49 protein-coding genes, 1 tRNA gene and 5 pseudogenes (1 of these 55 running past the window's edge) are annotated in these 57671 nt (G+C 58.1%); 31 read left to right on the forward strand and 24 right to left on the reverse strand.

What is annotated here, in order from left to right:
• The first annotated feature begins 13 nt into the window (after positions 1-13).
• Positions 14-90: transfer RNA gene (locus FHY04_RS20000), tRNA-Met, on the forward strand.
• On the opposite strand, the gene FHY04_RS20005 is transcribed toward FHY04_RS20000, so the two are convergent.
• Genes FHY04_RS20005 through FHY04_RS20015 form a run of 3 tightly spaced genes read right to left on the reverse strand, consistent with a single transcriptional unit; the run spans position 47 to position 3098 of the window.
• On the reverse strand, positions 47-1090 hold the full coding sequence (locus FHY04_RS20005) for a PAS domain-containing protein (RefSeq protein ID WP_409349183.1): 1044 nt from the start codon (positions 1088-1090) through the stop codon (positions 47-49). The two genes, FHY04_RS20000 and FHY04_RS20005, sit on opposite strands and share 44 nt — an antisense overlap.
• Positions 1063-1566, reverse strand: a complete 504-nt coding sequence (locus FHY04_RS20010) for a PAS domain-containing protein (RefSeq protein ID WP_260171674.1) — start codon at positions 1564-1566, stop codon at positions 1063-1065. Before FHY04_RS20010 ends, FHY04_RS20005 begins: the two co-directional genes overlap by 28 nt.
• Before the next feature lie 56 nt (positions 1567-1622).
• Positions 1623-3098, reverse strand: coding sequence for an HWE histidine kinase domain-containing protein (locus FHY04_RS20015; protein ID WP_183937608.1), 1476 nt, complete (start codon positions 3096-3098; stop codon positions 1623-1625).
• 398 nt (positions 3099-3496) lie between these two features.
• Between FHY04_RS20015 and FHY04_RS20020 the strand changes: the two genes are divergently transcribed.
• The 3 genes and pseudogenes from FHY04_RS20020 to FHY04_RS20030 form a co-directional block, all read left to right on the forward strand.
• Complete coding sequence (locus tag FHY04_RS20020; protein ID WP_183937610.1) at positions 3497-4933, forward strand: IS1182 family transposase; 1437 nt, start codon at positions 3497-3499, stop codon at positions 4931-4933.
• A gap of 364 nt (positions 4934-5297) precedes the next feature.
• Entirely contained in the window at positions 5298-6041 is a 744-nt protein-coding gene (locus FHY04_RS20025; protein ID WP_183937688.1) for a Crp/Fnr family transcriptional regulator, read from the forward strand.
• Positions 6042-6484: 443 nt separating this feature from the next.
• A pseudogene (locus FHY04_RS20030) lies at positions 6485-6841 on the forward strand (tyrosine-type recombinase/integrase); the annotation flags it as partial.
• A 137-nt stretch (positions 6842-6978) separates the two neighbouring features.
• Here FHY04_RS20030 and FHY04_RS20035 read toward each other — a convergent pair.
• Entirely contained in the window at positions 6979-7470 is a 492-nt protein-coding gene (locus tag FHY04_RS20035) for a MucR family transcriptional regulator (RefSeq protein ID WP_183937612.1), read from the reverse strand.
• A 734-nt stretch (positions 7471-8204) separates the two neighbouring features.
• Between FHY04_RS20035 and FHY04_RS20040 the strand changes: the two genes are divergently transcribed.
• From FHY04_RS20040 to FHY04_RS20065, 6 genes and pseudogenes are all read left to right on the forward strand, one after another.
• Positions 8205-9560, forward strand: a complete 1356-nt coding sequence (locus tag FHY04_RS20040; RefSeq protein ID WP_183937614.1) for a S8 family serine peptidase — start codon at positions 8205-8207, stop codon at positions 9558-9560.
• 110 nt (positions 9561-9670) lie between these two features.
• Positions 9671-10123, forward strand: a complete 453-nt coding sequence (locus FHY04_RS20045; protein ID WP_183937616.1) for a hypothetical protein — start codon at positions 9671-9673, stop codon at positions 10121-10123.
• 484 nt (positions 10124-10607) lie between these two features.
• A complete protein-coding gene (locus FHY04_RS20050) occupies positions 10608-12755 on the forward strand; it encodes a bifunctional diguanylate cyclase/phosphodiesterase (RefSeq protein WP_183937618.1) in 2148 nt (715 codons plus the stop codon).
• Between the two features lie 493 nt (positions 12756-13248).
• Positions 13249-13488 (forward strand): annotated as a pseudogene (locus FHY04_RS20055) (DUF2171 domain-containing protein); the annotation flags it as partial.
• The gene (locus tag FHY04_RS23090) at positions 13471-14037 is read left to right on the forward strand and encodes a PRC-barrel domain-containing protein (RefSeq protein ID WP_409349184.1); all 567 of its coding nucleotides are present in this window, start codon (positions 13471-13473) and stop codon (positions 14035-14037) included. The pseudogene FHY04_RS20055 and the gene FHY04_RS23090, both read left to right, overlap by 18 nt.
• An 833-nt stretch (positions 14038-14870) precedes the next feature.
• Positions 14871-16039, forward strand: a protein-coding gene (locus FHY04_RS20065; protein WP_183937620.1) for an IS3 family transposase whose coding sequence is annotated in 2 segments (ribosomal slippage) — positions 14871-15132 and positions 15132-16039 — 1170 coding nt in all. Because the reading frame shifts where the segments join, the coding sequence is not laid out codon by codon here.
• A gap of 1502 nt (positions 16040-17541) precedes the next feature.
• On the opposite strand, the gene FHY04_RS20070 is transcribed toward FHY04_RS20065, so the two are convergent.
• Together FHY04_RS20070 and FHY04_RS20075 are read right to left on the reverse strand one after the other, a co-directional pair.
• Complete coding sequence (locus tag FHY04_RS20070) at positions 17542-18093, reverse strand: FxDxF family PEP-CTERM protein (protein ID WP_183937622.1); 552 nt, start codon at positions 18091-18093, stop codon at positions 17542-17544.
• A gap of 1481 nt (positions 18094-19574) precedes the next feature.
• The gene (locus FHY04_RS20075) at positions 19575-19751 is read right to left on the reverse strand and encodes a hypothetical protein (RefSeq protein WP_183937624.1); all 177 of its coding nucleotides are present in this window, start codon (positions 19749-19751) and stop codon (positions 19575-19577) included.
• Positions 19752-19921: 170 nt separating this feature from the next.
• Between FHY04_RS20075 and FHY04_RS20080 the strand changes: the two genes are divergently transcribed.
• From FHY04_RS20080 to FHY04_RS23095, 5 genes are all read left to right on the forward strand, one after another.
• Positions 19922-20302, forward strand: coding sequence for a hypothetical protein (locus FHY04_RS20080; protein ID WP_183937626.1), 381 nt, complete (start codon positions 19922-19924; stop codon positions 20300-20302).
• 17 nt (positions 20303-20319) lie between these two features.
• Complete coding sequence (locus tag FHY04_RS20085; protein ID WP_183937628.1) at positions 20320-20508, forward strand: hypothetical protein; 189 nt, start codon at positions 20320-20322, stop codon at positions 20506-20508.
• A 659-nt stretch (positions 20509-21167) separates the two neighbouring features.
• Entirely contained in the window at positions 21168-21575 is a 408-nt protein-coding gene (locus FHY04_RS20090; protein ID WP_183937630.1) for a BLUF domain-containing protein, read from the forward strand.
• Between the two features lie 1003 nt (positions 21576-22578).
• Complete coding sequence (locus FHY04_RS20095; RefSeq protein WP_183937632.1) at positions 22579-23292, forward strand: Crp/Fnr family transcriptional regulator; 714 nt, start codon at positions 22579-22581, stop codon at positions 23290-23292.
• 549 nt (positions 23293-23841) lie between these two features.
• Positions 23842-24252 (forward strand): recombinase family protein, encoded by a 411-nt coding sequence (locus FHY04_RS23095; RefSeq protein WP_183937634.1) that lies wholly within the window; start codon positions 23842-23844, stop codon positions 24250-24252.
• A gap of 223 nt (positions 24253-24475) precedes the next feature.
• Here the strand turns inward: FHY04_RS23095 and FHY04_RS20105 are convergent, their stop codons facing one another.
• Positions 24476-24916: a hypothetical protein gene (locus tag FHY04_RS20105; protein WP_183937636.1), complete on the reverse strand. Its 441-nt coding sequence runs from the start codon at positions 24914-24916 to the stop codon at positions 24476-24478.
• A 277-nt stretch (positions 24917-25193) separates the two neighbouring features.
• Between FHY04_RS20105 and FHY04_RS20110 the strand changes: the two genes are divergently transcribed.
• Complete coding sequence (locus FHY04_RS20110; protein WP_183937638.1) at positions 25194-25928, forward strand: transferase; 735 nt, start codon at positions 25194-25196, stop codon at positions 25926-25928.
• 149 nt (positions 25929-26077) lie between these two features.
• On the opposite strand, the gene FHY04_RS20115 is transcribed toward FHY04_RS20110, so the two are convergent.
• Both FHY04_RS20115 and FHY04_RS20120 read right to left on the reverse strand, forming a co-directional pair.
• Positions 26078-28357, reverse strand: a complete 2280-nt coding sequence (locus tag FHY04_RS20115; RefSeq protein ID WP_221211903.1) for a TonB-dependent receptor — start codon at positions 28355-28357, stop codon at positions 26078-26080.
• A 35-nt stretch (positions 28358-28392) separates the two neighbouring features.
• Entirely contained in the window at positions 28393-30639 is a 2247-nt protein-coding gene (locus FHY04_RS20120; RefSeq protein WP_183937642.1) for an EAL domain-containing protein, read from the reverse strand.
• Between the two features lie 154 nt (positions 30640-30793).
• Between FHY04_RS20120 and FHY04_RS22755 the strand changes: the two are divergent.
• The 4 genes and pseudogenes from FHY04_RS22755 to FHY04_RS20140 all read left to right on the forward strand — a co-directional run.
• Positions 30794-31124: pseudogene (locus tag FHY04_RS22755) on the forward strand (integrase core domain-containing protein); the annotation flags it as partial.
• A gap of 103 nt (positions 31125-31227) precedes the next feature.
• Positions 31228-31440 carry a hypothetical protein gene (locus FHY04_RS20130; protein ID WP_183937646.1) on the forward strand — a complete coding sequence of 71 codons (213 nt, stop codon included), beginning with the start codon at positions 31228-31230 and terminating at the stop codon, positions 31438-31440.
• A gap of 487 nt (positions 31441-31927) precedes the next feature.
• Positions 31928-32110, forward strand: coding sequence for a hypothetical protein (locus FHY04_RS20135; RefSeq protein WP_183937699.1), 183 nt, complete (start codon positions 31928-31930; stop codon positions 32108-32110).
• Positions 32111-32200: 90 nt separating this feature from the next.
• Positions 32201-32392, forward strand: coding sequence for a hypothetical protein (locus tag FHY04_RS20140; RefSeq protein WP_221211904.1), 192 nt, complete (start codon positions 32201-32203; stop codon positions 32390-32392).
• Between the two features lie 851 nt (positions 32393-33243).
• Here the strand turns inward: FHY04_RS20140 and FHY04_RS20145 are convergent.
• The 4 genes from FHY04_RS20145 to tnpA form a co-directional block, all read right to left on the reverse strand.
• Positions 33244-34530: a hypothetical protein gene (locus FHY04_RS20145; RefSeq protein WP_221211905.1), complete on the reverse strand. Its 1287-nt coding sequence runs from the start codon at positions 34528-34530 to the stop codon at positions 33244-33246.
• 100 nt (positions 34531-34630) lie between these two features.
• Complete coding sequence (tnpC, locus tag FHY04_RS20150; RefSeq protein ID WP_409349182.1) at positions 34631-36235, reverse strand: IS66 family transposase; 1605 nt, start codon at positions 36233-36235, stop codon at positions 34631-34633.
• A 50-nt stretch (positions 36236-36285) separates the two neighbouring features.
• Positions 36286-36639, reverse strand: a complete 354-nt coding sequence (gene tnpB / locus FHY04_RS20155) for an IS66 family insertion sequence element accessory protein TnpB (RefSeq protein WP_183937652.1) — start codon at positions 36637-36639, stop codon at positions 36286-36288.
• Positions 36636-37097, reverse strand: a complete 462-nt coding sequence (gene tnpA / locus FHY04_RS20160; protein ID WP_183937691.1) for an IS66-like element accessory protein TnpA — start codon at positions 37095-37097, stop codon at positions 36636-36638. Before tnpA ends, tnpB begins: the two co-directional genes overlap by 4 nt.
• A 72-nt stretch (positions 37098-37169) precedes the next feature.
• Between tnpA and FHY04_RS23100 the strand changes: the two are divergent.
• The 3 genes and pseudogenes from FHY04_RS23100 to FHY04_RS20170 form a co-directional block, all read left to right on the forward strand.
• Positions 37170-37268: pseudogene (locus FHY04_RS23100) on the forward strand (hypothetical protein); the annotation flags it as partial.
• Between the two features lie 24 nt (positions 37269-37292).
• The gene (locus FHY04_RS22760; protein ID WP_260171679.1) at positions 37293-37814 is read left to right on the forward strand and encodes a hypothetical protein; all 522 of its coding nucleotides are present in this window, start codon (positions 37293-37295) and stop codon (positions 37812-37814) included.
• Positions 37811-38485, forward strand: coding sequence for a phosphatase PAP2 family protein (locus FHY04_RS20170; protein ID WP_221211906.1), 675 nt, complete (start codon positions 37811-37813; stop codon positions 38483-38485). The genes FHY04_RS22760 and FHY04_RS20170 overlap by 4 nt, the downstream gene beginning before the upstream one ends.
• 721 nt (positions 38486-39206) lie before the next feature.
• Here the strand turns inward: FHY04_RS20170 and FHY04_RS20175 are convergent.
• Entirely contained in the window at positions 39207-39755 is a 549-nt protein-coding gene (locus FHY04_RS20175; RefSeq protein ID WP_183937656.1) for an FxDxF family PEP-CTERM protein, read from the reverse strand.
• 510 nt (positions 39756-40265) lie between these two features.
• Here FHY04_RS20175 and FHY04_RS22765 point away from each other — a divergent pair.
• On the forward strand, positions 40266-40658 hold the full coding sequence (locus FHY04_RS22765; RefSeq protein ID WP_311725748.1) for a DsbA family protein: 393 nt from the start codon (positions 40266-40268) through the stop codon (positions 40656-40658).
• Positions 40659-41479: 821 nt separating this feature from the next.
• On the opposite strand, the gene FHY04_RS20185 is transcribed toward FHY04_RS22765, so the two are convergent.
• The 8 genes from FHY04_RS20185 to FHY04_RS20220 all read right to left on the reverse strand — a co-directional run bounded on the left by FHY04_RS20185 (position 41480) and on the right by FHY04_RS20220 (position 51066).
• Complete coding sequence (locus FHY04_RS20185; RefSeq protein WP_183937658.1) at positions 41480-44335, reverse strand: PAS domain-containing sensor histidine kinase; 2856 nt, start codon at positions 44333-44335, stop codon at positions 41480-41482.
• 754 nt (positions 44336-45089) lie between these two features.
• A complete protein-coding gene (locus FHY04_RS20190) occupies positions 45090-45413 on the reverse strand; it encodes a hypothetical protein (protein ID WP_260171680.1) in 324 nt (107 codons plus the stop codon).
• A gap of 309 nt (positions 45414-45722) precedes the next feature.
• Positions 45723-45917: a hypothetical protein gene (locus tag FHY04_RS20195; RefSeq protein ID WP_183937660.1), complete on the reverse strand. Its 195-nt coding sequence runs from the start codon at positions 45915-45917 to the stop codon at positions 45723-45725.
• A 38-nt stretch (positions 45918-45955) separates the two neighbouring features.
• Positions 45956-46135 carry a hypothetical protein gene (locus tag FHY04_RS20200; RefSeq protein WP_183937662.1) on the reverse strand — a complete coding sequence of 60 codons (180 nt, stop codon included), beginning with the start codon at positions 46133-46135 and terminating at the stop codon, positions 45956-45958.
• A gap of 157 nt (positions 46136-46292) precedes the next feature.
• Entirely contained in the window at positions 46293-47429 is a 1137-nt protein-coding gene (locus FHY04_RS20205; protein WP_311725752.1) for a glycosidase, read from the reverse strand.
• Positions 47426-49669 carry a hypothetical protein gene (locus FHY04_RS20210; protein ID WP_183937666.1) on the reverse strand — a complete coding sequence of 748 codons (2244 nt, stop codon included), beginning with the start codon at positions 49667-49669 and terminating at the stop codon, positions 47426-47428. The genes FHY04_RS20205 and FHY04_RS20210 overlap by 4 nt, the downstream gene beginning before the upstream one ends.
• Before the next feature lie 20 nt (positions 49670-49689).
• Entirely contained in the window at positions 49690-50211 is a 522-nt protein-coding gene (locus FHY04_RS20215) for a DUF892 family protein (RefSeq protein WP_183937668.1), read from the reverse strand.
• Between the two features lie 54 nt (positions 50212-50265).
• Positions 50266-51066: an MBL fold metallo-hydrolase gene (locus tag FHY04_RS20220; RefSeq protein ID WP_311725756.1), complete on the reverse strand. Its 801-nt coding sequence runs from the start codon at positions 51064-51066 to the stop codon at positions 50266-50268.
• 357 nt (positions 51067-51423) lie between these two features.
• Between FHY04_RS20220 and FHY04_RS20225 the strand changes: the two genes are divergently transcribed.
• The 5 genes from FHY04_RS20225 (at position 51424) to FHY04_RS20245 (ending at position 54402) form a co-directional block, all read left to right on the forward strand.
• Positions 51424-52278, forward strand: coding sequence for a manganese catalase family protein (locus FHY04_RS20225; RefSeq protein WP_183937672.1), 855 nt, complete (start codon positions 51424-51426; stop codon positions 52276-52278).
• A gap of 73 nt (positions 52279-52351) precedes the next feature.
• Complete coding sequence (locus FHY04_RS20230) at positions 52352-52849, forward strand: hypothetical protein (RefSeq protein ID WP_183937674.1); 498 nt, start codon at positions 52352-52354, stop codon at positions 52847-52849.
• A 61-nt stretch (positions 52850-52910) separates the two neighbouring features.
• A complete protein-coding gene (locus FHY04_RS20235; protein ID WP_183937675.1) occupies positions 52911-53459 on the forward strand; it encodes a DUF4142 domain-containing protein in 549 nt (182 codons plus the stop codon).
• An 82-nt stretch (positions 53460-53541) separates the two neighbouring features.
• Positions 53542-53901, forward strand: a complete 360-nt coding sequence (locus tag FHY04_RS20240; protein WP_183937676.1) for a hypothetical protein — start codon at positions 53542-53544, stop codon at positions 53899-53901.
• A gap of 111 nt (positions 53902-54012) precedes the next feature.
• Positions 54013-54402: a hypothetical protein gene (locus FHY04_RS20245; protein WP_183937695.1), complete on the forward strand. Its 390-nt coding sequence runs from the start codon at positions 54013-54015 to the stop codon at positions 54400-54402.
• 9 nt (positions 54403-54411) lie between these two features.
• Here FHY04_RS20245 and FHY04_RS20250 read toward each other — a convergent pair whose 3' ends face one another.
• The gene (locus tag FHY04_RS20250) at positions 54412-55293 is read right to left on the reverse strand and encodes an NAD(P)H-hydrate dehydratase (RefSeq protein WP_183937678.1); all 882 of its coding nucleotides are present in this window, start codon (positions 55291-55293) and stop codon (positions 54412-54414) included.
• Entirely contained in the window at positions 55290-56054 is a 765-nt protein-coding gene (locus tag FHY04_RS20255; RefSeq protein ID WP_183937680.1) for a histidine phosphatase family protein, read from the reverse strand. The genes FHY04_RS20250 and FHY04_RS20255 overlap by 4 nt, the downstream gene beginning before the upstream one ends.
• A gap of 734 nt (positions 56055-56788) precedes the next feature.
• On the opposite strand from FHY04_RS20255, the pseudogene FHY04_RS22335 reads away from it, so the two are divergent.
• Together FHY04_RS22335 and FHY04_RS20270 are read left to right on the forward strand one after the other, a co-directional pair.
• Positions 56789-57352 (forward strand): annotated as a pseudogene (locus FHY04_RS22335) (recombinase family protein).
• Positions 57353-57646: 294 nt separating this feature from the next.
• Positions 57647-57671, forward strand: the beginning of a protein-coding gene (locus tag FHY04_RS20270) for a MucR family transcriptional regulator (protein WP_183937683.1). 470 nt of this gene lie beyond the right edge of the window; only the first 25 of its 495 coding nucleotides appear in the window; it begins with the start codon at positions 57647-57649; the stop codon falls past the right edge of the window.

Consider the following 57671-nt stretch of genomic DNA (forward strand, 5'->3'; position numbering starts at 1 on the left):
CTAACCGGACCGTCGCGGGGTGGAGCAGCCCGGTAGCTCGTCAGGCTCATAACCTGAAGGTCACAGGTTCAAATCCTGTCCCCGCAACCACCGACATAGAACCACAACCGCCGCCCTCACGGGCGGCGTTGTCGTTTGTCGCCCATGTGAGCAAATCCGAAACCTTTGCTACCACCTCCGCCTCCGGACCGCCCGGCTCGTCGGGAAAGATCGTCACGCTCTCGATGAGCGTCGAAAGCACCGCCGCTGCCTCGGTCCGGATCGACGCGTCGTCCAGTGATTGACGGAGCGAGGCGACCTTCCTCCGAAACTGCTCGACGAGTACCGGATGCGGCAAGAGGATCGCGGTAGGCTTGCTATCGGCTACGGCGCCTGCGCGCGTCTCCAGTAGCACCTTCTCGGCCTCGCGCTCGGCGATCATCGCCCGCAGTGCCGGAGTGGCGAGGCCTGCCAGCAGGTTCTGATACAGATTATCGAGCTCGGTGGTGACCTGCCTCAAGGCCTGCCGACGAGCGAACGAAAGCAACTGACTAGTCAGCTTTGCAGCCCGCTCGGCGGTATCCCCGATTGCATCGATGTACCGGCCACGCCGCTCCGGCGTCAGACTGTCGCGTCGGAGCAAATCCACTGATCCGCGAATGACCGTCAGGAGGTTGTTGAAGTCATGGGCAATGCCGCCCGTCAGCTGACCGACGGCTTCCATCTTCTGACATTGGCGCAAAACCTCCTGCGTTTCCGCCAACTCAGTCTCAGCTCGAACTTGCGACGAAATATCAACAGCATGGTGGAAGGCACCCACGATCGCGCCGCTTTCGTCGCACAGCGGATTGTATGTGACGCTCCAGGTGGGCTGGCATCGTGCCGGATCACCAAATGCTGCCTTTATGACAAAGCTTTCGCCCTCAAGCGCCCGGCGCATAAACTTTCGAAGCGATTGCGCTTGGTCCGCCGGAACCAGGTCGGGCATGACGTCGCCGATTTGCGCCTCTTTTCCAAAGACGCGCAACCAATCTTGGCCGTGGGCTCGATTGAAGGCGATAACGCGCAGATCGTGATCAAACGCTACAACGGGCGATGCGTTCGATTCCACGATGTTGCGGTACAGGTGGAGCGAAGCGGAACGCTCCTTGATCCGATCCTCGAGGCTGGCGTATCGCGTAGCTGCTGCTCAGCCTCACGGCGGGCTGTCACATCACTCGCAGCACCCGCCCATTCCAAAATCTCGCCATCATCGTCGAGGATTGGTACTGCGCGAGACAGCGTCCAGCCTATCCCGCCGTCCACCCGACGAACCCGGTGTTCGAGACTGAATAGCGTCTTCGTTTGGATCGCCTTGTCGATAGCCGCTGATACAACCGCCTGATCTTGATCGGGGATGTAGTCCATCAACCAGGCGCGGCTTGAGTCATTCGTGTCCGGCAGGAACCCGCCCCCCGCCAACTCTTTCATCTCGCCCCAGTCGGCGCTCATCCGGTAAACGACCTCGGGACTGGCCTCGATCAAAGCCTTGAGACGTAGCTCGCTAAGCCGGGCCTCAGAGGGGGCCGGGCCGTCAATTCCGCTCATGCCTGTATCTGTCATTCGCATTCGTATCGGTCTCTTTGACTATGTCGCGGCAAGCCTCAGGCCAGCTCGTCGTTTGTCTCGGGTAGAGGCGCTACGACTTTAAAGATCACACCGTTCGGGTGGTAATCGATCTCCGCTTTCCCGCCGATCTCACTTGCAAGAACGCGCTGGATCAACTTCGTGCCGAAACCGGTACGCGTTGGCGCGTTCACAGGCGGGCCACCCACTTCCGTCCAGGTGAAATGCAAGCGATATGGACGCGAGCCATTGACGATCTCCCATGACAGACGAACAACGCCGCCTTCTTGGGAAAGGGCCCCATATTTGGCTGCGTTTGTCGCCATTTCATGAAGCCCAAGAGCAAGAGCGACCGCTACAGCTGGGGGCAGCTTGAGGTCAGGCCCATTGAGTTCGAAATGCGTTCCGTCATCGATGCCGAATGGCGCGAGCGTTCGTTGGAGGAGCTTGCGCAATGACGCGCTTTCCCATCGCTCGTTGACCAACAGGTCGTTGGCGGCAGCCATGGCCTGAATGCGAGCTTCCAGCGTCGCCCCTGCCTCCTCCAGCGAAGTCGCCTTGCGCAGGGTCTGCCCGACGATGGCTTGCACCATCGCCAGGCTGTTCTTCACCCGGTGGCTCAACTCGTTGGCGAGCAACGTGCGATGTTCTTCAGCTCGCTTCCGCTCGGTGATTTCCTGCAAGACGCCGATCAAAGCCAACGGCGTACCGTCGGCGCGGTAACTTGCCTGACCACGAATCTGCACCCATCGTTCTTCACCAGTAGGCGTGTGCAGGCGATACTCGACGTCGAGTAGGCTACCGTCAGCGATCGCCTCTTGCATCGCTTCGTCGCGTCTGACGCGATCGTCCGGGTGGACGGCCGCCATCGCATCTTCATACGTAAACGGGTCGGAAATTGGGCGCCCGTAAGTTTCCTTGGAGCCATCCGAGGCAATCATCTGCAACGTCTGGAGGTCGATGCTCCACGAACCCATGCGACCGGCTTTTAACGCAAAGCGCAGACGCTCTTCACTTTCGATAAGTTCAGCCTCGCGGCGGGCAACGGCGGACTCCAAATCAGTCCGATCGCGCTCCAACCTTGTCAGCCGCTCGCGTTGAAGCGTGACATCGAACTGAGATGCGAAATAGTATGTCAGATCGCCATCGTCATTGAAAACCGGTGAGACGAGAAGCCGGTTCCAGAACGTCGTGCCGTCCTTACGATAATTCAGCAGTTCAAGCTCGATAGGAACGCGCGTCAGAATCGCTTCGCGGAGTCTGTCGACCTCACCTCGATCCGTGAGGGGCCCCTGCAGAAACCGGCAGTTACGACCCAATATTTCGTCGTGATCAAAACCGGTAAGCTTAGAAAACGCGCCATTGACGAAGACGATGGGATTATCCGGCTTGCTCGGATCCGTAATCAGCATGGGCATACGAGTTGCTCTGACCGCAGATGAAAATGGGTCTGGACCGTTGTCTTCTCGCGTCAGCTCGTTCGTGATCCGTGCGTCTTCTTGGTAGTCCCTCACGTATCACTCCGCTCTATCTCTGCAGCGATTTCCTTCGCCGTTCAAATGCCTAAAAATCTCAGGGTATAAGGGACGACGGAAGCGACCGCTACCACCGCCTTACAGGCGACGGGTATATGGCTGCCCTTTGGCATCGTAGGTTGGCATCACCTTCCTAAAAACAAACCCGGCCTGGCAACGAACCGTTTCAAAACGTTGTGCCAAACTGGCGTCATCTCGACGAAGCTATGGGAATGACAAGTACGCTCTTTAGGCGACAAAAATCACACGATAAACGCCAGTGGGGGTTGGCGACGGCGTTTTGCGACGATCGAGAGGCTGCCGTCCGAAATCACCTCAGACTGTCCGAAAACTGCGTGATGGATTCCCGTCAGGTTTCGTATCCGGTATGATCGGGCATGGGCTACATCGAATGTCAATCGCGCGATCAAATGCTGCTGCTGCCAGCCTCGGTCGATGACTATGTGGCGGCAGACAACGCGGTGCGTTTCATCGCGGCCTTCGTCGACGATCTGGATCTGGGGGAACTTGGCTTTGACCGCTTTCGGCCAAAGGCGACGGGCCGACCCGGCTACGATCCCGCGGATCTGCTGAAGCTTTACCTCTATGGCTATCTCAATAGGGTCCGCTCAAGCCGATGCCTGGCGGCGGAAGCCGGGCGCAATCTCGAAGTGATCTGGCTGCTGGGCGGCCTGCGTCCCGACTTTCGCACGATCGCGGATTTTCGGCGCGTGAACCGGCCAGCATTCAAGCCGCTGTTTCGCGCCTTCGTGCTGCTGTGCCGCAAGCTCGATCTGTTCGGGCGGGAACTGGTTGCCGTGGACGGCACGCGCCTCAAGGCGGTGAACAGCCGCAAGCGCAACTTCACGCAGCAAAAGCTGGCCGGATGGATCAAGCTGGCCGACGAGCGGATCGAAGAGTATTTGGGACGGCTTGATCGGGCCGACCGCGCGGAAATCGAGGCGCAAGGCGCGGCGCGCCGTGCGGCCACGCTCGAGGCGAAGCTCGCGCGGGTGCGAACACGGCGTGAGCTGCACCAGGCGATGCTCACCGAACTTGTCGCCAGCGGTGAGAGCCAGCTGTCACTTACCGACCCTGATGCCCGGGGGATGGCGATGCACCCCAAGGTCGGGGTGGGCTACAACGCACAGGTCGCGGTCGATGCCCGATACAAGCTGATCGTCGAGCAGAACGTCACCAATTCGGGCAGCGACCTTGGATTCCTGGCCCAGACAGCCGGTGCCGCGCGTGAGGTGCTGGGCGTCGAACGTATCGATGCAGTCGCTGACAAGGGCTACTACAAGGGCGAGGACATCGCTGCCTGCGAGGATATCGGCGTCGTGCCCTATGTCGCGCGGCCGCAGCGCGGCTCGGCGGTTGCAAGCGGCTATTTCAACAGAACCGAGTTTCGCTACGACCCGGAGGCCGACTGTTACGTCTGCCCGAGTGGTGATCGCCTTGATCCTTATACCCGCACCCGCAAGGACGAACATATCGCCATCCGCTATACCAATATGCGGGCCTGCCAAACCTGCTCCCTAAAGCCGCAATGCACTTCGGGCTCCCGGCGAACTATTGATCGCTGGGAAAACGAGGCTGTGCTTGAACGCATGGCCGAACGACTTGTCGCGAGGCCCGATATTCTCGACAAGCGACGCGAGACGGTCGAGCACCCGTTTGGATCAATCAAACAGTGGATGAACCAGGGTGCGTTCCTCATGCGCGGGCTCGCCAACGTCAACGCCGAGTTTAGCCTGACGGCGCTCGCCTACAACCTGCGGCGAGCCATCAACATCCTCGGCATTCCCGCCCTGCTCCGCGCCGTGCAGGCCTGAAAAGGCCGGACATCCATTTCTCAAGAGAATATCGCGCTGACGATGCCCAATGTGAGGGATTTGGCCCGCCGACGAGCGATCCAATCCAGAAATTCTGCCTCGAGCGCCCTCCAGGGCAGCGCGCGCCTAACGGCATGGCCATCCCGGAGTTCTCGGACGGTCTGACCTGTTTGTCGCACAGTCGTGATTACGACCGGGTTTTCCGCACATACGGCCGCTGAACGGTAACAATTTGAGGAAAACGGACTGTCAGCGATCGGAACATGGACGGCGATCACAACCATGCTTGACTTCAAATTTATGCCTTAAGCTTTTTCCTCGTACGGTACAGGTCATCGGACTCACATCGCTGCCTGGGGTGAAAATGAATTCTAATAAGTTTCTGACGGGGCGTGGCCGAGAGCGCTTCACTCTCGAAGAGCAAACTTTGCTTGAGGACAGCAGTAGCTGCGTCCGGGTGGTTAAGGCCCGGAAAACACTGGTTAGGCGGGGGGAGCCCGTTTGTTCGAGCATGCTGGTGGTCGAAGGTTTTGTCTGCCGCTTCGCAGACGATCACCGAGGGCGGCGGCAGATGATCAGCCTGTATATACCAGGCGATTTTGTTGACCTTGATGGACTCAAACTCAAACGCCTTGATAACGACGTAGTAGCGATTGGAGCAGCCAAGGTTTCTGCCTACAGTCATAATGCGTTAGCAAACTTGAGCAAGCGTTGCCCACGTTTAGCTGAATCATTTTGGCTTAGCAGCTTGCTGGACGCAGCAATTCAGCGTGCGTGGATCTTTCGTCTTGGTCGCCTTGAAGCCGAGGCACGCGCTGCGCATCTCTTTTGCGAGCTTCATGCACGACTAGAGATGGTTGGCCTAGCTCAGGATGTTTCGTTTGCGCTTCCACTGACACAATCCGATTTAGGCGCAGCCTTGAGTCTAACCGTCGTTCACACAAACCGCGTACTGCGTTCTCTGCGTGAACGAGGCCTTCTGACGTTCCGGAACCGGCAAGTGGAAATTCACGATAGGAAAGCCCTGGTCAAGCTAGGCGATTTTGACCCTGCTTATTTATATGCATCCGACTGGAATACGCCAAGAAGGCGACCGCTGGGTGGCTGAATGAGCGGCTGTTTTCGGACAGTTGTATTTCGCGCCAGGACGACGGAGTTTGGACGGAAGCGGAACGGCCGGAATGTCGCCGTCCCAATACACGAGCTATAGGATGCCGACTGCACCATCGGCCCAGATCGCCAACGCAGCTAATATGACTCCACAAACGAGAGCCGTCCGTAACACCGACTGGTCAACGAACCGAACAATTAGCTTAATCGCACAGCCGACAACGACGAAAATGGCGGTCGCCGCAATGAAATCGGCGCCTGTCCAACGCACCTCGTCAGTGAACAACATCGCGATGGCCGGAAGAAGGAGTAAGGCTCCAAGGAGAGCCCACCGCGCCGGACGCCAGCGTCCGAAATTAGCTGCTCGAGAACCGGTCGATACTGTCACAGACACCCTCCATCCACGCTAACTTCACATGCGCCTTGAATGTCTGCAAGTGGGCGATCGTCGTCCAGGCCAAGACAGGTAGGCCGGTGCAGTTCAAGTTATTGGCGGACGCCCGAGCAAGCTTGCTGGCATCGCTAGAGAGGTGAGGTGGTTCGCTGCTGACTATGCGTCCTACCCGAACTGATCTTGCCCGCCCGCTCAGCACGCGCCAGTACGCCCGGCTGGTAACCGAATGGGTGAACGGCATAGGGCTGCGCCGCGAAGAGTGTGGGACGCACTCGCTTCGGCGGACCAAGGCTTCCATAATCTACAAGGCGTCGGGCAATCTTCGCGCGGTGCAGATCGTGCTCGGCCACGCCAAGATTGAGAATACCGTCCGCTACCTTGGCGTCGATGTCGAAGATGCTTGACCTTGTCAGACGGCGTCGAGGTGTGACCTACACCGGCTTCTCGCCACTGTGAGAAGCCGGACCGGACGGACGAGCGGCAGAAGCAGCCCTTCCCCTGCCGCCCAAAGGCTGGCCCCCGATGGGAAGCCAGCTTTTACTTACTCCGCAGTTTCAACTTTTGGCTTTTTGGACTTTGCCGGAGCCTTCGATGCCGTGCCATTGCCGCTGCGGCTGCTACCCAAGCCAATCCGATGAGCCATCGCACGGCGCGCTTCCGAATAGGTAGTTGCAACCATCGGATAATCAGCCTTCAGATTGTAACGCTCGCGGTACTCTTCTGGCGTCATGCCGTGCTTGCTGAGATGCCGGCGGAGTGTCTTGTATGGCTTGCCATCGATCATGCTGATGATGAAGTCGGGGTTGGCCATCGACTTACGCGCCGACACTGCAGGGGTATATTGCTCGGTATCAGCGACAGGGGCGTTCGCGTCGTTGGCACCGCCGATTAGAGATTGAACGCTGGAGTGCATCTGGGCGAGAAACGCTGGAACGTCATCTGCTGATGTTCGTGTGTTTGGGTTCGACAACCATGCGATCGTCAGCTCGGTTGCAAGCTCGACAGCGTCTAGCTTAATAGTTTCGTCAAACATCATTCACTCCAAATATGTCGCCGTCATTTAGGATCGCCATTTTAAAAAACAACCGCGGCCATATGCGACTGCATTAATCAACCAAATCCCAAATTGAATAAATAGTGACGCGAGCGCTACCAAAAATGTAAGTGATTGTACCATTCTAGCCGTGGGGCACGCAGCGTAAGAATGACGCATTACTGAAGACGTCTGCGCTCAATATGCGCACTTCACGTGAGCATGGGCCAAAGGACCTACAAAGTCGGCTCAACGCAGTTCAGGTGCCGAAGAGTCGTCGCCTCACCTACCGCGCGACCCCTGCTGCCTTTGCAAGTTGCTCTGTTCTTCTCGGAATAGCCTCGAGCGCTCGCCCAACCGAACGACATGAATGCGATAGCGGACGCTCGACGATCCTGGCACAACCCCGACGTCGCTTCGTCAGGCTCATCAACGCTTCGAGTGGAATGAAAGCGACTAACGCTATTGAACGCTTGCGCAATCGTGGCCCGGCCGTGCGCTTGATGAGATTAAATGCGGGGGCGTACAGATGTCAAAACTGGCATTAATGAGATGAAAAGCGACCGATCCATTAGCCTTGGCCGCGATGACATGCTCCAACTTAACAATTTCAAAAATAGGGAAATTCGAGGTGAAAGGGACCTTGCTCTCCTAAAGATCTCGTTTAGCCTCGTCGAGGCGCCTGAAGAACGGGACACAGGTATTTCGTGCTCCGGCGTACGGGAGGACAAGAGATGAAAAGCGTGCTCAAAATCGCGTTTGCAACGTCGCTAGTGACGTTTCCTTTAGCAGCCTCTGCGGAGACCTTTGTGGTGCTGGGGACCCCGGGAGCGAACCTGGATGCCGCCGTCACTGCTGCAGGCGGCCGGATCAAGAAGCGGCTCGCGAGCATCGACGTCGTCGTGGCCGAAGGCGGATCTGGCTTCCTTGCTGCCGTTGGAGGCAAAGCAGGTGTCGCAGCTGTTGCCGCTGATCGGAAGATCAAGTGGATACCGAAAGGCGAGCGAGCGGTGTTCCGCGACGCCGACGTTGTAAATCCGCCCAATAATCCGGCTGGCATCGATCCGCGGTTTAACCTGCAATGGGGCCACACCGCTATCAAGGCCGTGGACGCGTGGAAGATGGGCTACGAGGGGCACGGCGCTCGCGTCGCAGTGCTCGACGGCGGCTTTCAGCTAAACCATCCGGACATCGCCGGTAGGTACGACCCAAGTTGCACTGCCGATATGACCGGCGAGGGCATTGCCTACGGCCCGAACTCGGATGACGACACGGGGATCTTCGCGCATGGCATGCACACGGCCGGTACGATCGGCGCCGCGCGCAACGGCGTCGGTACCATCGGCGTCGCGCCGAAGGCGACGCTTTGCCTGGTGAAGGTCCTTTTTAACAGCGGTAGCGGTTCGTTCGAGGACGTCGCGGCGGGGATCGTCTATGCCGCCGACCGCAGCGTCGACGTCATCAGCATGAGCCTCGGCGGATCGCTTCAGAAGTCCGAGGAAGGGGCATCGACCCTCCGACAGCTGATCGATCGTGCGGTAAGTTACGCCTATAAGAAGGGGGCTTTGGTGATTGTATCGGCGGGTAACGACGGCCAGAGCGCTGACAGCCCGAAAACTACAGGTACGCCAGCTAATCTGATCCATTTGCCGTCGGACTCGCCGCAGGCGATCTCCATTTCTGCGACCGCACCGCGGGGCTGGGGCAAGAACCAGAACGTCTTTCTGGACAACCCGGCCAGCTACACCAATTATGGTCGCTCGGTGATCAATCTTGCCGGCCCCGGCGGCGATTACACGCCGTCCGTTACGGGTGATTGCACGGTCGCCGGTGTAACCAGGCCATGTTACATTTTTGACTTCGTCTTCAGCACCGGCGCTGCCAACTCGTACTACTGGAGCATCGGTACTAGCATGGCGACCCCACACGTCTCGGGGGTCGCTGCGCTCATCGTCAGCAAATACGGCAAAATGCATCCTGCTAAGCTACGCGCTTATCTCAACGCGGGAGCGGATGACCTGGGAGTATCTGCGCATGACCCGTATTACGGTAACGGCAGAGTGAACGCCGCGCGGTCTTTGTCGAAGTAAGAGCGATGTCTGAGGCGTACGATTGTACGCCTCAGACATGTACCGTCAAAAGGTCTAGAACTGCAGGGTGAATGATGACGGCTGCTCGGGCGCATGGTAGGCGCGGAACAATGGTAAAGGCGATGGTGGTAACCGTTGCTTTACTGATCGCTGGCCTTGTCGCGTACTGTGTGCGGAAACCGGCTTCGAAAGACGCTGATAAAGTCCAAATTGTATCGACAGGTGCGCCAACCGTTACCCCGGTGCAGGTGGAAGCGTCACCGCAACCACAATCAAGTGGAGAGATCAAAGCGAACCGCACGCCGTTCACCCAGCGGTTCAATCTCAAGCCTCATTATAGCCGCGGGCAGCTCGACGGCTATTTGCTCGATCCAGCTGATCCAAGCGTTCTCCGAGGCTCAGCATTGCAAGTCGGTGACGTGATTACAATCATCGATGGCATGAGACTTGACGAAGTGAAGTTCGCCCGGCTCGACATGGACACGAAAAATCTCGATGACGTTTTCGTAGCATATGAGCGTAACGGTGCTCTATTCGAGGACATCTTGTCGTTGCGAAACTAGAATGGGAATCTTACCTGCGACCACGGCTTCGGGGTCAGGCCAAGACTTGCTGGATCGCCTCTCACGATGATTTATTAAGGCCATAACCGATAATATACCTTCAGTGCGACCCGGGAAGCATCCGTTCGCCAAGTTGATCTCGATGCCACCGCAGATGGCACCTGTCTGAGGCCGCGCACGCCTGATTCTGTTTTCGCTACGCGTCTGGTCGAGGCCGCCCTTACTTTTAACACAATCGGACGAAGCGGCCCGGTCGCTTGAGTGCCGACCGCCCCCACGCCTCTATCGGAAAACGGTATGTTTACGATAAACTCGAATGGTTGGCCTACCAGAATCTGTGTTCCCATAATGTACAGGGGCCGGCTGGCGCTAACCAAACATAAAGCGTTGCTGTGCATATGCTAATCAAGCAATTTATGATGGCGTTTTCGACGGATTAGGCGAGGATGGACAGGCTAAGAGCTACCTGGATGCAGCGGCCAGCATGAAGCACGATGTTGCCTGGAAGCCGCACGGCACCTCTTGGTCTTTGCTAGATGCTCTTGCCGCCGTACGGCAGGAAGCTGATCACTACCGCACCAGCGTTGAGATGGCACGGCACATCAGCTGGAGCGCAGACGCGAGCGGCGCCATCCGCACTGTTAGCGCACGATGGGCGGAGGTCACCGGCATCGATGTCAACAAGGCATTAGATAACGGTTGGCTTGACGCAATCTACCCAGACGACGTGGAGCGAACCCTGTGCGCATGGCGCTTGGCGCTTGAAACGGCATCGTCGATAGACGTTGACTATCGCCTGCAGACATCCAGCGGCTATCGCTGGTTCCGCTCCTGTGCGTCACCACACTTTAATCACGACGGGGAGGTGCTTGCCTGGTTCGGAACGTTGGAGGACATCGACGATCGAAAGCGGGCTCAGAGTGCCTTGCTTGCGAGCGAAGAGCGTTTCCGTTTAGCCGCAGAGGCCGCGGGCGTCGGGATCTGGGACTATGACGCGCTGCTCGGCCGTCGCCTCTGGTCGGATGTGTTCCGCGCAATGCTCGGCCTGGCTGCAGATGTGCCGGCAGAGCCTGCCACCGCACTGGCGTTGGTCGTTCCCGAGGATCGGCCGATATTGCAAAAGGTTGTCGACTCAATCAGCTACGGCGACACTCACCCTCGCTTCGAGTTGACGGTCCGCATCCATCGCGCCAACGATGGTGTACTGCGCTGGATGCAGACGAGTGGCTGGCGGGTTAAAGCGGCAAACGGGCGAATAGAACGCATCCTGGTTACCGTACGAGATGTCACCGAGCAGCTTACGGCAGAGCAGCGCGTCCGCTGGGCGGCTGAACACGACCATCTGACCAAGCTCATCAACCGCGCCGCCTTCAACCAATTGCTTCAGGACGCGATCGAACGAGCGGATCGGTCGGAAGCAGCGGGGCTCACGCTCGCATTGTTCGACGTCGACCATCTTAAAGAAATCAACGACACGTTCGGGCATGACGCCGGAGACATGCTGCTACGCGCCGTCGCTGACCGACTAGTTACAGCCTTGGGCGACGACGTGGTCGTGGCGCGCCTGGGCGGGGATGAGTTTGCGGCGATTGTAGAAGCTTCGCCGAACGGACTGGCTGAGGATCGCATTCGATTCGCACTTCACACGCTGCGCCAGCCGGTTTTGGCCGACTCGATCACGCTTGAGTGCCAAGCAACGGCGGGTATCGCCTCCTACCCACAGGATGGGCAGAGCGCGCGTGACCTGCTTAAGACGGCTGACCTCGCGCTCTACGCCGGTAAGGCGAGCGCGCGAGGCGAACTCTCGCGCTTCCGCCCAGAGATGCGTGCAAGCATGCAGCGCCGTACATCAATGCTCTCCGTAGCCCGCATGATCGCGCGCGATGATCGCGCGGTGCCCTTCTATCAGCCGAAGGTCAGACTTAGTGACGGTGCTCTGTCGGGTTTCGAGGCGCTGCTACGTTGGCGGCACGAAACACTGGGCATTCAAGGACCGGAAACGATCGCGGCGGCATTTGAAGACCTCACGGCGGCCACGTCCCTCGGTGAGAGGATGCTGCAACGGATCTGCGCTGACCTTACGCGCTGGCGCGACGACGGCCTAACGCTGACGCGCGTGGCACTGAACCTGTCGCCAGCCGAATTCCGTCGCGAGGATCTATTCGACCGCATCATGGGTCAGCTCCATAGCCACAGCCTACCCGCGAAGCTGCTCGAGCTTGAGGTGACTGAAACCGTGTTCCTCGGCCGCGGCGCAGAAAGCGTCGGAAACACATTGGCCTCCTTCCATAATGCCGGGGTCACCGTCGCACTCGACGATTTCGGCACAGGCTACGCCTCACTCAAGCACCTGCGAGAATACCCCGTCGACGTCATTAAGATTGACCGCAGCTTTGTCGCAGACCTTCTGACAGAGCCTGGCGACGCGGCCATTGTAAACGCGGTGCTGGGACTGGCAAATCAGCTTGGCATTGCAGTCGTCGCCGAAGGCGTGGAAACCGCACAGCAGGCGGCCTATTTGCGCACGCGAAACTGCAGCCACGCGCAAGGCTACCTGTTCGGCAGGCCCATGCCCGCAAATGAAGCGAGGGAACTTCTTGCTGCAGGCTTTTGCGCGCGCGCTGCTGATTAATGGAGAAGCAGAGCGCGAGCGTTACCGTCCGGAATCGGAATCAAGCAGGGATCGTTTCCCAGCGTAATGAGATGTCTGCCCCCGCCTCAACACCTGAACGAACAGATTCTTACCGCTAACCGCCGCCCGAGATCGGAATGGCGACTTTCTACCAAATTGGCGGTGCGGCCCCAGGCCGGCCACCTGAACGAGCGTCAGTTTACACCACCTGCCACCCAAAAGCGGACAGGCCGCCTTCCTGAAGAGTTGTAGACCGGCGCCGGAAGCGCAATCCCCTTGGCGCGACGTAAGTGCATCGACGCGCGTAGAAAGCCGGATGCTGCGGGGGTTCCAATCGGCGCCGGTGGGGACCCCCGAACTGTCATCCCCTTTATGCAACTGCAACGGTTTAACTCGGTTTCGATGGGGTCCCGCTTTGCGCGCCGATTGCACTCATATGCATCGATCCCGGCTTCGAGCCGTTGAACGGCTTCAATCATATCGGGAATCTAGCATGGCTGACCTTGGCGGCATCAAGAAGCATATGGAAGTCATCGGAGCGGATGGCGTCCACGTCGGTACCGTCGACAAGGTCGAGGGTGACCGCATCAAGCTCACCAAGCACGACAGCGGACAGGGCAGCCATCAGGGTCACCATCACTATCTGTCTGCCGGTCTGGTCGCTGCGGTTGAGGGCGACAAGGTGCGTCTGTCCACGACCGGTGCGAACGCCTCACTGTTTGAAGAGGAGAAAGATCGGTCGAGCGGTGCCGGCGTCGGCACTAGCAGTGGTCACCCGCGCAGCGCGTTCGAAAGGCGCGGCCAACAAAATGGTTCAGGACCGGGCTGGCGCACGATCGGGCTGGGAGCAGCGGCAGTCGGCGTTGCTGCCGGGGCGGCGTTCCTGACACGGAGCAAGGCCAAGACCCGCGATGAGTTCGAGTTCCGGCTTCAAACCGACGAGAGCGTCCGTCTGATTTCCTCGGCAAAGGTCGAGGGCACGCCTGTGGTCGGCCGTAACGGCGAGCATCTCGGCAAGATCGATAGCTTTATGGTCGACAAATACTCAGGCCGGGTCGCCTACGCGGTGATGTCGTTTGGAGGCACGATGGGCTTCGGCGAGGCGCTGTTCCCGTTGCCATGGAGCTACCTGAACTACGACGTCGCCAAGGACGGCTACGTTCTGAACATCTCCAAGCAGCAGCTGGCGACGGCTCCCAAGTTCAAGCCAAGCGAGGTGCCAGAATTCACCGCCAGCTACCGGCAAGGCGTGGCACGCTTCTACGGCCGAGCTTTGATCTAGGATCGCCTTCGGGAGGGTCGGAGCGCCGATCCTCCACTGCCGTACAAACGACGCTGAGCCGGGAACTGGAGATAGATCGTCTCATGCGACACCTGCATCGTTCCATCGTTCCATCGTTCCATCGTTTCCGTGCTCTGTTTCAACCATTCCGATATTTGTTGAGGAGACCATTGATCCTGCAGCTTGGCTGCGACCATCGACTGCAGATGCGGACTAACCGAGAGCAAGCAAGGCTTCGGCAGGCTACGGTGATTTTTTGGAGACGATAAGCCGCGTGGTCGATTTAGAGGTGTTCTCCAAGCGTTGCACTTGCAGACTGATCGGAGTCATGGGTTGGCATCGCGCTCGCGACATTAATCGTGTCACACGAGCGGGCGGAATGCTTTACGAATAATCAACTCTCAAGCGTTTCGCCAGCGACTGAGGCTCTGGCCTTCAGTACAGCGTACCCATTTAGCGCCTCGCCATGTTTCTTCACACGGACATGCGAGGCGCTTTCCGTTTAATCGAATTGGCCCAATGCGGCCATTAACACCTTCTTTACCATATGATTGTACCAAGGATCGCCTTAGCAAAATATTTGTCGAGCGCTCGCGCATTGATGATGACTATCAATGAGGTGCATCATGCATGCCTTCCACCGATCGAACTTCCCTGTGGCACACTCTGCGGCCTACACTATGGTTAGTCAGTACGGGGTGGATGCTGCGTTCGTCGCTCAGCGCGAAGTCGATGCCAAGATCGAGCGTGGGGACCTCGATGGGGCACTTTGATCTGCCCCCTTCTGAGTGGTCCAAAATCTCTGTTATTTTGGATCATGAAGGAGTTTGGAAATGGGTAAGAGGCACAAGCCGGAAGAGATCATCGGCAAGCTGCGGGAAGCTGAGATCGTGTTGGCGCAGGGCGGGACGACAGCGGATGCGTGTCGGCGGATCGCGGTTACCGAGCAAACCTATTATCGCTGGCGCAAGGAGTATGGCGGTCTGAAGACCGACCAGGCCCGGCGGATGAAGGACCTGGAGAAGGAGAATCTCAGGCTCAGGCGGGCGATCTCTGATCTGACGCTCGACAAGTTGATCCTGCAGGAGGCCGCTAGGGGAAACTTCTGAGCCCCGCGCGGCGACGGCGCTGCATCGATCATGTTCGTGGTGAGTTGGCAGTATCCGAACGACGGGTCTGCCGGGTGCTTGGCCAGCATCGATCGACACAGCGTAAAGTGCCGCGTGGGGCTGATGATGAAGATGCGCTCACCGACGATATAGTGGCGCTTGCGCGCCAATACGGTCGCTATGGCTATCGCCGGATTACGGCTTTGCTGCGCGATGCAGGATGGGTGGTGAACCGCAAGCGGGTCGAACGGATCTGGCGACGCGAGGGACTGAAGGTGCCGCAAAAGCAACCCAAGCGGGGCCGGTTATGGCTGAACGACGGCTCGTGCATCCGGTTGCGACCTGAGTATCCAGGGCACGTCTGGGCATACGACTTCGTCGAGGGCCGCACCCATGATGGCCGCAAGTTTCGCATCCTGACGGTCATCGATGAGGCCAGTCGCGAATGCCTGGCCTTGATCGTGGCGCGGCAGCTCAAACACGAAGACGTGCTAGCGGCTTTGGCCGACCTTTTCATCGCACGTGGTCCGCCTGCCAATATCCGGTCGGATAATGGCAGCGAATTCATCGCGACAGCAGTCCAGAAATGGCTGGAACAAGTCGGCGTGAAGACACTCTACATAACCCCAGCGTCTCCCTGGGAGAACGGCTACAACGAAAGCTTCAATGGGTCGCTTCGCGACGAACTGCTCAACGGCGAGATTTTCTACACCCTTACCGAAGCAAAGGTGCTGATCGAAGCCTGGCGTCGGCACTACAACACGATCCGCCCCCACAGCAGCTTGGGCTATCGACCACCAGCCCCAGAAGCAGCTTCGCCGCCATTGCCGCCTTCCGGTTCCGCTTCGCTCCACCTCCAGGCGCCAATGGCAACGGAGGCGACAATGCACTAACAATCATCACGGACCACTCAGTGGGGGCCGGTCAACTTGAAATTGATCAAGTGCGCCGTGAGCTTCTAGATCTTATCATAAACATAGAACCTCCCGCGCATTACTGATTCTCCAAAGCGCTGGCGAAATGCTTATCCACTGTAGCAAATCTCAGGCTTGCAGACACTGACGCGCAGTTGATCACAAACTGGCCTCAACGAGGAGCCAGCAAGGCCGAAACTTTAACCGGCAGTTTATATCGTAGGACAGTCCCGCGAAGCGTCGCTTCTAGCGTAAGAATAAGGGTAGCCTGCCACTACGCTCATCACGACCCGCTTATGCGGACGGCTACGGGATCGATGATACATCACCACTCGAGCAGAGGATCAAAAACCCTGCGCCCCGCGATTAACGCGCCTTTCACCGTATCCAATTACAATTACGAAATAGAGTTCCCACATAAGTATCCTTGTCGAAAGACAAACACTTTTAACTCGGGGGGGTCACATGCGCTACTGGCATATCACTAAGCCCATCAAGGCTTAATATCTTTTAACAGTCTGAGTAGCTATCCCGGTTCTTACCACCGCATTTCGCAGGGGATAGTGCAATGCGTCAATGGAACAGCGGCGAGCCTCACAGAGGCTGGTGACTAAATATGCGATGTCCGAATAACGCAAAGCTCGATAACGGTTAAGCTCGAAAATGCCCGGCTTCCCAGCCGGGCATTTTTTTATCAAGACCTGGTCATATTCTTGACCGGCATCTCAGGTGAAGGCCCGTGGAACAAGCCCAAGCACCTTTACAGCCTTTTGCATGGCTTCGTTATGTGTCGATATCGTGAAGTGGATTTCGGTAAACCACCCGTTTAGGTGAACCTTCCGAAATCGCGAAAGTACGGCAGCAAAGGCAGCAGGTGCGGTAGGCGAACCCCAGGCAAACGTAATTGTGAGCGTCCGATCATCATGGTCCTCGCCCCAATTGATACCGCCAACGCAAGTTCCGCCTTCGTCAAAAGCCAGAATTGCTGGATGGTCCCATTTGCATGGTGGATATCTCAGCCAAGCATTGCGCTGATGATCGACACCCGCGGCGTAGGCAGCCCTTAGGCCTTCTTTGCTATGTGCGAGTTTGGTAACATGCTCCAAGCGTAGACTCATGTTATAGTTCTCCGCCAACGCTTGAACATCATGACCCCAAAATGGCGCACACCGGTGGTCTTTACCAGTCCCAGCCGCGTACGTGGCTCTGCGTGGCTGTAGATCGATGGATGCCGATACCAGGACGTATGCTCGGTAGCTGACGGCGTCCATTCAGGCGGGTTCGCGATCTCGGGGTTTGTGCCGTTGGGCGCACTATGGCCCATCCCACTTGCCCAATTATCGATCTACGGCGCCCACCGCGCCACATGGATTCTTCTGCAGACCCATCGCGCCGGGTGTTAAACAAAAACAGCCGCCAACCTCGAGAGGTTGACGGCTGCCGTCACACAGCTGGACACTGGGACCAGCGGTAAAATGTGCTTAGGCGAAAGCGATCTTCGCCTGGCGACGACGAACGCGCATCGATGCGCCGATACCACCGATACCGAACAGCATGATTGCCCAGGTACCAGCTTCAGGAACTGCTGCCGTCGGCTCAAAGGTCGCGGTGCCGGCATAGGAGCCGTTGCCACGCGACGTGCCGTTCACGACAATCTGATTCGGCACACCCGAAGCGATCGCGACGTCGTTGATCTCGAAGAACTCGGCGTTGCCGACAATGGTCTTCGTGGCTGCGAAGCCATTGATAAACACCGACAGGATGTCGAGATCGGTCGAGCTCGTCAGCCGCGTGGTGTTCGTGCTCAGCGTGCCGCTAGCCAGACCGGTCTGATCGATGATGAAGTTGAAGGTATCCTGGAATGTGCCGGCCGCGATGCCCGAACGGCCGAAATCTGCCGAAACGGTACCATCGTCGATATCGCCGCGAACGGTGAATTCCGGATCGTTCGGGGTGAAGTCAACTGCATGAGCCGCTGGGGCCATCGCGAAGGCGGATGCGAATGCCATGGTCGAAAAGAATAGACGCTTCATGTTGGTTTCCTCGAGTTTGTCCTTAACGAAAGGATAACGGGGGCCATGGCGACACGCAAACCGCTCTATCGCAAAATCCGGCTATGACCTTGATAATGTCGACTTTCTGGAAAATCGTGCCTTTTCCGTCACAGACGACGCTACGGAGACCGCTCCCCGTAGGCTTTGGGCAAAACTTTCCCTGCAAAAAGACCGGCTCAAGACGACCCCTGCGGGAATCGAACCCGTGCTTCAGGCGTGGAGCCGTAATTCGCTTCATTTTCAATAATGCTTGCCTGAACGCGCCTCAAAATCGGCGTCATGTTTAGGAATGGGTTGCGGCGCACGGGCCATCAGCGATGGTATACTGACGAGTTTGGTGAAGCGGCCTGAGCGTTACCGCAACTAAGCTAGTGCGGCGTTCTCCGTGTCAAAGCACGAACGTGCGGCTTTGACCACTCCACCCCTCCTCATCGAGATGGGGCTGTCAGGTTCGCCGCGGATCGTCATGTCGTGGCTTAGTGCTCGGAACGATCCGCTGCCACTGGCCGCTGATTGCCTACGGGAGAACCAGTATGCTGCGCACCTCGAGTCCTGAAGTTCTGAACATCTCAGCAGACGAGGGGGCGGGCTGTTCAATGGGCCCGGCCTTGCTCTCAAACTCGACATCGAAGTGGCGTAAGCTTTGTCCGATCAGTTGCTCTCCAGATGCGCCTTGGCCCGTCAGCAGCTGACAGTGTTCAGCCAGGCGCCCTACCCGGGCCTTCCTCGTCGGGGTGATGCGCTCGCGACATAGCCAGCGCATAAAAAAGAGCCGCTTTCAGCCGCCCAGGGAAGGCGTGCCGCTTTCGATAGGTTTCTATCGAATGGCCGGGCGTGAATACGGGTGCGGTCCTGCTAATATAGAACAGTTTTTGGTTGATCAAATTCGCAGAATCGTCGGCCCCACCTCGACCAGATGGTCAGAGCGAGGCCGTAGGTGTTAAATTTATCAAAACTTCTGATGGTTTAGGAACTGGGCTGGCGCGATCGCGGCCACCCCTCGCGTTGGAGATGTCGGCCTTGCAACTGCAGGCGGTCGTTCCGAAGTGCCAGCGCTGCAAGGCCTTTAGTTTAGGCGCAGTCGCTTGCGGTATGCTCGCCCAGTCTTGCTGCACAGAAAGCCGGAAATCCAGACATTTCTTAGGTTCGGGGCAAGCCGTTCTTCGTGCGGGCAGTCAGATAGCTTGCCGTCGATAGTCTGGCCCGCGACCCGACCAGCTTCGAAAGTTTGCTCCATAATTCGATCAATGCCTTGCATGGCAAAGGAGGTAGAACCCAACCCCTTTCTACCGAGCGAACAAAGTTCCTTTCTACCGAATGAACTCAGCCCCAGACACCGGCCCTATCCTCATCCGGATAGTACGCGCGGGAGAATCGTACACCGGTCGATCCGCAGGCCAAGCCAGGCGGGGTGGCGGGCGTTTCGGAACATCGGGGACCAGGTTGGGTAGGAACGCCACCTACGAAGCGGATCCGAATGTCGGCTCCGCTTCCGTGCATTGCCTGAAAACGGCGACCGTTTGGCTTTCCTTCATCCGCTTGCAGATCAGCAGCGCACGCTCGGCGCTGACATAGCCCAGATACATGCCGCGGTCACTGACGATGGCAGCGGCATTATCGTCGGGCCAGTTGGCCAACCTTAGACGCAACTCGACCGCGGGGGTTAAGCGCACCGGGCATACTGCCATAGCAAGTGTGTCATAAAGAGAATTGCAAGGGCGCGGTGGGTCTTTGCATCACGTTAAATCGAAAGTCTAAAATGCTATGATTTAACGAAGTTTTAGGCGTGCTAACGGATGACGGCCCTATGAACACCCATCGCGGCCCTGTGGCTGATGCCGGCAAAGATCGGCTTGATCGTAGGTATTCGAACCGAACGGCGATGAGTCTCCCAGCCGTGCTCATCACATCTCTTGCCGATGAGCATCCGGCTATTATCCAAAACGTGTCAACTTTGGGGTTCAAGCTCCGCTCGGAATACAGAGTTACGGTAGGACGGTTTCTTTCACTCAATATACCGGGGCTAACTGCCTACTCCGGATGGGTGGCGTGGTCGTATCTTGACCAATTTGGGCTCGATGTGGCTAACGCCATTCCGGAGCCGGTCATCGAGCACATCATCGCGATGGCGTTACAGGCCAGCGAGGGCGTTCACCATGAGGTCAAGCGCCGGAATCTCGGCATTTGATGGCCCGGTCAGCCCCCATGAGTGATCGAGAGGTCTGGATACAGGCGGCCGCCATCCTGGCAGAACACGGCGAACATACCCCAGATTATATCGTCGATCAGATGGTCGCTGCCATCGGCGACCCTGTTGCCGTAAAGAATTGGCACCGCATTGCCGCTGCAGTCGATGTTATTAAAGGCACGTGGGCATCTACTGCAAATTGCTGATCTCGGAATACGCTTCGGATCGTCGCAGCTGTCGCACAATCCCGGTGAACGAGGCCGTCACACTCTGGCTCAGGCCGATTTCGTTATCGTGCTGCTCACCTTCCCAGAACATGACGAGCGGCCAGCGCTAGGGGCAATGATGCCAGAGGCACCGCAGGGCTAGGCGCACCGCTGGCGTGTCCACGCGACCGCTGACAGTCTCACTGAGCGCGGCTCACAGAACTTGGACCGCCAGATTGATCGTGATCCGTGTTTGATGATGCATTTGCCCACGGCACCTATCAGGAACAGGCTTGTAAGGAATCGATGTGACGGGACGGTGTCGCCTATGCACGAGCAATGATGAGGACGCAGTGATGAACACGTCGTGGCCTATATGGGGGCGAGCCGGATGGAGCAGGTCGAGGACCGGGCGCCACGGAAAGAGGCCAGCGCTACTTCGCAGGTCGCGTTTCGAGAAATGGCTGTCGCTGTTGGCAGGCACTCACGCTGCCAGCGGTATTTGGATCCGGTTACTTAACCCGACCGACGGAAGCTACCCTCCTGAGGATTCACTTGTCAGCCATTAACCATTTCTTAACCAGAAAAAACCGAGAATGTGTCAGCGAGCGGAGTCATTTCGATCGACATGATTTAGTGCGATACGATCCGAGGGCTCGATGCAGATTATTATTTATATCAGCAGAGCCAAGCAGAACTTCACGTCAGGTGATTTGGCCGACCTTCGCGACCTCGCTGATGCCAGAAACCGTTCTGAAGATATTACTGGTCTTCTCCTATCTGACGGTACCCGCTTCATACAAGCGCTGGAGGGAGACGCTGCCGCAGTGCAGACTGTGATGGATCGGATTGCTAAAGATCCTCGTCACAATAATATTAGCTATTTCAGGCCTATTACGACCAATTATCGCCAATTCGGAAAGTGGACAACGGAATATCTAGATGAGAGAGATCTTTGCGAAGGAAGGGGATTTTTTGATTGTGTGATGAGGCATGTCGCAGATGTTGAATGCGACTCGATAAAAGCTGCTTTTATTGGATTTGCCGCTCTTTCACTGAGTCGGTGATTTACAGTCCAACTCCGACTCACGCAGTCCCTTGTTATCAGGAGGATATATATGATCTATGGCGGTGAACGACATAAGGCGATCAACGCAGACCAGTTCTTGGGGTCCGAGGCTGTGCCCTTGATGATCCGCCTCTTCCGGTGCGGGGGGCGGTGAGCACCGGAAGACCGTGCGGCCTAGGGCGGCTGCATCGGGGCGCGCAGGCTCGACGACGAGCCGATCAATGAACCTGACCGAAAAGCGCTAACTGCCTTGGGACGAGGCGCTGCTGGACTATTAGCGCACATTCAGCCGCTCAGCTCGAGGCGTAGCTCGACAGCGTCGCCAGACGAGCAGAGCATGTACGCCATACGCCGGTTACTCTTTGCTATTGCCTTCGCTTGGGAAGTCAAAGCTGGCTATGGCGGTCGTCAGTTCGCCCATTGGAAAGGTACGCCCCTAGAAGAGTGGCCAGCACTTGCCGACAACCGAGTTTGCGCGGCTGCCACTACCGTTCGCCATGTATTTTACCCCACCAGTAGCAGCGACATACGCTGCACGGCTTACCTGCTGAAAGCGGAGAACCTGCTGCCGGGGCACTGATGCGGCTTTTGGGTTGCCGAATGGCTGCTTTCAGATAGCGGATCTTCAACCCAAGCGTCTAACCCTGGGCGTAAAGCTGACCGGCCGCTTTTGAGCGCCGACTGTCCGCCATGCAGTGTCCAAAATTACACGATATTCGCCAATCGGGGTTGATGACGGCGTTTTGCGGCGATCGGGTGGCTGCCGTCCGGAATCACCTGTTTGTCGGATAGTTATTATTGCGACTGAGTTTTCACATATCTGACCGCTGAATGGCAATAATGGAGAGAGAAGCGGCTGTCCGCTATTGAGGAGGTCGATAGCGTTCGCGGTCGTCGCCTGACGCTGACAACCGCGGTGGTGGCCGTCAGCTATCAGGCTGCTAATTTTCAGCCCGCTAAATGAGCTTGCTTGTTAAAGTGAATGAAGCTCTGAAGCGAGCATGGATCAATTAATTGCAAAGCTGCAGAGGGCTATCGCCCTATCGGATGATGACCGATCAAGCCTGCTCGCGATCTTCAGCAATAGGCGTTATTTTAAAAGAGGCCGAGATATTCTACGTGAAGGTGAACAACCCGAACACGTGCATGTCATAATTGCCGGGTGGGCAGCTCACCGCGTGACCCTAGTAGACGGATCGCGGCAAACCACCGCCTTCCTGATGCCTGGTGATTTCTGCAACGGCGAAACAACGCTTCTAAAGCACTTGGATCATAGCGTAGTTGCGCTCACGCCGGTGACAATCGGCACTGCAACACGCGAACGCCTGACAGCCCTGCTCCTTGATCGCCCCAATGTAGCGAAAGCGTTCTGGCAGACGACCCTTGTCGATGCGGCAGTGCTGCGGACGTGGTTAGTCAATATCGCTCACCAAAAGGCGTATCAGCGCATCGCACACCTGATGTGCGAGTTGCATACCCGTCTCTCATGTCTTGGCCTCGTGAGTGGCTCGACCTGCGCTGTGCCGCTCACGCAGGAACAACTCGGCAATGCGCTTGGCCTCACATCGATCCATGTCAACCGGATGCTCAAAAGGCTTCGTAATGAAGGTTTGATGGAATTTCAGAAGCGCACCCTGACGTTGCATAACCTCGAAGAATTACATGCGGTAGCCGGCTTTAATTCCAGATATCTCCACGTAAAGCCAATTCACTGATAAGATATCAAGTAATTCGACGAGATACTGCTTATAGAACATTATTTCAAAGTATCAATTACCCGTTCGACCTTATCGACAAAAAACAAGGGGTATTTCCTCAGCCTAACCAGAATTGGTTATTTTAAGAATGATGCCACACGCCAAGTGCTCAAGGGGTGCCAGCCTGGTCTGGGCGCCGCTCCATCGACAGTGTTGCGTTTGCGCTATAGCCGCCTCGGAACATCGCTTGATTTGAATATATCGCAGATATGGTAGTTACAGATTATCGGGGACTCAGCCGTGATTCAGTCAGATACATCGGTAGCAAAAAGATACGCCTATTCGTATGTTCGCTTTAGCAGCCCTGAGCAGATGAGCGGCGATAGCATCAGGCGCCAAACGGCGCTGGCTGTTTCTTATGCCGATGAGTTCTCCCTCGTTCTCGACGATCGTTTTACCTACAGAGACTATGGTATATCGGGTTTTCGGGGTTAGAACTCTGCTTCAGGGCGCCTTGGTGATCTCCTTGGGGCAGTTTCTGTAGGGATCGTACCACAAGGCAGCCTTTTGCTTGTCGAGAATCTTGACCGGCTGAGTCGAGAAAGCGCCTTGAATGCTCAGAGTCTGCTGACGCAGATTGTTCTTGCTGGGATAACGATTGTCACACTATCCGATCGGCGAACTTACTCGATCGATGAGTTACGTCGAGACCCGATGGATTTGATATACGCGCTGATAAACTTTATTCGTGCGAACGAAGAAAGCGAGTTAAAGTCATTTAGGGGGAAGGCAAGTTGGAGCGCGAAAAGGGCGATCGCAGAGTCCGAGCCGATCACATCCAGCTGTCCAAGTTGGCTTTCACTTAATACGAATGACAAGACATTTTCAATAATACCAGCGAGGGTAAATGTAGTTAGAGATATATTTTTTACCTTCTCAAAAAGACACATCAAATACCAAAATAGCGTAAACTCTTAACCGCCATAAGGTAGCAGCTTGGAAGTCAGATAGTCTATGGACGCGCGACAAAGTGGGTTGGATTGCCAGATCAAGCGCGGTTATAGGGACTCTTTTTCCTCATGTCATAGAATGGAAAAACGGGCGGCAGATCCGCGTCCCTTGTCCGCCTATACGTCGATACTATCCCGCTATCATATCAGTAGTTACGCTTCGGCAAGTACGGACCGGTAGTGCGGGACCTTTAATTATATGACCGCGTCGCGATATCTGTGGCGTTAAGTAGCTTGACCTGATCTTTAAACCGCAGGATCGTAGTCGGGCGCTGCCCAACCTCGACGACTTGCAAGACTTCGGTTACGAGGATTTCCGTAAGGTTTTCGAATGCCGGATGACCAAGGAGACGTCCTACGGGGCGTCCGACGGCCGCAGCAGCGACTTCAGGCGACAACTCCATGCCCGGAAGGGATATGCTGGCGTTCTTACCCGTAATAACAGTCATGCGTCTGGAGCCGTACGGCATCGGCAGCAAGATCGTTAGCGCTAGGTGACCGTCAACAAGACGCACCTCGCTTATCTCGATCGCATTCGTACGCGGAACTGCTCGCACGACGGCGAACTGCTCCGGGTCCACCCCGTGGTAAAGCAACATCGCGGCAGAACAATTGCTAATCGTAACGGCCACTGGCCGATCCGCTGGTTGCCGATCCTCAGTCGGAACACGTGCACTCATATTAGGGGAACCGGTTTTATCATTTGTGCTCCGGCGTATTTATGTCGGTACTGACGGCCTATACTTTTAAAATTCCTTAGATTTGGTTGCACTTAGGTGAGCGTGCGAATGCGGTGGATGAACCACAGCTGGCAATATATTACATGCCCCTATGCCATAGATTATTCTTAATAAGACTTTAACCATCTATGGTACAAACACAAGAAACCGAAAAGGATGATACTAGACGATGGATAACCTTCTAATAACGACGTTCGCCGAATCAAGTAAGGTAGCGAATTCAGCTGATGAAATGGAGAAAGCTGTCTGGTCACGCATGGGATTTCTGAACTTCTCAGAGCCGTTCGTTCATTACTTTAATCTGATGGAGCGATATCCGGAATATCAAATTGCCGTCATCGATCGTGATCGTGACTATGTCGTGGCAACTGGCAACCTCGTCCCGATGTTTTACGACGATCCGTCCAACTTGCCGGAGCGTGGCTGGGATTGGGCGCTTCAGTGCGCTGCCGAAACGACTAGCTGTGCACCGAACATGGTGGTGGGCCTCTCTGTTTCCGTACCGGAGGCACATCGTAATCGTGGGTTGGCCCGCGTGATGCTCGGTGCGATGCGCAACCTTGTAGAGAGCAAGGGCCTTGGCAAGCCGTTTCTCCCAGTTCGGCCGACCATGCTCGAGCAGCATCTCGATATGGATATCGCGGACTACGCGATATTGCGGCGGGAGGATGGTCGGCTCTACGATCCATGGTTGCGAAGTCATGAGAGGGCGGGGGGGCGCATGGTCAGTCTTTGCCGCAAATCCATGGTCATCGAGAAACCGGTCGGTTTTTGGGAGGCGTGGTCGGGTCAGCTTTACGAACGGTCCGGGAACTACCCTATCGCGGGCGGGCTGGCGCCTGTGGCGATCGATCTCGAGAGAGGGATGGGAAGCTATGTGGAGCCGAACGTCTGGTATAATTGATCGGGGCAGGCCGAGCTTGATCTCCATCGCGGTTTGAAAGCCTGCGACCATGCAGGCGCGCTCAATCATCTGTTATCGACTAAGCAATGCGGACTAGGCAAGATCCCATTCCTTCTGGAACACGGGATACGGGACGGGAAGAACAGAACCTAGAAGCGTCGCGTAAGTGCTAGTCCCGCGGTGCGCGCAAGGATCGGGCCCCATAGAGTGGCTGGCGAGATCCCGCCGCCGTTGTCGGCACCGGCGTAGCACAGCGAGTTCGTCACGTTGCGGACGTAGCTTTCCAAACTCCATCCTGCATTACCGGCATATCCCAGCCGCACGTCGCCTCGGGCGCAGACAGGCACCCGCCCAAAGCCCCGGTCGTCGAACGAGCGCCTTGCGCGGCTGGCGTAGAACGCCTCGCTCTGCACGTACAATTCGCCGTTTCGAAGTGGCGTTTGTAGGCGCAAAATCGCGCTCGTGGTTAGCTTAGGATTGCCTAGACCACCGCAGTCGGCGAGCGTGCAGCCGCGATCGCCGGTCTTGACCGTACGCGTCCAGGCGCCGGTGAGCGCCAGACTGACGTGACGGCCAAACCGCAGTGCCGCCTCCGCCTCAATGCCGGTGCCCCGGACCCTACCGATATTGATGACCTGCGTACTGCGGAGCACCGGATCGAAGACGTTGGCCTGCAGGTCGTTGTAGATGTAGTGAAAAGCCGTAATGGCGGCGGTGCCGCGACCGTCAGGAAGTCGGCCTTTCACGCCCAGCTCAACGCTGCGGACTGTTTCCTTACCATAGTCGTCGGGCTTTGTGCCGACGGGAACGAGATCGTAATCATCGAGCGGTTCGGAGGCGACGAGGCTGAACGTTCCAAACCCTCCTGCCTTCATGGCCTTGGTGGCGCTTAGATAGATCGTCCAGTCATGGTTTGGGGCCCAACGTGCGTAGACGCGCGGCGAAACGCCGTCCCAAACCTGTGCCGCCCGGACGTAACCGCTAGTGTAGTAGGTCGAAAGCCAAACATTTCCCAACGTGCTCGCGACCTGCGGCACGTCGAGATCGAACCGCTTGTGATCCCACGTGTAGCGAGCACCTGCTCCGATCGTCAAATCCGGAATAACCTTCCAATCCACCGCCCCGTAGGCCGAGGTACCCCAGTTGGCAGCTTTGGCACGGTTCACGTCGGTCAGAATGCCGTCCGCCGCAGGTACGAAGACCCGATCTCTGCCATAGATGTCCGCCACCAGCTGGTTGCAGTCCGCATATCCATAGCCTGAGCCGCAGACGATCTGCTCTGATATGCCGTTGGTATAGCTGCCTTTCACGCGCTCACGGTAAGCCGAAATGCCTGCCGCCCATTGCAGCGGGCCTTTGCCCGTCGAGACGGCGGTGAACTCCTGACTGGCATAGTCGCCGTGCTGTCTGACGCCGAACGAGTCGATGACCAGGGGTGTGCCGTCGTAGTCCTCAAGATACCGGTAGCGATGAGCACGTAGTCCGGTGAGCGAGGCAAGCGTCACTGAGCCTGCATCGTGATCGATCCTAAGGGTTAGCGAGCCGACACGGCTGTGGTCACGCAGCTTCGATAGATCACTGTCGACGTCCCGCCGGCCGCCCCGGATCTCCAGTTGTGGATTCAGTTCGCGTAGCAGGCCAATCACCGCCGCATCGGTGATCCTGGCGCGATGCGGCGTGCCGCCAAGTTCGCGGTCGTCATATTCACCCGTAAGCCGTACTGTCGTGTCATTGCCCCGATGAAGCAGTGATACACGAGTTGCGGCCACGTCGCGGGATCCCAATTCTTTCGCATTGGGGAAGCTCGCATTTTGTGACGATCCTCTCTCGGTTTCCCGATCAACGGCAGCGCGAAGCGCCCAACCATCGCCTAAAGCGGCGTTGTAAGCCCCCTGAACCTCAAAGCGGTGCCTAGTGCCCGCACGGATCGTCACGTAGCCTTCGTCCGCGTCCGGATCGGGCGCCTTGGTGACGATTGCCAGTGCTCCGGAAATTGCATTGCGACCGAACAGGAACACCTGCGGCCCGCGTAGCGCCTCAACGCGTTCCAGATCATAGGCGGTGGTGATCACCGAACCTGTCCGACCTTGGTGAACGCCGTCTCGAAAAATTCCAATCGAGGGGTCGCCACCAAGCCCGTAGTCGTTTGAAACGATGCCGCGAATGGCGATGCCGTCGACGAAGTTGTTCTCTGCGAAGCCGGAAAAACCGGGCGTGAACCGTATAACTGCCTTGGTGTCACCCAAATCCGCTGCGTCGAAGCCTTTTCCGGACAAGGAAGTGATCGCGGCCGGTACGTCTATTTGACGCTCCGATCGACGCTGTGCGGTCACGATGATGTCGCTTGGTTCGTCGACGTCAATTCGTGGTGCGGGAAGCTGGGCAGATGACGTGGTCGAAATCAATCCGGCCAACATCGCACCGGCCACTAGTCCCGAGGGCAAGATTTGTAAGATACGAATTGCTATTTTGCCACGCGCAGCGAGGCTACCGGATCGACGGTGAACCCCTGGGATACAAGTGTGTTCAATTCTCGTACATGATCAGTTGCTTTGATAGGTGGAAGCGCTCGTCCGTAGAGCCACCCCTGGAACTGATAGCAACCAAGCGCCTGAAGGACTCGCGCTTCGCTAAGGTACTCGACGCCTTCGGCCACCACTTCGATGCCGAGTGCACGGCCAACGTCGATGACGGCTTTCACCAGGGAAGCAGAACGCGGGTCCTGCAGCTTGCCGTCGCAGATGAAGCTGCGGTCTATCTTAAGTTTGTCGAAGGTAAAGTCTTGGAGGTAGCTTAGGCTTGAATAGCCCGTTCCAAAGTCGTCAAGACCAATTTTGAAGCCCATGGCTCGGATGGCGTCAAAGGTTTTCCGGGCGTCGGCAGTCGAATTTAGAAGAATACCCTCTGTTATCTCAAACATTATATGCGCAGGGTCAGCGCCACTAATGCGTAGTTCGCGACTAAGGGTGTTGATCAGGCCGGCAGTGCTGATCTGCAGCGGTGAAAGGTTGATAGAAACCCATAGCTCCGGCCACCGCAGGGAATCACGGAATGCCTGCGAGATGATCCAGTCCCCGAGTATGGGCATCAGTCCCGCTCGCTCGGCGATCGGGATGAATTCTGCTGGCGGCATCGCTGCCGCATCGTCCGCCGGCCAGCGCAGCAGGGCCTCCATGCCGCAGACGCAGGCGCTGCGGACATCGACGATAGGTTGGTAGTGGAGTTCGAAGCGGCTGGCTTCGAGCGCATCCTGAATCCGCGTTTCACGTTCCTTCCGCACAACGATCTGGTCGTGCATGCCGCGGTGATACACTGCGCAACGCGCGCGGCCGCCGTCCTTGGCCTTGTACAGGCCGATATCAGCGTTGCGCAGCAACTCGCTGCTTGCGCGGCCGTGATCTGGTGCAGTCGCAATACCGACCGATACGCCAATGCGTGACGGTTTTCCTGCAAGATCGAAAGGTTCTGAGAAAGCGCGTTGTATGCGATCCCCAAAGTCCTCTACCGATAGCCACTTTTCTGCATGCACCAGAGCGAACTCGTCGCCGCCGAAGCGCGAGACGAGAACACTGTCCGGGAAACCATCTCGCAGTCGTTTGGCGACGGCCTTGATGAGGGCATCGCCGACCTCGTGGCCCCACGTGTCATTGACGGTCTTGAAGTTATCGATGTCGCAAAATGCTACCATTGCGGGATTTGAGTTAATTAGGTGGGTAGCAAGCAGTTTGTTGAAATGTTGCATGAAGAAACGACGATTGGGAAGCGAAGATAGTGGATCAAAGTTGGCAAGAAAACTTGCCTCTCGCTCCTTGTCAATCAGCGAGACTGTCATCTTCTGCACTCGGCGGAATGTTATGAATATTAGAAATGCGGCGATCGCGGTAACGATGACGAAGAGCGGCAAGACGTATTGTAAGAGGATCCGGCCTGGTCGGCGGGAGGCCCATACAAGCTGGACGATCGGTTGGCCCTTATCATCTGTTAGAATATATGTACCTGAATATTTATGCGAGGACGTTAGCGGTCTTACATGAAGCCCGTTGATCAGCAACGTGTCGGCATAGGTCTGAATGCGCTGCTCATTGATTTTGACGGCGCTGACGATCAAATGTGGCCGCTGCCGCAAGACCACACGTTCAGTGACTGGCACGATCGTCATGACCGTTAGGATCACAGCCTCGCCGGCATCCCCGATGATATGCGAACTCCAACGGCCACGCGAGTTGCTGCCGAGGGAGCCAGGGTACGCTCCACGATGTGTCTCAATGTTCGCGTCGCGTATGCGGCGACCGTCCTCTTTGCCGCTGCGCACGATCCTGACCAGTTCTGCTAATTCGCCGCCGTAAGGTTGAAGCGAAGAGGGGGGAAGCTGCCGACCACCTTCGTAACCGTAGATTGGCTTGTTATCCTGATCGAGTATCCAGACGGCATCGTGTCCGTTCACCTTGCTGAGATATTGCCCGATTTCATTGTTAAACCAGTCAACATCCATAACCGATGTCGTGGTCTTCTCGGCCGCGACGTCCCAAAATGCGATACTCTGAATTTCGTTTAAGGCTTCCACCACGTCTTGGCTGACAGCATTGTCAATTAGCTGCCTTTGCGTGTTCAGTGCATCCGAATTCATTGAGAGTCCGGCAAGCAAGATCGCAAGGATCCCGGCGAGAGCCAGGCATAACACGACGCTTGCAACGGTTGCAGTGGGCTTCACATGACGGGGCATACTTATCGTTGGAGGAACGTATGTCATACCCGATCGGCCTTCTCGTCTGCCTCCGCTAGAAATCATAGGCCAATAGTGTTTTAACACCGTTTGAGCCTATGGTTAGCATATGCTTTACAGGCGGTTAAGAGGCATGTGCGGTCTGAACCCCGTGCCCGAGCCAATCAATTGGCTGACCGATAACGGCAGCTGCTACACCGCTCGCAACACACGTGCGTTTGCCCGGGACATCGGGTTGATCCCGCGCACGACCGCGGTCAGCAGTCCTCAATCGAATGGCAGGGCTGAGGCGTTCGTTCGCACCCCCAAACGCGATTATGTCCGCGTGAACCCTAGGGCAAAGGCAGAGCATCATCGACCAACTACCCGGCTGGTTCACCCATTATAACGAGATGTATCCGCACCGCGCTTTGCGCTATCGATCCCCACGCGAGTCCGCCGCGCAAACCTGCAAGGCTCTGTCAGGCCTTTAGGGGGCAACAACAGCACGCGGTTGCTGACAACGCTGATCTACGAGATGCAGAAGGTCGCGGCAGCGTTAGCAGAGCGTTCAGCAAACTGGACTATGGCGGCGGCATGCCCATCACCGATCCAGACAATCGCGCCGAACTGATCGAAACCATCCATCAGCCTTGGAAGGCAACGCTAGGCGAATGCCTGCGTCGCTGGAACGGACTTGATCCACTTAGGCGTACGCAAAGCTATCTGGTGATTGAGGAGAACGGCGGTAATAGGCTGACGCTGAATGCAGCTATGATCGCTATCATGGCTGAACGCCTGGTGGCTTGACGCCTATCGGGGGGGGGGGCGCTCAGCGAGATTTGGCTCTCGCCGCACGATCGTCATCGGGAACCTCCACTATTTCCCGAGCGACCGTGCCGGATCCACTCCGCTTGGCAGCGCGCGGTGCCGAGGACACGATCGCCGGCATCCGTGCCCGGCTCATCGCGAGATACTCAGCTAATAGATGATGCGTGCGTTGAGAAGCCCCGGTTGCTCAATATGCAGCCAGAGGATTGGAGTTGCAGGTGTTATATTTGCTGTAAGAAGCCGGCACGCTAGCGCCCCAAGCGCCTAGTAGGCGACGCAAAACACACGATAATGGCCAATCAAGGTTGGTGACGGCGTTTTACGACGATCGAGAGCCTGCCGTCCGAAATTATCCGTTTTGCGACGGCAGAAACCACCCAGATGAAGCTTCCGTCCGCAGCTTGCTCGCCTTATTACAGACGTTGATGGCCGTGCTAGGCATGCAAAGTTAATCGAGGAGCGGCACATGGAAGTGAACACTGAGGGCCAAGACACGGGTTCAGAACGAGGCCAGATTCACTTTCTCGCGGCCCTATTGGACGAGTTGATGCGAAAGATGCTCGCAACCGGTGCCCTGACCCAAGCCGAATTGAACGAGATAGAGTTGGCGGCAGCCAAGCGTGTCGGTGGGCAACCGCGCGCTTGGTGAGCTCAATTAGAAGGTAGATAGGACGCCGAAGCGCCAGCTGGGAAATCGCCTGATATAGATGTGATGTGTCAGGCGCATATCGTGAGCTCAATGGTGTTCGAAGCCTTCAAGAATGTGCTGAACGATTTCAAAAACTCGGGCATCCTGGAAAGGCGCCCGCCGCCGCGCCGCGCCGCGCTTCATTTGGTCGAACAACGCCAACCGCTCAGCGCTAATGCAGCTTTGGTGAAAAATAGACAGGATCAATCTCCGTCCCAGGAAGGTTCGTTCCGCCAGTATTAAACTCAAGGCGGGACGCTAAGACAAACCATGTCAAAAGACGAAATAGAAAATCAGCATGCCCGCATTGCTAACGCGTTAGGCATTGATTCAGAGACTATGAGAGATCATCCCTACGATCTTGAGGTGGGGAAAAGTGGTTCTCTATTGGTTCGATGGCATGACCAAGCGCCCGATGGAGTCATTCGGGAAGGTAGGCTGGGATCATACACAACACACATTCGGCCAAGAAATGACTCTGCCCGTCGGACTTTTGTAGAGAAGGGTGCTCGACGCTATCAATCAGGTTAAAGGATGAAGAACAGTAACTACTCTTTGACCACACCAGATTTCTACATCGTTCCTTAGGGCGTATGTCCTTCCGTCCGCGACAGCCTCCGCATCATTTGGACATTCCAGATCGATGCGCTCAATAATTCTACCGCCATTGCCAATAACATACATGCGATATTCCAGCATAACGGTTCTTCCGACCCCTTTCTAGGGAGCTAACATCAAAGAAGGTCAAAGTTGTGTAAAGCGGTATCGCAACCGTGACGGTTTAAAGAAACCTCTAGTTGGTCAGATGTTAGCCGATGTTGCCGTCTGGTTGATTCGCTCGAGGCGGGCGTTAGGGTGGTACCATGACGGTAATAAGTCCCTGCGGTCTGCAAGCGAACTTATAGAAAGAGCGCATGCCTTGCGCGCCTGGCGATTTGATCGAGCTACGTCTTAAGCCCACCGCCCGGTCCGACGATAGTGCCGCAAGATGGCCAACGCGATTCGGCCGCCCGAAACCGGCCGTTGCTGCTCCCTCCCCGTAACCGTCCGGCCAGGTCCGTTCCTCGCTTCTTCTTGCGCTCAAACTCAGGTCGTCACCGGCAGGAGAATGCGTTGGTTGCAGGGTCTGCTGCAAATTGTTCGCCGCGGTATGGCTTTGTCTCGATAACGCAGGCGACACGGTCCGATCGAACTAACACGAGTACCTTGTCGGCGAACCTCTCTGAGTCGTCCAGGCTACCCCCAGCCATGATCTCATTCACGACGATGATCCAAGACCCACCGAGATCAGGACGGAATATTGTCTCGCTTACCGAGTCGCTTAGGTAAGTCGTTGCGAACGGGTGAGCGCGGCTCCAGGCGTAAAAGTCGCCATCTTTTTGATGACTGTATCCAGCCTCTCCCGGTTGCGGCTGGCGGTGAAATGCTACGCGGCGCCGGTAAGGTGGGTCAGCTGCCTTTTGAGCGAGTTGGACTGCCACGTCTCGCGACAACGAACCTGCGCGTACGCCAACGCTGCCTGTCACCTGAGCATCTTCCGGTTTGATGGCGAGCAAACCGGCCTCTCCTATGGCAGCGCTCTTCAACAGACAGGCTTCCAAGCTGCTCTCGTACGGCGGGCTACCGGGTACTTGCGCGCACAGTCGATCGTGGCCGCGTTGAAGCACCATCAGACCGCTTCCGTTCATATCGCCTGCCAACGCGCTACTTGCATCAATTTGGCGCGCGTTCATCGCCGTATTGAGGGCTGCCCACCACAGCGAGCGAGCTATTGGCTTCAGGTCTGGCATACCATCGACGAGAAACGGACGCGACGCACTCTGCGCGAGCACCTTCGGCGGGGTTGGATCGGGCCAACCCACAACACTCAGTTGCGTGCTATCGTACAGTACAGCGCGCAGCCGGTAGCGGCCAATTTCAGCTGGGTTCGCGCAGAGCATTGGCAAATCAGTGGGAGCACAGGGGAACTGCCGTCCGTTCCAGACAAAACGGCTCTCGCCAGCACCCGATGCTGGAAACGGGCTAAGGCTTAAAGCTCCAACCGGCCCCAGATAGGGCAAGTCTCGACGAGGATCATCACGCTCGAGATAGACCATGATTGCCGAGCCTGCGGGGACGTGAGACCATGCAATCCTTGCAGCGACGGCCTCCCCTTTACGATAGGTTCGTCTATCCGTGCCGATTACACAGACTTTAGAACGCGTGCCTGATAGCTTGCCGTTATCACAACTCGAGCGCAGCGAACCTGACCAGCCAAAAGGTTCGGCTGCGGAAGCTGAATCAATCTGGTCGCTAGCTTGAAAGGTATCCGAGAACTGCGGCGACCCTTCCTGCGTATTGATTCTCGACGCGACAGCAGTGGACGCGGGCCCAAACGTCATCGCGAAGGGTAGAACCCAGGCCTTTTTTAGCGCTTTCAAACGTCACCCCATCGCGATTCGTACGAACATGGTGCCAAGCGCCGGTTAAGTTCCGATGTACTCAGGCCGGGTTCCACGGCGCGAGTTCACCGATGCGGTTGGCCGGGTGCCCGTCTGCAATACGGGCGAGCACGTTTCGCAGCCACGCCTCGGGGTCGATGAAGTTGAGCCGGGCAGTCTGGATGAGCGTGTAGATCGCCGCGGCCCGCTCGCCGCCCTTGTCCGAGCCAGCGAAAAGGTAATTCTTCCGGCCGAGCGCCACGGGCCGGAGGCAGTTCTCGGCACGGTTGTTGTCCGCTTCGAGCCGCGCGTCATCGCAGAAGCGGGTCAACGCCTCGCGCCGCTTCACGGCGTAGCGGATGGCGTCGGCCAGTGCGCTCTTGCCCGAGATGCGACGCATGGTGTTCTCGGCCCAGTTGAAGAAGCCGTCCACGCCGACCCTGACGACCTGGCGCCGTTCGAGTCGGTCCTCCCGCGGCAGCCCGCGTCCCAGCTCCTCCGCCTCGTACATCAGGTCGATCATGCTGACGCCGGTGCGCGCCGTGGTCGAGCCCGTCGCCTTCCACACGTCGTAGATCTTGCGCCGGACATGCGCCCAGCACGCCACCTCGAGGATGGGACCGGGTTGTCGGCGTCGGTCGTACAGCTGGTCATAGCCCGCATAGCCGTCCGCTTGCAGGAAGCCGCTGAACCCCGCGAGGTGCGCGCGCGGTCGCTCGCCCTTGCGGTCGGGCGTGTAGAAGTAGGCCGCTGCTGGCGGGCCGATGCCCTGCCAGCCTCGGTCGTCGCGGGCGTAAACCCAGAGCCTGCCGGTCTTCGTCTTGCCGTTGCCCGGCGCCAGCACCGGGACCGGCGTGTCGTCGGTATGGATCTTTTCGGCCGTGAACACGTGGGCACGGATATGCTCGACCAGCGGCTGGAGCAGCCAGCTGACCTGGCCGACCCAGTCCGCCATGGTCGAGCGGTCGAGGTCGACGCCCTCACGAGTATAGATCTCCGCCTGCCGGTACAACGGCAGATGGTCGGCGTATTTAGACACCAGCACGTGCGCGAGCAGGCCGGGCCCGGCCTTGCCGCGCGGGATGGGCAGCGCCGGCGCCGGTGCCTGGGTGATGGCGTCACAACGCTGGCAGGCGAGCTTGGGGCGGACGTGCCGGACGACCTGGAAGCGGCCAGGTACATACTCCAGCACCTCGGTCACGTCCTCGCCCAGCGCCGACATGGTCCCGCCGCACGCGCCGCAGCCGTCCGCGTGTGGAGCGGCGTGGACGACCTCGTGGCGCGGCAGGTGATCCGGCAGTGGCAGGCGCTTCGGCTTACGCTTCTCGCGAGCGGGTACTGGCACGCCGGCGTCAGCGGATGCGCTGGTCGCCTCGGCCTCGACCGTCTCCAGCTCCTCCAGCCGCAGCTCTAGCTGCTCGATCTCACGGTTGAGCCGCTCGGACGACTGGCCGAACTGCATGCGTCGGAGCCGTGCGAGTTGGACCTTGAGCTTCTCGATCTCCAGCGCGGTCAGCTGGATGGTTGCTTTGGCGGCGTGCAGCTCGGCTGCGGTGCTGGCCAGCACCGCAGCCGAGCTGCGTGTTGGGCCTGCAACGCCTGTGCAAAGGCGCGCAGCTCGTTCGGGTCGGAGGGGAGATTGACCATCACCAGCGACATGGCCCATCCTACCACGAGCCTGACTCAGGCCAAGCGAAAAGGACGGAAAAGCGCCGTTCAGACTAGCGTCGGCGCGGTCACCGGAGCCGGTACTACGGTGCGTCGCCAGTCGATGCCCTCGATGAGCAACGCCAGCTGCGCGGGGCTAAGCACGATGCCTCCATCGACCAGTGGCGGCCACACGAAGCGGCCCTTCTCCAGCCGCTTGGCGAACAGGCACATGCCCGAGCCGTCCCAGTACAGCGCTTTAAGATAGTCGCCGCGCTTGCCCCGGAACAGGAACAGATGGCCCGAATACGGGTCGACTCCGAGCACCTGGCTGGCGAGCGCGGTCAGTCCGTCGAAGCCCTTCTGCATGCTCACCGGCTTGCAGGCGAGATAGACCTTGGTGCCGGGCGCCAGCGCTATCATGACGCATGCCCCAGCGCCCGCAGCACGCGGGCGAGCGCCTTTTCGTTAACGTAGCTGTCGACCGACAGCCGCACGCCGGTCGGCAGGTCGATATCGATGCCACTCGGTCGCGTGCCCGGATGCGGGCGGACCAGGTCCCCCGCCGGTGCGGTAGGTGGCGATAGCTGTGGGGGTGCCGGTGCGGGCGTTGCCGGCGTCAGGGCCATACTCGGCTCGGACGCGACCGCGTCCGTCACCACGCCATACGGGATGAACTGCAAAGGCTCGCTGGCGATGCTCGCCGCCTTCCGCTGGGCCGAGCGCCAGTTGTAGATGAGGCTCTCCGCGATGCCGAGCCGCTGCGACACCTCGCGCACCGTCACGCCCGGTGCCGACGCCTCAGCGAGCACCGCCGCTTTCTCCGCCTCGCTGTAGGTCCGCCGGCGCTCCGTCCGGGTGATGACCTCCATCCGCCCCATCTCCTGACCTCCGCGTTTGGACAGGCAGTAGCTGGCAGGACTCTCACGCTGCTCGCCGTTCAACCGGGACAGATCGGTGCCGGACAAGGCCATTATAAGCCTCGTACCGATCGCTATTATTTTCGCGATGAACCGGTCAACCCGGTCAGGCTCCCCGTCATCGACCGCGACCATCCGGATCGGGGCGACAAGCCAATGCGAATATACCACGGGCCTTTTTACGGTACGACCGTCGCGACCTTCTCGGTGACGAACGAGGACGCTCTAATCCTGGCACCCCCACCTAAAGATGAGCCTGCAAACCGCGGGCCGGAGCGTGCCGAGTATCGCGCGGCTCTGCGCGAGGTAAAACGACTTGGAGGAGCGGCCTATGCCGCTGGCACGACGCGGACGCCGAACCAGACGGTCGCGGCCTATTTTTGGGCCTATGACGGCGCCAACCTGATCGGGACACCACCACGCCTATACAACCAGATTGTCCGAACCATCGCCTGGGAACGCCGCGGCATGCAGGCCGACCCGGCGCTGCAGGTGGACGAGTTCGTCCGGGTCTTCGCGCTCGCGAACACGGCGATGGCTGATGCCGGCAAGTTCTCGTGGCGCGAGAAGTACCGGTACGAGTTCTGGCGCCCACTGTCGGGGGTCCGGAGCATGACGCCATCCAAGGTCCCGAGTGGGACGACGCCGCGGGGACCTTGTCGAGCGAACAGCCAGTGAGCGAGCCAACCGATGGCATGCGCGATGGCGACCCGTTTTGGGAGGCGTTAGGTGCACCCGAGACTAACACTGACAAGATCGCGTTCAAGCCGCCCTTTCCGGCCTACCCCTCGGGTCATGCAACGTTTGGTGCCGCCTGCTTCCAGATCGTCCGGCTGTTCTACAAAGACCGCAACAACCTATCTTTTGGCGACCATGACTGCGATGAGATCGGCTTCTCGTTCGTCTCAGACGAACTCGATGGTTACAGCCGCGACCTCCACCAGGCCTATAACGCCGCGCGCCCGATCGCCGATCAGCCGGGAACGATCCGCACCCGGATCTCGCGATCGTTCCCCAGCCTGTGGCACGCAATTTTCGAAAACTCGCTCAGTCGTATTTTTCTCGGCGTCCACTGGCGTTTCGATGCGTTCCGCGCCTCCGATGCGCTTAGCAACCCGACCGGGAATAATGCCAAGTATAAGGATCCTTGCCGGATCAACTATGATCTGACGGCAGGCGAAATGGTGGGAGGTGTGCCGCTCGGCCTGTCCATCGCAGACCAAATCTGGGCGGCAAACATGTCCCCTGGACCTGCAGTGGCTGAGTCGATCGCGAAAATCACACCAGTAATGGCCAGTGTTATACCACCAACACCCCGGGTGGAGTCGTCTAACACCAATATCAGGTGAGGCATTCGAGTAGGAATGCCTGATGGCCTAGAACCATCTCCGCCGTTAATGAACGCCTAGTTCTCTCACCAGACCAGGCGCTGTCCTGAGACGCATATTTTAGCCAAGCTTGAATGGACTTATAACGGCAACCTTGCGATTCCCCTGCCATATCTCAAGTCCGCAACGATTAATGTGATCGGCAGCTTCGGCAATCGATTGTTCGTCGTGCAGCGCTGAGAGGTCCGCCCCTCTTACGATTTCGCCAGAACTTCCCAGCTCATAAATTCTATATCGCATACCATGTCCCCCACCCCAAGCCTGCCGGTAAACGGTAAACAGGGTGTTAATGCCCCCAGCAATCGGGTGACATACCAATGAACCGTAGCCGGCTTAGTTTTGGTCGACGAACCTTCGCTTCTGTTGTGCCTCCATCAGCTCGGCTACGTATTCGCCGAGCGTGCAAGACCAAGGATGGCGGCGGTGTGTGGTTGTAAACCGATGGATGTCGACACAAGACTTTGTGTTCAGTAACTAATAGGGATCATTAAGACGCGTTTGCGATCTAGGGTCCTTTACCGTTGAGCGCAGTATCGACTAACTCGCTTTAAAACTTATCGATCAACGGCGTTCATTGCGCGGACCCGAGCTTGCTAAATCTCAAATAAAAACACCCGCCAACCTCGAAAGGCCGGCGGGTGTTTTAAGATAGACGGACACTGGGACCATCTATCAAATTTGCTTAGGCGTATGCGACCTTTGCCTGGCGACGGCGAACACGCATCGATGCACCGATCCCGCCAATACCGAACAACATGATCGCCCAGGTACCTGCCTCGGGAACTGCCGAAGGCTCAAAGGTTGCTGTGCCAGCATAGGACCCGTTGCCACGCGACATGCCGTTCACCACGATCTGATTCGGCGCACCCGAAGCAATAGCCAGGTTGTTGATCTCGAAAAATTCAGCATTGCCCACAATGGTCTTCGTCGCTGCGAAGCCATTGATAAACACCGACAGTATGTCGAGGTCGGTAGAGCTCGTCAGCCGCGTGGTGTTCGTGCTCAACGTACCGCTAGCCAGACCGGCCTGATCGATGACGAAATTGAAGGTATCTTGGAATGCGCCCAACCCGATGCCCGAACGACCGAAATCTGCCGAAACGGTACCATTCGTGATGTCACCGCTGACCGTGAACTCAGGGTCGCCCGGAGTGTAATCAATTGCATGAGCCGCTGGGGCCATCGCGAACGCTGATACAAATGCCATAGTCGAACAAAGTAGACGCTTCATGACGGCCTCCTTCACTTTATGCCCAACAAAAGTATAATGGAGGTCATGACGACTCACAAACCGATATATTGCTGAAATTAGCCGTTAGCCCAATGATGTCTATTTTCGGGACAGCTGTGTCTTTTCAATCACAGGCGGCGCTGACTTGAACGCGCCACGAACGCTGATCGTCGGCATGCAGATGGCGGCCGAGGCGATCGATCTGCAGACTTTACGCCGCCTAGTCTCAGCAGGTTTCGCCCAGCGTTGGACGCGCTGAACATGCCAGAGCCACTTAATCGGAGACAAGCGGTAGGGCTTGGGGCTGTCGTGGGGGCTAGTTGGGCAGTCGGGCAGGTGCTGCGTCGCACGGCTCCAATCGGTCGGGATGTTGGGCCGACCGCCGACCTGATCCTGACCAGTGGAAATTCACCCGAGCAAGGTCCAGCCGATGCGACGCTCCGGCTTGCCGTCTTCACCGATTACCGCTGCCCCGCCTGCCGTCATGCTTTCCACGCTTTGGGATAGGCGGTGGAACGCGATGGCAAGGTTAGGGTCATTTACAAGGACTGGCCAATCTTCGGTCCACCGTCCGAACGTGCTGCGAGCATCGCGCTCGCCTGTGCCGAACAGGGGATCTATCCGGCCATTTATCGGCAACTGATGACCGACAGTCGTATAATCGACGACGACATGCTGCGAGACGCCGTTACCAGTGCTGGAGGGGACTGGCAGCGCGCGACGACGTGGCTTGCTTTACATGCACAAGTCGTCGCCGCGCGCCTGCGTGCAAACGGCCAAGAGGCCTATTCGATCGGTCTGACCGGCACCCCGGGCTATCTCGCCGGACGTATGCTGGCGATGGGGGCGATCGAGACAAGTGACTTTAAACGACTGTTTGCGCGGGCGCGAGCGGACGGCTGATGATCCGGGAGGATGCAAACATGATCGAACGCCCTGTCGGAAGAAACACGTAAGTCGTCACAGGCAGGATCGGCGATCGCGTCTTGAGACGATCAAGAGGCTGTCGTCGGAGGATATCCTTCGGTCATGCACCAGTCAGTGACGACAGGTCGACCTTCTCAGATACGCTCCTAACCCAAGTATTTTTGGCTGACGTTTTGTGTGACGTAGATCCTTCTGCAACGAAAAGGTTTGCCCGGATTTATGACGCCGCGTCTGCAACATGCTCGCCCAGCGAACGTTAATGGCCGTGTCTAAAGTGCACGGCGAACCAGGGAACGGCGCATGGAAGTGAACACCGAGGGCGAAGACACGGGCTCAGAACGACGTGAAATACACTTCCTTGCGGCCCTATTGGACGAGTTGATGCGAAAGATGCTCGCAGCCGGCGCCCTAACGCAGGCCGACTTAAACGAAATAGAATCAGCCGCAGCTAAGCGGGTCGGTGGGCAGCCGCGTGCTTGGTAGTTTCCGGCTTTTCCCAACACGGCAGTGATCACCTTTGCAAACTGTGACGAGGTATACCCGATCAGCTTTGTGATCGAGCGAAAGTCTGCGCCAGCAGGTAGCTTAGATGGCGTAAAACACCTGATTTCTGCACAGTCGTGATTGCGACTGGGTTTTTCACACATTTGACATCTGAACCGCGGCAGCGGGAGGAAAGCGGAAGGGCGGCTTTGGGGGAGGCGGGTGGCAATCTCCGACATTGCGGAGCTTCCGCTTCCCAAAAAGGATCGTTCTGGGAAAGCGTCGGCTATTTGATCGCCGTTCATTTCCCAGAACTATCCCTCTATCAAACTTCGTATTCGGGTTGCGAGAACGTCCATCCCAAATGGTTTGGTAAGGACGTGCATGCCGGTATCGAGATGGCCGTGGCTCAACACAGCGTTCTCAGCATATCCGGTAATGAACAGAACCTTCAGATTGGGCCGTGCGACACGTGCAGCGTCTGCCACCTGTCGGCCGTTCAGCCCGCCTGGTAGCCCCACGTCCGTGATGAGGAGATCGATACGCAGGTCTGAATTTATGACCTTCAACCCAGCCGCGCCGTCTGCGGCCTCGATCGCGGTATAGCCCAGGTCGGTCAGAACTTCGGCGACAAGCATGCGCACGGTTGGCTCGTCATCTACCACCAGCACCGTCTCGCCGGCCTCAGCCCGCGGTGCGGCCTCGATTTCCGCCTCCACGTCGTCCAATTCGGCCTCGCCCTGATGGCGGGGGAGGTAGACACACACCACCGTGCCCTGATTGACCTCCGAGTAGATCGCCACCGAGCCACCGGACTGCTTGGCGAAGCCGTAGATCATCGACAGACCAAGCCCGGTGCCTTCGCCAATCGGCTTGGTGGTAAAGAACGGGTCAAAGGCGCGAGCTATTACCTCCGGCGGCATGCCGGTGCCCTTATCGGACACGCAAAGTGAAATGTACTGACCCGGATCCAGACCGCGCTCTTTGGCCGTCCGCTGGTCCATCCAGCGATTGCAGGTTTCAATCGTGATCGTGCCGCCATGCGGCATCGCGTCCCGCGCGTTGATGCACAGGTTTAGGATGGCGTTTTCGAGCTGGCTGGGATCGATCAGGCTAGGCCATAGGCCGGCAGCATTGACCGTCTCCACTTTGATCATGGGCCCAACCGTACGCCGGATCAGATCCTCCATTCCGCTGACCAGATGGTTGACGTTAGTGGGCTTGGGAGCAAGCGTCTGTCGGCGTGAGAAGGCGAGCAGGCGGTGGGTAAGAGCAGCCGCGCGTTTAGCCGCCCCTTGCGCTGCGCCGACATAGCGTTCGACATCGGCCGTCCTGCCCTGGGCGATGCGGATTTGCATCATCTCCAGGCTGCCAGAGATACCGGTCAGCAGGTTGTTGAAGTCGTGCGCGAGGCCGCCTGTAAGCTGGCCGACCGCCTCCATCTTCTGCGCCTGCCGCAGGGCATCCTGCGCCGTCATGAGGTCCGCCGTTCGCTCCAAAACGCGGGCTTCAAGCGTCTCATTGAGCTCCCGCAGCACTTTCTCCGCACGCTTGCGCTCAGTCAGGTCCAGCATCGCGCCGATCATGCGGACGGCGCTTCCGTCCTCACTGCGGAAGACGTGCCCCCGGTCAAAAACATCAGCGAAACTGCCGTCGCTGCGTCGGAAGCGGTACTCGGACGCCCAATGGTCGCCTGCCCCATCGATGATCGCGTGGATATCCCTGTCGACCCGCTCCCGATCATCGGGATGGATGTTACCGATCCACCAATCGCCGGTCGGCTCGATCTCGTTTTCCGCATAGCCAAAGAGAACTCGGACCGCCTCGTTCCACTCCACGGAGTTCGAGGCCAGATCCCAGTCCCAGATTGCATCGTTTGTTGCCTTTGCGGCAAGGCGGTAGCGCTGTTCGGTCTCACGCAGGACAGCCTCGGCCGCGCGCCGGCCAGTCTCGTCGCGAGCAATCTTGATGAAGCCAGTGATCGTACCATGCGCGTCGTGCAGCGGACGAACCGAGCCGTTGGCAAAGAACCGGCTGCCATCACGTCGAACATGCCAGCGTTCGTCATTGGCACAGCCCTCTTCACGTGCCGTCGTCAGTTCTTGCGTCGGAACGCCAGCTGCGCGGTCTTCAGGCGTGTACAAAATATCAACGGAGCAACCGCTTATCTCGTTGGCACACCAGCCAAAGACCGTTTCGGCACCAGGCGTCCAATCCATCACCCGATTTTCGGTGTCCACGGTGAAGATGGAATGGTCCTTCACCCCTTCGACGATACGGCGGCTACGCTCTTCACTTTCCCGCAACTCAGCCTGCGCACGGTGTGCGTCAGTAGCATCATAGCCTTCGACAAAGATGCCGGTCACGTTGCCGGCATCGTCGGTGATCGGTTCGTAGATGAAGTCGAGAATGCGCTCGACCTGGTCGCCGTCCTCTGCATTTAGGAGGAGCGGGATATGATCGGCAACGAACCGCTCGCCCGTCTGATAGACCGAGTCCAACAGCTCGTAGAACCCCTGGTCTGCCAGCTCGGGGAAAGCCTCGCGTACTGTCTTGCCGATGGAGTCCCGATTTCCGAAGAGGCGGCGATAGCTCGCGTTTGTGAACTCGAACATGTGCTCGGGTCCCTGGAGGATGGTGATGAACCCCGGCGCCTGTTCGAACAGGCGCCGCTGCCGCTGCGTATCAGCGGCACGACGGCGCTCGGCCAGAACCTGCTCGGTGATCTCGGTACAGGCGCAGAACAGTCCCTCCACTGCTCCGGCTTCCCCCCGAACCGGGGTATAAGAAAACGCGAAATGGGTTTCCTCGACGTAGCCGCGCCGCTGCATCATCAGGGTGATGTCGTCCATGTGGACAGGCAAACCGGCATAGGCCTGCTCAACAATCGGGGTCAGGTCGGCCTCGATTTCCGCCCATACCTGCATGAACGGCTGGCCGAGCGCCTCAGGATGCTTGTCGGCCAGGATGGTCGCATATGCGTCGTTGTAGAACAGCGTCTGCTCCACACCCCAAGCGACAAACATGGGCTGGTTGGAACCAAGCACGATGCTGACCAACGTCTTCAACGCAGTCGGCCATTCCGCGGGCGCGCCCAGTACACTCTCGGTCCAATCGCGGGCGCGAATAGCAGCCCCCATCTGGCCACCGTCGACGAGGAAACTGAGCATCTGCTTATCCGATGTTATTTATGTTCGGCCGGTTGGTTCGGCACGCCGCTCGCCGGTCAGCACGCCTGTCTATTGGCTAGGCCATGCGAACGTCTTCCTCAATGGCATCGCACTGTAATCTGACGGACATCCTGCTGTCATTACGCGTTCGTTAACTCTGACGCCCCGCGTGCGCATGCCGATCGAATGAACGGCCGAAATGGGCGCGAGGGGCCATGATATTCCCGGTGTCACAACCGAACCCCACACGGGAACTGCGGACAACAGCAACGAGCGCACCTCCCCCGCTGCAAGCCGCTTTCCCAAAAACCGTTCCCAAACCGTTTTTTCGAAATGACGTCATTTTAACGGAGTTGTGGGAATGTTAGGTGCGCTATCCATGCGTCGGCAAACACACGATAGTCGCCGATCGGAGTTAGCGACGGCGTTTTACGACGTACGAGAGGCTGCCGTCCAAAATCACCCGTTTGTCGCTCATCGGATAAAGCGACAGGGTTTCCCGACACCTCGGCTGCGAAACCACGCCTTTCGGGACAAAGGCGTCGTTCCCCACGCGCTCCGTAAGTGATCGCTTTAAACGAGAACGGACGTTCCGGGTTTGCACGGATGCCGTCATCGATTGACCGAGGTTGGCCATTGACCGGCCGGCAGCTATTCCTGGTCCGTAGAGGATAACTGTCGTTCAATCACGCGAGCCTGACCGGCCCTCGCGATAGCGCGAAGGCCGTGGAGCTGCTCCCAAAGGAGCAGACGATCAGTCAGTCAAAGGGCGGCCGGGGGCCCGCGAAGCAGAGGCCGAAGGTGGCCGCGGCGGACCGTCGCCGGTTGGACGGCTGGTGAGCAGCCCGATCGCCATGACGAAGGCAATCAGGGTGATGAGTTGAACGGGATCGATCGCACCGAGCGTTGCGGCTGACAGGCCCGCAAACGCGCACGGCATTTCAGCCTTCCCGTAGTCCTGCGACTTGCCGTGATCGGGCATGTCGCCGTGCATCCCCGATATGGCCATCGTGGTGGCGTTGGGGACAACGCCGGAACATAGCTCGATCGTAATCCGGCCGTGCTCGCTGCTGATCATGTGCCCGTCGGTACGAGCAGCTTCAGTAACAACGCTATCGCGCACAAAAGCACAGCAAAATAGCGTTGCGCTAGGAGGCGGCGGACGATCAACACGGGACGCCGGTAGCGTAGCCGCGCTGATCCCCAAAAAGAACCTTTCGCAAAACGATGTCAGGCCTACGTACGATCTGATGCCACGGCAAGGCAGTGTCCGCTGAACTTTCCCAATTTGGCATCCTCTATTCAAAGATTGGCGGAGATGCGAAACTACGGGTCAGCCCTAGTCATTTAGATCTTTTGCAGTCTCGCTCCGCTAATCCATCGCTATTCAGTCAGTTTCGCTTGTGCCACTTCCGTCATCCGTCGATTTCCACTTTCCTTCTGTGACCTCGTCGTCTGCATTATCTGCATCGATGGCTGTTTCGTAGGCAGCGCTTTCGTCCGCGATACCGGCATCGAGGCTTTCGTCGGCGGTTTTCTTGAAGTATTCCGATCCCGGCTCGGGCGGTTTGTGGTCGCTCATGACTTACTCCTCGCAGCAGTTCAGTTTTGATAAACTAGCTATTCGGCGCTCTCATCGGTATCCATGTCGTCGCGGCCTGCCTTCGCGAGATTCTCAACCTTGTGGTCGCCCCCAGCTTCACCGGTCTGGTCACCGGTCGTCGTTCCAGTAGGGTTTTGTTTCTTGATGTCTTCGGCGGGGCTTGCGCCTTCGTCAGAGTTCGGTTCGCTGTCGCTCATGATCCGCTGCTTTGCTGGAACAATAACAACGCATGATGGGGGTAGGCAGGGTCCGAGCCATCGTCCCATCCCACATCAACCTGGCGCGCGAGAAACGTGGTTCTCGACATACATGGGCGGGCGATCAATTCGTGAATGTCCCGAGAGTTGTCACCGCTTAGGGTGATATCCCGAACGCACTTTTCGCAATGTGCGTAATCCGGCATGCAAGATCTGCTTCGCCGGACGCAACGATGAAGTGATCGCCATGCTCGGCGATCCCCGTTGAGAACACGACGTCCCGCAAATACATCTGATGTTCGATCGGCCGCGTCAGTTCGACGTCTGGCTCCAGGATCGCGGCCTCTTCCGTAGCGACGACCCGGGAAGGGTCGTCGCGGTCCATGATCGACCAATATGTACGGTAAATGCCGACGATCTCCTTTGGTTCGACGGCATGCCACAGGCTCAGCCAGCCGCGGCTGGTCAGGATTGGCGGCGTGCCGGCGCCGATCCGCGCGGTTGCCACGGTGTCGGCGCGGGTACGAATGCCGGGCTGACGGTGCGGTTTCCAGTGCAGTCCGTCGGGTGAGGACGCGAGGTTGATCGAAGGTCCCGCGCGCCACTCACTGCCCGGCGGATACGCAAAGTACAGGTCGCCGAGCGGCCGAGTCTGTGCCCAATATTGCCCGTTGATCAGGCCCTCGAACAGCAACATGTCCTTGTTCTGGTGATCGAGAATGATGTCAGCAAACGTCCAGTCCAGTCCGTCGTCCGAGGTGTAGAGCGTCGTTGAGTGACGTTCGGGGCTGACAGAACACGTGGTCATCATGTACCGACCGTCGATATGGCTAATCCGTGGATCTTCGACGCCGTAGCATTGGAAGCTGTAAGCGGGAATGATCGCCTTGTCGTAGTGGATTGCGACCCGCTGCGTGCCATCGGGCGTCAGTTCGACCGGCAGGAGCCAGGACAGAGACGTCAGCGCCATGACCTTCCAGCCCCCGCTACGCAACGTGAACTTGCGAGGATCGGCTGTGTCGGCTTGGTCGACGGGCCATGCGTCGAGCACGAAACGTCCGGTACCGTCATCATCGGTCCAACGGATCGAACGGACATGACCGTCGCGGATTGGCGTCCGCAGTGCTTCTGCAATGCGGACCATCAACAGCAGGTTGCCGTTCGGCAGTCGCGTCATGCCCGGGTTGAACGCGCCTAGGATGTAGGTTTCCTCACCAAGCTGACCGGCTAGAGGCGAACGGGCAATATCAACGTCATCGGGTACGAGGACCAGCGTATCAACCGGATGCTTCACGCAGTTTTCTCCTGAGGCGAATCCCATCGAACAGTCACGCTTCCTGAAGCAGGCACGTGAAAGTCGACACGGTTGGCGGTCGTCTTGCGAGCGCGGACGCGGTCCCCCGTCGCGGTCTCAACGACGAAGTTGGGGAGCTTGCGCCGGCCAGTGCGCACAAGGCTGATGCTGGCAAGGCAGCCGTCCCCGCCGTCCAAACGGAAACTGATCGATGCGGCACTGTTGCGCTCCATCGTCATCACGAAATGGTCGCAGAACAATCTGAACGGCGCGTCCGCGATGTCGTGAAAAGCACGGCTGGCAAACACCATTGCAGCGCCCGCGCCATAGATTTCCTGCCCTACCTGACCGGCCGGTTGCCCGTCATGGTACAGATCCTCAAGAGGGAAAGAGAGCTTGCGGTCGATATGGCCGTTGCGCTGCTCGTCGGCGAGAAGGTCTTTGGAAAGCGCATCAGGGTAATAGAACCAGGCGCGGTGCAGCGCATATTTGCAGTATTCGCTGATCAGCATGCGCGCTGCAGGATCGAGGTCGGGACCGCTGTCCTTCAGATAGCGTTCGAACGCGGCAAAACTGTCGAAACATTCGTAGATCGCCATGTACGGGCCATCATGCAGGCAGGTGACACCGAGAAAATTGCTGTAGTGCGCAGCGCCCTTGATCCGCGACTCCCAGATGGCCGTGTTATGAAAGAACGAGGCCAGATAAACGTAGCTCTGTTCGAGGTAATAGCGTTCGTTCGTCACGCGCGAGAGCCGCATGCAGGCGGCCGCACCCCAGGCAGTCAGGTTCGCCTGGTAGTTGAGTTCGAAGCGCATGCCCCGTGCGGCGTCGATCGCCTTGCGCGCCTCGTCGAGATACCGTTTGTCATCCGTCAGGTGGAACGCCTGCAGCATGACATAGGCGTAGAGTCCGCCGACATCGGTCTGTCCCAGGCCATCGTCATTGCGGGCCTCGACGATCACTGAAAAGTCGGTGACCTTGAACTGGATCGGCCAGGCGTAGTCGAAGTGATGCGCCGCCTTGATCGCAAACTCCAGCGAGGACGTGAACAGGCGTTTCGCCTTGGCATCGCCATCGGTCGCAAGATGGCCGAGGTTTAGCAGCGGGTGGTAGAGGTACCAGCTGTCGACTGCGTTCTTGTCCTTGTCCTTGCCGACGTTAGGCAGATACCGCCGCATCGTCTTCAGCTTCGTGTCGTGAAATTTGCCCAGCCCTGCACGGATGTCGTCGGCCAGAGCCACGTGTTCGCCTTTCCAGTCGGCAAAATTGGAGATCGCCGACAGGAGCGACATCTGAACCATGATGTCCGGATATTCGGTGGCAGTGTAGGGATGGAAATAGCGATGGCCGTAATGGCTGATTGTCGCTTCGGGCGCGGTGTCGAGATCGCGGATCGTCGTTTCGGAACGGGCGACCCAGTCGCGAAATTCGGTCGTGGGCAGATCCAGGAGACGATAGGCCGCCCCCTGCATCTGCACGAAGCGCAAGGCCGAGTCCTGTTCGTTGGACGTAGCGTCGTCATGGAAGACAACGATCGCATCGGACACAGTCACCTCCTGCCCGGCAGGCAGCGGATCGATCGCAGGCGTACCCGTCTGGGCGGGGGTAGGGGGCAGATAGCCCAGTTCCGGCCAGACCCCACCGACGGCTGTGTCCGGGGTGGTCTTCGTAGCGACGAAATAGTCGTTCATCGCGGTCAGGTTCTGGAAGTACAGCACGCTGCCAAACGCGGGCTCGTCGAGATGAAAGAACGCCAGCCCTGAGTTCAAGCCGCGCTGCGCCGCCTCAACCTTGCCGCGGGCCTCCAGCGGATCGTCGTCGGGGCCGAGGGGGTAGACGTCGCGCGGTTGGAAGGCGATCAGGAGGCGCGCTGCGGGGATCAACTTCGCCGTGAAGCGCAGCGTCGGAAGCGTATCTTCGTATGCGGTAACCGTCAGCGAATGGCGGCCTTGTGCGCTGTCCATCGCGATCGTCAGGCTGGTCCTTGTAGGGTCGACATGTATCTTGATCCTGACCGCGCCGCCCGGTGTGTGCGCAGCGCGAAAAGCAATGCCACCCAGGCCATCGCGCCGTACGATGACCCAGATGGCGTCACGACCCTCCAGCACCCGGACGTCACGCCCGGCCAAAGTAAGCGTGCCCAATTCCCGCATCGATTTCGCGTCGAGTTCGGCCTTGAGGGTCAGCACGGATGCGCTGACGCCCGGTATCTCTGCAGCACGCGTCTTAACGTCCATCGCATTGCCCCTCGGATTGATCAGTGGCTGGCGGTCTCACCGGCCGAACGACGCTCGACGTATTTAAGTGTGAGCGCCGCGTTGTTGGAATCGAGCCACGCCGCCATCGCCTGCTCTTCGGTCAGCGAAGTTTGAAGCAGCGGCGTCGCAATGGTGAAGCTGCCCGCATCGGCGAGAGCGATCAGCGAGGTGTAGCTGGCCGCCTCGAAGTTTTCGAATGCGAAGTTGGCGAAGCTGTTTTTCAGTATCTCGTCGGGCGCGAACACGTGTGCAATCGCAGCAAGGTTGCCCGATACGGTCAATGCCGCGTCCTTCAGCCATGATCGGCTTTCGTCCAGCTCATTGAGGATCTCCTCGACGCGGACGATCTGTTGTTCTGTCTCGACGCGGTGCTTGCGGAGCATGTCGGCGACCTCGGGATAGTTAACCAGATGGTCAAGCTGCCTGTCGATCAGCGCGAGTGCCTGATGCTCGACACCGTGGACATTCTTGAGGCCGGTGATGAAGACGGACTGCAGGACGTCGTTCGAATGTGTAGCCATGGAAGTGTTCCTTACATGTTCGAGGATGCAAAAACGTGAGGTCACTGGAACGGTTCAGGGTGCGCCGGCCAGCGCCTGGAACTCGACTAGATCATGTGCGCAGAAGATACGGACGGCGTCAGCGTGGTCGGTAGAGAGCGTGTGCACGCGACGTTGGTTGGCCATGCGTGCGTCGGCGTCTACCTGCATCAGCCGCTGGTAGCCGCGCAGGCCAGGAGGGCAGGTGCGATGCTCGCCATTGATTTCGCCGTGGTGGAAATAGGCATCGCCCGCGTAAAACAACCAGCGACCGTCGTCTTCCTGGACCGCGATACCGGCATGCCCCCAGGTATGACCAGCGAGCGGGATTAGCAGGATTTCGGGAGGCAAACCTTCGAGGTCACGAACGGCGTCGAACCCGAACCAGCGTTCACCCCCGCCAAACGGATAAAGCGACCAGTTGGCGGCCTCGTCCCATTGCTGCGGGCGATAGCGTTTCCTGGAGACGAACACACCGCCGCGACGTTGATCAGCGACTTCCTTTTCCCGGGCCGTGACATGAATGCGCGCGTTCGGGAAATCCTCGATCCCGCCCGCATGATCGAAGTCGAGATGCGTCACGACGATGTGACGGACGTCGGCCGGTGCAAAGCCCAAGCGGCGTATCTGCGCGACCGCGGTCTCTTCCGTCAGAAGCTGCGGACGGTTGAGCGCCAGAAAAAAGTCGGACAGCCTTTCTCTGGGTCGGGTGATGTCCTGGCTGCCATACCCAGTATCAATCAGGACTAGTCCGTCGTTCGTCTCGATGAGCAGGCAGTGGCACACGAGATGCGCTGACAGGCCGCGGCTGTACCCGTCGAACAGCCGCCCACCCACTGGGCAGCAAGTGCCGCAATTTAGATGGTGTATTCTCATTATATGTCTGCCCCTTATGGTCAGAGTCCCGCTAATCGGCCAGGTCGGAACGTTGCTCCGTTGTACGGGCAAGGCGGGGAATCAAACTGTCTCCCGACTCTTCCCAGATTCAACCACGTTCAACGTTGCGCAACGAGTATCGGTTTCAACGAACTGACCTCGATCAATGCGTTTGGACTCCAGCTCGATGGTGGAGCGTGAGTATCAACCCGATTGATTAATCAAGATTAAGTATTTCTATTTTCTTGGATCATCGCGGATTGAAGCGCGTTCCGGCCTTGTTGTTCAATCACGATTTAAAGCACATCGGAGCCGAGCATGTATTATCATGACAAGAGACTACAGTACCCGGTCCAGGTGACGAACCCCGATCCTGCTTTTGCTCGAATGTTGCAGCAGGCGATTGGTGGCGTCGAAGGCGAGATTCGCGTCTGTATGCAGTATTTCTTCCAGGCCTGGGGCAACCGCGCGCCGACAACGAAATATCGTGACATGCTGCTGCACACCGCAACCGAGGAGATCGGCCACATCGAAATGCTGGCGACCGCAGTGGCGCTGAACCTCGACAAAGCGCCGACGCACCTCCAGGAAGAGGGCGTCAAAGATAGCATCGTCGGCGCTGTCATGGGCGGTGAAAATCCCCGTCAGAGCATCGAAGGCATCATCCACAAGAACCTGTTGTCGGGCGGTATGGCAGCGATGCCGATGGATTCCGATGGCGTGCCGTTCAACATGAGCCACATCTACGCGAGCGGGAACGTTGCAGCCGATATGTACTGCAACGTTGCTGCGGAAGGCACGGGTCGCGTTCTCGCGGTACGGCTCTTCAACGCGGCCCATGACGAGGGCATGAAGAAGATGCTCCACTACATGATCGCACGCGACACCATGCATCAGCAGCAGTGGCTCGCCGTCATCGAGGAACTGGGCGCCGAGGCGATGAACCTGCCGATCCCGAACAGCTTCCCGCAGGACATGGAAGATCAGCAGAACAATTATAACTTCTACGCGACCTCGGTCGACGGGACGTTTCCGGAAGGTCGCTGGACGTCGGGTCCCTCGATGGACGGCAAGGGCGAGTTTACCGTCTTCCGCAACGAACCGCTCGGTGAAGAACCGGTGATGGGGCCAGCCCGCCCCGATAGCGGCGCCCAGAACCAGCAGATCGGCTGAAAACGCCTTGCGGGGCGCGCATCTGCGCGCCCCGCTTCGATCGTGTCCCATTGAGCAGTATCGGAGAGGCCACTTGGCACTTGAAAGCATCGTGAACGCCGCGAAATCTGCCGTTCGTGACGTCGTCTCACCGCAGTCGAGTGACCCGGTCTCCGATCGCAACGACGTTCTGCAGGATCTGCACCTAGCCGAGAAGGCATGGGCGACCGATGGTGTTCGCTCAGGCACCTGGTTTGTCCGTGACGGCGAGCATGTAGCGTTCACGCCTACGACACGGAACGGGGCGACGTTGACGATCGGCGGTCAGACGACGAACTTCATCCCTGCAGATCGCTTCGCCGATTACCTTGTCAACATGCGATCGGCCATCGAAGCAGGCGAATTCGATCGCGAGATCGTAGGTGCACTTCACGGTTCGGCCAATGTTGGAGGAACTGCCGAAGTCGCCATTCCCGCCGCGAGAGAAGGGAGTCCGGAAGACGTGCGCCAAGCACAACAGGATGCAGCATTCGCTCGCGAGGGTCGTAACCCTGACGGATCGTTAGCTGCCGTCGTCAGAGACGGTTCGTAAAAGCTACTGTGAACTGGCCTTATCGACGCAAATTCCAGAAGAAACTATCAGGAGAGAACCAATGAATATCAAACACATCGGTATGTTGCTCGCAGCGACGGTCGGCACAGCATCGTCCGCACAGACGCCGCCGCCACCACCGCCGCCTGAGGCGAAGACATCTGCGAAGCCCTATGTGATGGCTGCCGGAATGAGCGATCTGTACGAGATCAACTCAAGCCAGGTCGCGCTGCAAAAGTCGCAGACGCCTGCGATCCGCAAGTTTGCGACCATGTTGATCAAGCACCATCAAAAGACAACAGCCTCGACCGTCAAGGCGGCGACCAAGGCAGGTTTGACGCCAACGCCGCCCGTGCTTGATGCCGGCGCGACAGCATCGATCAACGAACTGCAGACCGCATCTGCAGCGGATTTCGACCGCCTCTACATCGGTCAGCAGATACCGGCGCATCAGGCCGCACTGGACCTCCACCAAAGCTATTCGAGGGGCGGGGATCAGGCGCCCCTGCGCATGTCGGCAAAAGCTGCGGTACCGATTGTGAAACAGCATCTCGATGCTGCAATGAAAATGCAGGCGGGTAAGCCGATGACGAACATGTCGGGTATGTAAAACGGCGGAGCGCCGTTATCGGCGCTCCGTTTCCGACGATGTCCCTACATGTCCAAATTCGTATGATTCTTTGGGTGAGACAATGTCAGCAGACCCTTTACCGCCCCCGGAAACCGACGATAATCCGGCGCTTCACGGGAACGATGACGGTACCGTCGGGCATTACTCAGGCGAAGAGTATGACAGCTATGAGAAGGACCAGCCGCGCAACGTCGAGGTCGGCGTAAGTCGGGACAATCGGGAAGCGAATGTCGCAGCGCCGAACAAGGCGCCGGGCGACGACATTCCGCCTGACGCTGGCCGACGCGCCTATATCGATGAGAAGACCGGTGAAGTGCATGGCAGCGGCGCCGGAGCGGGCGGAGGAAACGCTACCGAGGACTATGATGCCGACACGCCTGGCGGAGGCGGCGGGGTCCGCCAGACTCAGCAGTCTAAGTAACCCGCCGTAGTTCTTTTTAATGAGGTACGGCAAAGGGCTTGGACGGCACAGATGCAGGTGAGCAAGTTGTTTGATCGGCATTCGTTCAGCACTCAATGTCTAGGAAAGCTTATGCTTAAACTAATGCTTCTCGCAGCGGTGGCTCTCACCAGTCCCGCTATCGCAGCGCGTCGCGATGTTCCTGACGTACAGTTGCAGAAAATGCTTGTCGGGCGCGTTGCGGGTAAACCCGTCAACTGCATCAGCCTGTCGGGCTCGAACTCATCTGAAATCATAGACGGCAAAGCCATCGTTTACCGGGTTGGGAGCCGGCTCTACGTCAACGAACCGCGATCCGGGGCGCAGTCGCTGCATCGCGATGACATACTCGTCACGCGTACCATTGGGTCGCAGCTCTGCAGCATCGACACGGTTCGGCTGATTGATCGTGGCTCGCGATTTCCGCGCGGCTTTGTCTCACTTGGTCAGTTCGTGCCGTACAGCAAAATCAAAGCCCGCTAAGACGCCAGCCTATTGGGGAAGAAGCCGAGGGAACTCGGCGGGAACCTCTCGTGCAAGAAATCCAATAGGTCCACTTGTAGTTGCGACCCGTCGTCCGCTTTGTCCGTGCAGCCAGACACCCCAACCGGCTGCGATGATCGGTGAAGCGCCACGGGACAGCAAGCCCCCGATCGCGCCGGCCAGGACATCCCCCGATCCGCCCGTCGCAAGTCCGGTGCCCCCACCACCATAATGCAGTGTCGTTCCATCGGGGGCCGCAATGACGGTATCGCTGCCTTTGAGGACCACAACAGCCCCGTACTGGGCAGCGACATCGCGCGCGACTTTTTCTGGTGACTGCGTGATCACGTCTTCTTCCAGGCCCGTCAGCATGGCCATCTCTCCGTGATGCGGTGTGAACACCATCCGACCGTTGAACGCCGCAAGCGCTTCGCGCAGATTCCGTGCGGATCCGATAGCCAAAGCGTCGACGACCAGCGTTACCTCGTCGCTGGGCTGCGTCAGGATGAGCCGCAGGAGAGCCTCGGCAGCGTTGGTGGACCCTATACCTGGTCCAATGACCAGCGTATCGCACCCTTTCAACGACTTTTCGAGTAACGGGCCCGCGGCGCCGGCGATCTCTCCGTCGGCGTCTTGCGGCAGCGCGAGAACACCTGCTTCCGGTACGACCAGACCGAGTCCGATCGCGGACGATGCGATCGTCGCCATCTGAAGCTTGCCCGCGCCAACTCGAAGTGCCGCTTCTCCCGTGAGCCGAAGCGCGCCTGGTACCATAGCCGAACCGCCGATCGCCAATACACGACCCCGGCTGTTCTTGGTCGTTCCACTGCCATGAACGGGAGGCGGGTTGGCAGCGATCCAGTTGCTATCGAGGGGAATGGTATCGGTCATCCTCGTACTCCCGTGGTACGGTCCGGCTCGGCAGTGACGGGAGCGGACCCTTCGTGGTCGACGACATCGTTGTAACGAACGAGCTTGAGTGCTCCACCCTGCGGTCCTTCGGGATCGAACCGATACTCGGTGACCGAGCAGTTCGCGACATCGCCTTGATGATCGATCGCCAGGATCTCCTCCTCGGTCAAATTCTCGATGACATAGCGTAGGCACAGAACGACGACCTGATGCGCGACGATCATCACGCGTCGTCCGGCATAATGCAGTGCGATTGTGTCCATCAGCGATCGCAAACGGAAGATGACGTCGCACCAGCTCTCCCCACCTGGCGGTCGATGATAGAATTTGCCGAGGATGCGTCTGAACTCGGCTTGGTCCGGGTATACCGAGGCTACACCGCTGGTGGTCAGCCCGTCCAAGATGCCGAACTCCTTTTCGCGGAGGCGTTCGTCGATACCGACCGGATCGTCGCCGGTCGCGCCGCCCTGCGCTCGAAAAAGGTCGAGGGTCTGGCGCGCGCGGATATAGGGAGAGACCAACAAAGCGTCGGGGCGGTCGTCCGGAACCGCGCTGCCGAACCATCTGCCGAGCGCACGGGCTTGCTCTTCGCCAAGCTGGGAAAGCGGAATATCGACGTCGCGATGCGACAGTTCGATCCGTTCAGCTCCAGCCGCGTGGGCAGCGTCGCGCGCCACATTTCCCGCACTTTCACCGTGGCGGACAATCCAGAGCCGAGACGGCCAGCGTGCAGAAGTCATAGCTTTGTCCGTAGCGTTGCTTTGGCCGAATTAACGCCGATCGACCGACGATGGCTCCATGATTTCCCGATCATGCAGCGCTACCGCTGCGATCGTCTAACGCTGCGTTGACGAGGGAACCTCAAGCAGCCTCTCACGTATTTTAAGTAACCAATACGTCGCAGAAGGAGGCGAGGAGTCGATGGCTGAAACAGCAACAATCGCCTATCACCGAGAACGGGCTGAGCAAGAACGGAGGCGAGCAAATCAGGCGACCGATGACCGCAGCAAGACTGTCCATACCGAACTTGCCCTCGCACATGGAAGAGCGGCCATCTTGGGCGGGCATCGCCTTCGTGCAGTGCACGATCGATAACAGCTTTCGGGGCAGCTAGCCGTCTACGAACATGACCTGTCCGCACGCAGCCAACCAATAGCACGGCTCAGCCCTAGAAACCTGTATCGCCTCTTCGGGTCAAGCGCGCTGAACAGCGTGGTCAATCTACCAATACGCGATAGATGAATGGCGGAAGTCTGCAGGTGAGGAAAATATTCTGGATGGCCGTTAGTGAGCGACAGCGGCCAAGCCGTCCTTGAGCGCTTACCGCCCGCCACCTCCTGTCGGAAAACACATGATAGGCGACACTTCCGGCCTTGACCTTCGCGGAATTAGCGCCGCCTCCAGCCAGAACGTTCAACAAACCCTGTCGCTTTGATAGAGTGTTCGAGAACGTGCTTTCGGGGGTTTGTCGTACATGCTGGTTGGATATATGCAGGCCTCATCGGCCGATGATCGTCAGACGGTCGATCTCCAGCGCGATGCGCTAGTCGCAGCTGGCGTCGACGAACGGCATCTCCATGCCGACAAAGCATCTGGCACCCGCGATGATCGACCAGGGCTGAAAGCCTGTCTTGATTATTTAAACGCTGGCGACACGCTAACAGTGTGAAAGCTCGATCGGCTCGGACGGTCGCTGTCGCACCTACTGGCGATCGTCACCGATCTGAAAACGCGCGGTATCGCGTTCCGGTGGTTAACCGAGCAGATGGATACGACCACGCCGCACAGCGAATTGCTGTTCTCTCTCTTTGGGGCACTTGCACAGTACGAGCGCGCACTGACGCGCGAGCGCGTAATGGCTGGGCTTTCTGCAGCGAAGCGTCGCGGACGCAAGGGTGGCCGACCGCCGATGATCGATACCGAAACCCTCGAACGGATTACGACCGCGCTGGATGGTGGGGCTAGTAAGGCGTCTGCCTGCCGTACCTTCAAGGTACCGCGCTCGACGCGAATCGGCACGCTGGCCCGGATTGGCTGAACCGCACCGGGTAAGGCCTGACCGATCGCATCGAGCAGCCTATCGGAAGAGCACAACGCTATCGAGAATAGGCTCTGCAGGGTCACTTATCCTAAGTAATATGCTATAATCACGGCACCAAACGACGGGCAAATCGTGCCTCATTATATGCGATTCGTCCCAAGGTGGACCATTAAACGGCAATTTCGTGAGCTTTCGGCAGATGGATCGCTTCGTCGTTAATTATCTGTTTATCTTGAACATTGAAGTGATTGAACCTAATTGCACGCCCCCCCCAAAGATACCAAGATTATAATGAACGATGATATCAACGCGGTTG

The organism is Sphingomonas sp. BK481, from assembly GCF_014194875.1.
GTDB classification, from domain to species: domain Bacteria; phylum Pseudomonadota; class Alphaproteobacteria; order Sphingomonadales; family Sphingomonadaceae; genus Sphingomonas; species Sphingomonas aerolata.

Excerpts from the sequence above, each read along its gene's own strand:
- FHY04_RS20010 (WP_260171674.1), bottom strand. The coding sequence starts at position 1,566 with ATGAGCGGAATTGACGGCCCGGCCCCCTCTGAGGCCCGGCTTAGCGAG.
- FHY04_RS20020 (WP_183937610.1), top strand. The coding sequence starts at position 3,497 with ATGGGCTACATCGAATGTCAATCGCGCGATCAAATGCTGCTGCTGCCA.
- FHY04_RS20025 (WP_183937688.1), top strand. The coding sequence starts at position 5,298 with ATGAATTCTAATAAGTTTCTGACGGGGCGTGGCCGAGAGCGCTTCACT.
- FHY04_RS20035 (WP_183937612.1), bottom strand. The coding sequence starts at position 7,470 with ATGTTTGACGAAACTATTAAGCTAGACGCTGTCGAGCTTGCAACCGAG.
- FHY04_RS20040 (WP_183937614.1), top strand. The coding sequence starts at position 8,205 with ATGAAAAGCGTGCTCAAAATCGCGTTTGCAACGTCGCTAGTGACGTTT.
- FHY04_RS20045 (WP_183937616.1), top strand. The coding sequence starts at position 9,671 with ATGGTAAAGGCGATGGTGGTAACCGTTGCTTTACTGATCGCTGGCCTT.
- FHY04_RS20050 (WP_183937618.1), top strand. The coding sequence starts at position 10,608 with ATGAAGCACGATGTTGCCTGGAAGCCGCACGGCACCTCTTGGTCTTTG.
- FHY04_RS20070 (WP_183937622.1), bottom strand. The coding sequence starts at position 18,093 with ATGAAGCGTCTATTCTTTTCGACCATGGCATTCGCATCCGCCTTCGCG.
- FHY04_RS20080 (WP_183937626.1), top strand. The coding sequence starts at position 19,922 with ATGAACACCCATCGCGGCCCTGTGGCTGATGCCGGCAAAGATCGGCTT.
- FHY04_RS20085 (WP_183937628.1), top strand. The coding sequence starts at position 20,320 with ATGAGTGATCGAGAGGTCTGGATACAGGCGGCCGCCATCCTGGCAGAA.
- FHY04_RS20090 (WP_183937630.1), top strand. The coding sequence starts at position 21,168 with ATGCAGATTATTATTTATATCAGCAGAGCCAAGCAGAACTTCACGTCA.
- FHY04_RS20095 (WP_183937632.1), top strand. The coding sequence starts at position 22,579 with ATGGATCAATTAATTGCAAAGCTGCAGAGGGCTATCGCCCTATCGGAT.
- FHY04_RS20110 (WP_183937638.1), top strand. The coding sequence starts at position 25,194 with ATGGATAACCTTCTAATAACGACGTTCGCCGAATCAAGTAAGGTAGCG.
- FHY04_RS20130 (WP_183937646.1), top strand. The coding sequence starts at position 31,228 with ATGCCCATCACCGATCCAGACAATCGCGCCGAACTGATCGAAACCATC.
- FHY04_RS20135 (WP_183937699.1), top strand. The coding sequence starts at position 31,928 with ATGGAAGTGAACACTGAGGGCCAAGACACGGGTTCAGAACGAGGCCAG.
- FHY04_RS20140 (WP_221211904.1), top strand. The coding sequence starts at position 32,201 with ATGGTGTTCGAAGCCTTCAAGAATGTGCTGAACGATTTCAAAAACTCG.
- FHY04_RS20145 (WP_221211905.1), bottom strand. The coding sequence starts at position 34,530 with ATGACGTTTGGGCCCGCGTCCACTGCTGTCGCGTCGAGAATCAATACG.
- tnpC (WP_409349182.1), bottom strand. The coding sequence starts at position 36,235 with ATGGGCCATGTCGCTGGTGATGGTCAATCTCCCCTCCGACCCGAACGA.
- tnpB (WP_183937652.1), bottom strand. The coding sequence starts at position 36,639 with ATGATAGCGCTGGCGCCCGGCACCAAGGTCTATCTCGCCTGCAAGCCG.
- tnpA (WP_183937691.1), bottom strand. The coding sequence starts at position 37,097 with ATGGGGCGGATGGAGGTCATCACCCGGACGGAGCGCCGGCGGACCTAC.
- FHY04_RS22760 (WP_260171679.1), top strand. The coding sequence starts at position 37,293 with ATGCGAATATACCACGGGCCTTTTTACGGTACGACCGTCGCGACCTTC.
- FHY04_RS20175 (WP_183937656.1), bottom strand. The coding sequence starts at position 39,755 with ATGAAGCGTCTACTTTGTTCGACTATGGCATTTGTATCAGCGTTCGCG.
- FHY04_RS20185 (WP_183937658.1), bottom strand. The coding sequence starts at position 44,335 with ATGCTCAGTTTCCTCGTCGACGGTGGCCAGATGGGGGCTGCTATTCGC.
- FHY04_RS20190 (WP_260171680.1), bottom strand. The coding sequence starts at position 45,413 with ATGATCAGCAGCGAGCACGGCCGGATTACGATCGAGCTATGTTCCGGC.
- FHY04_RS20195 (WP_183937660.1), bottom strand. The coding sequence starts at position 45,917 with ATGAGCGACCACAAACCGCCCGAGCCGGGATCGGAATACTTCAAGAAA.
- FHY04_RS20200 (WP_183937662.1), bottom strand. The coding sequence starts at position 46,135 with ATGAGCGACAGCGAACCGAACTCTGACGAAGGCGCAAGCCCCGCCGAA.
- FHY04_RS20210 (WP_183937666.1), bottom strand. The coding sequence starts at position 49,669 with ATGGACGTTAAGACGCGTGCTGCAGAGATACCGGGCGTCAGCGCATCC.
- FHY04_RS20215 (WP_183937668.1), bottom strand. The coding sequence starts at position 50,211 with ATGGCTACACATTCGAACGACGTCCTGCAGTCCGTCTTCATCACCGGC.
- FHY04_RS20225 (WP_183937672.1), top strand. The coding sequence starts at position 51,424 with ATGTATTATCATGACAAGAGACTACAGTACCCGGTCCAGGTGACGAAC.
- FHY04_RS20235 (WP_183937675.1), top strand. The coding sequence starts at position 52,911 with ATGAATATCAAACACATCGGTATGTTGCTCGCAGCGACGGTCGGCACA.
- FHY04_RS20240 (WP_183937676.1), top strand. The coding sequence starts at position 53,542 with ATGTCAGCAGACCCTTTACCGCCCCCGGAAACCGACGATAATCCGGCG.
- FHY04_RS20245 (WP_183937695.1), top strand. The coding sequence starts at position 54,013 with ATGCTTAAACTAATGCTTCTCGCAGCGGTGGCTCTCACCAGTCCCGCT.
- FHY04_RS20250 (WP_183937678.1), bottom strand. The coding sequence starts at position 55,293 with ATGACCGATACCATTCCCCTCGATAGCAACTGGATCGCTGCCAACCCG.
- FHY04_RS20255 (WP_183937680.1), bottom strand. The coding sequence starts at position 56,054 with ATGACTTCTGCACGCTGGCCGTCTCGGCTCTGGATTGTCCGCCACGGT.